The 57,671-nt window shown below is 68.2% G+C and carries 46 protein-coding genes and 2 tRNA genes (2 of these 48 only partly in view); 26 read left to right on the forward strand and 22 right to left on the reverse strand.

The window, feature by feature from the left end:
* From exaC to IF188_RS17390, 3 genes are all read right to left on the reverse strand, one after another.
* A protein-coding gene (exaC, locus tag IF188_RS17380; protein ID WP_191173065.1) for an acetaldehyde dehydrogenase ExaC crosses the window boundary here: on the reverse strand, positions 1-695 show its 5' portion. 856 nt of this gene lie to the left of the window's left edge; the window shows 695 of its 1,551 coding nt (coding positions 1-695); the start codon lies at positions 693-695; the stop codon falls past the left edge of the window.
* A 112-nt stretch (positions 696-807) separates the two neighbouring features.
* Complete coding sequence (locus IF188_RS17385; RefSeq protein WP_191173066.1) at positions 808-1,206, reverse strand: VOC family protein; 399 nt, start codon at positions 1,204-1,206, stop codon at positions 808-810.
* A 61-nt stretch (positions 1,207-1,267) separates the two neighbouring features.
* Entirely contained in the window at positions 1,268-2,614 is a 1,347-nt protein-coding gene (locus IF188_RS17390; RefSeq protein WP_191173067.1) for a GAF domain-containing protein, read from the reverse strand.
* A 191-nt stretch (positions 2,615-2,805) separates the two neighbouring features.
* Between IF188_RS17390 and IF188_RS17395 the strand changes: the two genes are divergently transcribed.
* From IF188_RS17395 to IF188_RS17405, 3 genes are read left to right on the forward strand one after another with little or no spacing between them, the layout of a single operon-like run.
* A complete protein-coding gene (locus tag IF188_RS17395; RefSeq protein ID WP_191173068.1) occupies positions 2,806-3,165 on the forward strand; it encodes a PadR family transcriptional regulator in 360 nt (119 codons plus the stop codon).
* Positions 3,162-4,250 carry a hypothetical protein gene (locus IF188_RS17400; RefSeq protein WP_191173069.1) on the forward strand — a complete coding sequence of 363 codons (1,089 nt, stop codon included), beginning with the start codon at positions 3,162-3,164 and terminating at the stop codon, positions 4,248-4,250. Before IF188_RS17395 ends, IF188_RS17400 begins: the two co-directional genes overlap by 4 nt.
* Entirely contained in the window at positions 4,247-4,399 is a 153-nt protein-coding gene (locus IF188_RS17405; protein ID WP_191173070.1) for a hypothetical protein, read from the forward strand. The genes IF188_RS17400 and IF188_RS17405 overlap by 4 nt, the downstream gene beginning before the upstream one ends.
* A 22-nt stretch (positions 4,400-4,421) precedes the next feature.
* Here IF188_RS17405 and IF188_RS17410 read toward each other — a convergent pair whose 3' ends face one another.
* The 6 genes from IF188_RS17410 to IF188_RS17435 form a co-directional block, all read right to left on the reverse strand.
* A complete protein-coding gene (locus tag IF188_RS17410) occupies positions 4,422-6,074 on the reverse strand; it encodes an ABC transporter ATP-binding protein (protein WP_191173071.1) in 1,653 nt (550 codons plus the stop codon).
* Positions 6,071-6,991 (reverse strand): ABC transporter permease, encoded by a 921-nt coding sequence (locus IF188_RS17415; protein ID WP_396652823.1) that lies wholly within the window; start codon positions 6,989-6,991, stop codon positions 6,071-6,073. Before IF188_RS17415 ends, IF188_RS17410 begins: the two co-directional genes overlap by 4 nt.
* Positions 6,992-7,067: 76 nt before the next feature.
* Entirely contained in the window at positions 7,068-8,162 is a 1,095-nt protein-coding gene (locus tag IF188_RS17420) for an ABC transporter permease (RefSeq protein ID WP_191173073.1), read from the reverse strand.
* Positions 8,163-8,255: 93 nt separating this feature from the next.
* A complete protein-coding gene (locus tag IF188_RS17425; protein WP_191173074.1) occupies positions 8,256-9,902 on the reverse strand; it encodes an ABC transporter substrate-binding protein in 1,647 nt (548 codons plus the stop codon).
* A 141-nt stretch (positions 9,903-10,043) separates the two neighbouring features.
* The gene (locus IF188_RS17430; RefSeq protein ID WP_191173075.1) at positions 10,044-11,480 is read right to left on the reverse strand and encodes a CCA tRNA nucleotidyltransferase; all 1,437 of its coding nucleotides are present in this window, start codon (positions 11,478-11,480) and stop codon (positions 10,044-10,046) included.
* 103 nt (positions 11,481-11,583) lie between these two features.
* A complete protein-coding gene (locus tag IF188_RS17435; RefSeq protein WP_191173076.1) occupies positions 11,584-13,152 on the reverse strand; it encodes a DUF7059 domain-containing protein in 1,569 nt (522 codons plus the stop codon).
* Positions 13,153-13,299: 147 nt separating this feature from the next.
* On the opposite strand from IF188_RS17435, the gene IF188_RS17440 reads away from it, so the two are divergent.
* From IF188_RS17440 to IF188_RS17460, 5 genes are all read left to right on the forward strand, one after another.
* Entirely contained in the window at positions 13,300-15,582 is a 2,283-nt protein-coding gene (locus IF188_RS17440) for a DUF6049 family protein (protein WP_191173077.1), read from the forward strand.
* A complete protein-coding gene (murJ, locus tag IF188_RS17445; RefSeq protein WP_191173078.1) occupies positions 15,579-17,198 on the forward strand; it encodes a murein biosynthesis integral membrane protein MurJ in 1,620 nt (539 codons plus the stop codon). The genes IF188_RS17440 and murJ overlap by 4 nt, the downstream gene beginning before the upstream one ends.
* A 113-nt stretch (positions 17,199-17,311) precedes the next feature.
* A complete protein-coding gene (gene trxB / locus IF188_RS17450) occupies positions 17,312-18,304 on the forward strand; it encodes a thioredoxin-disulfide reductase (RefSeq protein ID WP_191173079.1) in 993 nt (330 codons plus the stop codon).
* A gap of 72 nt (positions 18,305-18,376) precedes the next feature.
* Entirely contained in the window at positions 18,377-18,700 is a 324-nt protein-coding gene (gene trxA, locus IF188_RS17455; protein ID WP_191173080.1) for a thioredoxin, read from the forward strand.
* A gap of 203 nt (positions 18,701-18,903) precedes the next feature.
* Complete coding sequence (locus IF188_RS17460; protein ID WP_191173081.1) at positions 18,904-19,320, forward strand: YciI family protein; 417 nt, start codon at positions 18,904-18,906, stop codon at positions 19,318-19,320.
* Positions 19,321-19,345: 25 nt separating this feature from the next.
* Here the strand turns inward: IF188_RS17460 and IF188_RS17465 are convergent, their stop codons facing one another.
* Entirely contained in the window at positions 19,346-19,696 is a 351-nt protein-coding gene (locus tag IF188_RS17465; RefSeq protein ID WP_191173082.1) for a tryptophan synthase subunit alpha, read from the reverse strand.
* 65 nt (positions 19,697-19,761) lie between these two features.
* Here IF188_RS17465 and IF188_RS17470 point away from each other — a divergent pair, with 65 nt between their 5' ends.
* Positions 19,762-21,138, forward strand: a complete 1,377-nt coding sequence (locus IF188_RS17470) for an RNA polymerase sigma factor (RefSeq protein ID WP_263575390.1) — start codon at positions 19,762-19,764, stop codon at positions 21,136-21,138.
* A 295-nt stretch (positions 21,139-21,433) separates the two neighbouring features.
* On the opposite strand, the gene IF188_RS17475 is transcribed toward IF188_RS17470, so the two are convergent.
* Positions 21,434-22,456 carry a ParB/RepB/Spo0J family partition protein gene (locus IF188_RS17475; RefSeq protein ID WP_191173083.1) on the reverse strand — a complete coding sequence of 341 codons (1,023 nt, stop codon included), beginning with the start codon at positions 22,454-22,456 and terminating at the stop codon, positions 21,434-21,436.
* The gene (locus tag IF188_RS17480) at positions 22,456-23,379 is read right to left on the reverse strand and encodes a ParA family protein (RefSeq protein ID WP_318152930.1); all 924 of its coding nucleotides are present in this window, start codon (positions 23,377-23,379) and stop codon (positions 22,456-22,458) included. The genes IF188_RS17475 and IF188_RS17480 overlap by 1 nt, the downstream gene beginning before the upstream one ends.
* 3,529 nt (positions 23,380-26,908) lie before the next feature.
* Between IF188_RS17480 and IF188_RS17485 the strand changes: the two genes are divergently transcribed.
* Positions 26,909-28,147, forward strand: coding sequence for an IS256 family transposase (locus IF188_RS17485; protein ID WP_191173084.1), 1,239 nt, complete (start codon positions 26,909-26,911; stop codon positions 28,145-28,147).
* A gap of 4,164 nt (positions 28,148-32,311) precedes the next feature.
* On the opposite strand, the gene IF188_RS20285 is transcribed toward IF188_RS17485, so the two are convergent.
* Complete coding sequence (locus IF188_RS20285) at positions 32,312-32,785, reverse strand: Imm8 family immunity protein (protein WP_318152925.1); 474 nt, start codon at positions 32,783-32,785, stop codon at positions 32,312-32,314.
* 715 nt (positions 32,786-33,500) lie between these two features.
* Between IF188_RS20285 and IF188_RS20290 the strand changes: the two genes are divergently transcribed.
* Positions 33,501-33,764, forward strand: coding sequence for a hypothetical protein (locus IF188_RS20290; RefSeq protein ID WP_224752074.1), 264 nt, complete (start codon positions 33,501-33,503; stop codon positions 33,762-33,764).
* A gap of 455 nt (positions 33,765-34,219) precedes the next feature.
* Here the strand turns inward: IF188_RS20290 and rsmG are convergent, their stop codons facing one another.
* Genes rsmG through rpmH form a run of 6 tightly spaced genes read right to left on the reverse strand, consistent with a single transcriptional unit; the run spans position 34,220 to position 37,433 of the window.
* Complete coding sequence (rsmG, locus tag IF188_RS17500; RefSeq protein WP_191173086.1) at positions 34,220-34,843, reverse strand: 16S rRNA (guanine(527)-N(7))-methyltransferase RsmG; 624 nt, start codon at positions 34,841-34,843, stop codon at positions 34,220-34,222.
* 24 nt (positions 34,844-34,867) lie between these two features.
* Positions 34,868-35,386 carry a Jag family protein gene (locus IF188_RS17505; protein WP_191173087.1) on the reverse strand — a complete coding sequence of 173 codons (519 nt, stop codon included), beginning with the start codon at positions 35,384-35,386 and terminating at the stop codon, positions 34,868-34,870.
* Positions 35,387-35,429: 43 nt separating this feature from the next.
* Positions 35,430-36,590, reverse strand: a complete 1,161-nt coding sequence (yidC, locus tag IF188_RS17510; protein WP_191173088.1) for a membrane protein insertase YidC — start codon at positions 36,588-36,590, stop codon at positions 35,430-35,432.
* Positions 36,591-36,598: 8 nt separating this feature from the next.
* A complete protein-coding gene (yidD, locus tag IF188_RS17515; RefSeq protein WP_191173089.1) occupies positions 36,599-36,955 on the reverse strand; it encodes a membrane protein insertion efficiency factor YidD in 357 nt (118 codons plus the stop codon).
* Complete coding sequence (gene rnpA, locus IF188_RS17520; protein ID WP_191173090.1) at positions 36,952-37,287, reverse strand: ribonuclease P protein component; 336 nt, start codon at positions 37,285-37,287, stop codon at positions 36,952-36,954. Before rnpA ends, yidD begins: the two co-directional genes overlap by 4 nt.
* 8 nt (positions 37,288-37,295) lie before the next feature.
* Positions 37,296-37,433, reverse strand: coding sequence for a 50S ribosomal protein L34 (rpmH, locus tag IF188_RS17525; RefSeq protein WP_022879826.1), 138 nt, complete (start codon positions 37,431-37,433; stop codon positions 37,296-37,298).
* A gap of 322 nt (positions 37,434-37,755) precedes the next feature.
* Between rpmH and dnaA the strand changes: the two genes are divergently transcribed.
* From dnaA to IF188_RS17560, 7 genes are all read left to right on the forward strand, one after another.
* Positions 37,756-39,210, forward strand: a complete 1,455-nt coding sequence (gene dnaA / locus IF188_RS17530) for a chromosomal replication initiator protein DnaA (protein WP_191173091.1) — start codon at positions 37,756-37,758, stop codon at positions 39,208-39,210.
* A gap of 470 nt (positions 39,211-39,680) precedes the next feature.
* The gene (gene dnaN / locus IF188_RS17535; protein WP_191173092.1) at positions 39,681-40,835 is read left to right on the forward strand and encodes a DNA polymerase III subunit beta; all 1,155 of its coding nucleotides are present in this window, start codon (positions 39,681-39,683) and stop codon (positions 40,833-40,835) included.
* Between the two features lie 87 nt (positions 40,836-40,922).
* Positions 40,923-42,119, forward strand: coding sequence for a DNA replication/repair protein RecF (recF, locus tag IF188_RS17540; protein WP_191173093.1), 1,197 nt, complete (start codon positions 40,923-40,925; stop codon positions 42,117-42,119).
* Between the two features lie 13 nt (positions 42,120-42,132).
* The gene (locus tag IF188_RS17545) at positions 42,133-42,657 is read left to right on the forward strand and encodes a DUF721 domain-containing protein (protein WP_191173129.1); all 525 of its coding nucleotides are present in this window, start codon (positions 42,133-42,135) and stop codon (positions 42,655-42,657) included.
* 120 nt (positions 42,658-42,777) lie between these two features.
* Positions 42,778-44,823 (forward strand): DNA topoisomerase (ATP-hydrolyzing) subunit B, encoded by a 2,046-nt coding sequence (gene gyrB, locus IF188_RS17550; RefSeq protein ID WP_191173094.1) that lies wholly within the window; start codon positions 42,778-42,780, stop codon positions 44,821-44,823.
* A 133-nt stretch (positions 44,824-44,956) separates the two neighbouring features.
* Positions 44,957-47,587, forward strand: a complete 2,631-nt coding sequence (gene gyrA, locus IF188_RS17555) for a DNA gyrase subunit A (protein WP_191173095.1) — start codon at positions 44,957-44,959, stop codon at positions 47,585-47,587.
* On the forward strand, positions 47,584-47,988 hold the full coding sequence (locus tag IF188_RS17560; RefSeq protein WP_191173096.1) for a DUF3566 domain-containing protein: 405 nt from the start codon (positions 47,584-47,586) through the stop codon (positions 47,986-47,988). Before gyrA ends, IF188_RS17560 begins: the two co-directional genes overlap by 4 nt.
* 62 nt (positions 47,989-48,050) lie before the next feature.
* Here the strand turns inward: IF188_RS17560 and IF188_RS17565 are convergent, their stop codons facing one another.
* Positions 48,051-48,776, reverse strand: a complete 726-nt coding sequence (locus tag IF188_RS17565; RefSeq protein ID WP_396652822.1) for a VIT family protein — start codon at positions 48,774-48,776, stop codon at positions 48,051-48,053.
* 75 nt (positions 48,777-48,851) lie between these two features.
* Here IF188_RS17565 and IF188_RS17570 point away from each other — a divergent pair.
* Positions 48,852-48,925, forward strand: a tRNA-Ile gene (locus IF188_RS17570).
* 93 nt (positions 48,926-49,018) lie between these two features.
* Positions 49,019-49,091 (forward strand) — tRNA-Ala (locus IF188_RS17575).
* Positions 49,092-49,153: 62 nt separating this feature from the next.
* Here the strand turns inward: IF188_RS17575 and IF188_RS17580 are convergent.
* Positions 49,154-50,680: an alpha-N-arabinofuranosidase gene (locus tag IF188_RS17580; RefSeq protein WP_191173098.1), complete on the reverse strand. Its 1,527-nt coding sequence runs from the start codon at positions 50,678-50,680 to the stop codon at positions 49,154-49,156.
* Positions 50,681-50,748: 68 nt separating this feature from the next.
* Entirely contained in the window at positions 50,749-51,744 is a 996-nt protein-coding gene (locus tag IF188_RS17585) for a LacI family DNA-binding transcriptional regulator (protein WP_191173099.1), read from the reverse strand.
* A gap of 268 nt (positions 51,745-52,012) precedes the next feature.
* Here IF188_RS17585 and IF188_RS17590 point away from each other — a divergent pair, with 268 nt between their 5' ends.
* From IF188_RS17590 to IF188_RS17615, 6 genes are all read left to right on the forward strand, one after another.
* Entirely contained in the window at positions 52,013-53,668 is a 1,656-nt protein-coding gene (locus IF188_RS17590) for an extracellular solute-binding protein (protein ID WP_318152926.1), read from the forward strand.
* A 182-nt stretch (positions 53,669-53,850) separates the two neighbouring features.
* Positions 53,851-54,903, forward strand: a complete 1,053-nt coding sequence (locus IF188_RS17595; RefSeq protein WP_191173101.1) for an ABC transporter permease — start codon at positions 53,851-53,853, stop codon at positions 54,901-54,903.
* Between the two features lie 9 nt (positions 54,904-54,912).
* Positions 54,913-55,875, forward strand: coding sequence for a carbohydrate ABC transporter permease (locus IF188_RS17600; protein WP_191173102.1), 963 nt, complete (start codon positions 54,913-54,915; stop codon positions 55,873-55,875).
* A gap of 144 nt (positions 55,876-56,019) precedes the next feature.
* The gene (locus IF188_RS17605) at positions 56,020-56,571 is read left to right on the forward strand and encodes a DUF624 domain-containing protein (protein ID WP_396652825.1); all 552 of its coding nucleotides are present in this window, start codon (positions 56,020-56,022) and stop codon (positions 56,569-56,571) included.
* Positions 56,572-56,628: 57 nt separating this feature from the next.
* Positions 56,629-57,669, forward strand: a complete 1,041-nt coding sequence (locus tag IF188_RS17610) for an alpha/beta hydrolase fold domain-containing protein (protein WP_191173103.1) — start codon at positions 56,629-56,631, stop codon at positions 57,667-57,669.
* On the forward strand, positions 57,666-57,671 hold the start of the coding sequence (locus IF188_RS17615; RefSeq protein ID WP_191173104.1) for a DUF1565 domain-containing protein. Its footprint extends 2,025 nt past the window's final position; only the first 6 of its 2,031 coding nucleotides appear in the window; the start codon lies at positions 57,666-57,668; the stop codon falls past the right edge of the window. The genes IF188_RS17610 and IF188_RS17615 overlap by 4 nt, the downstream gene beginning before the upstream one ends.

Raw genomic sequence — 57,671 nt, forward strand, 5'->3', positions numbered from 1 at the left:
GCCTCGATGCCGAAGCCGTTGACGATGTTCACGACGCCGGCGGGCAGCAGGTCGCCGATGATCTCGAACAGGAACAGAATCGACGCCGGCGTCTGCTCGGCGGGCTTGAGGACGACGCAGTTGCCGGCCGCGAGCGCGGGGGCGAGTTTCCACGTGGCCATGAGGATCGGGAAGTTCCACGGGATGATCTGGCCGACCACGCCCAGCGGTTCGTGGAAGTGGTACGCGACGGTGTCTTCGTCGATCTGGCTGAGCGAGCCCTCCTGCGCCCGCAGCACGCCCGCGAAGTAGCGGAAGTGGTCGACGGCGAGCGGGATGTCGGCGGCCAGGGTCTCGCGGACGGGCTTGCCGTTCTCCCACGTCTCGGCGACGGCGATGCGCTCGAGGTTCGCCTCGATGCGGTCGGCGATCTGGTTGAGGATGACGGCGCGCTCTGCGGGCGTCGTCCGCTTCCAGGACTCGAACGCCTTCCACGCGACGTCGACGGCGCGGTCGACGTCTTCGACGGTGCCGCGGCCGACCTCTGTGAACGGCTTGCCGGTGACGGGCGAGATGTTCTCGAAGTACTGGCCCTTGATGGGCTCGACGAACTCTCCGCCGATGTAGTGGCCGTAGCGGGGGCGGTAGTCGGCGATCGAGCCGCGCTGTCCGGGGGCGGCGTAGACGCTCGAGACGCCCTCTTCGACGATGGTCATGCTGGTCTCCTTCGACGCTTCGGCGACGGTCGTCGTCGCCTGCGAAGAAGGTAGGCCGCGCAACGTTGCATCACGTTGCGCGGCCGGTTCGCGCGGTGGCTTCCGCGTCTGATCAGGCTCCGAGACGCTCGCGGACGCCGGCGAAGTGGACGTTCTCCATGACGCCGAGCAGGTTGCCGAACGGGTCGACGACGGATGCCGTCACGAACCCCTCCCCGCGCACGGTGACCGGCTGGAACTCGGTCGCGCCCCGCTCGAGCAGCGCCGCGTTGACGGCGGCGACATCGTCGACCTGCCAGTAGAGGATCGGACCGCCGGGAGCGGCCGGTGCCGTGTCGGGGCGCCACGCGGCGTCGATGATGCCGAACTCGTGCTCGTACGGCCCGACGCGGAACTCGACGTAGCCGGGGCGGCGGAAGTAGGGCTCGATACCGAGCACATCGGCGTACCAGGCGGCCGCGGCATCGAGGTCGGCGGAGTAGACGTTCTGGGTGGCGAATCCGTTGAGCATGAGGGTTCCTCTCTGTGGTGAACCCATCATGGCGATCATTGCGGACAGATCAGGTCCGCAATCAGAGATCGCTCTCGAGTTTCTCGATACGCGTCACAAGTCCTGCGCGTCGCGGCGAGCGAGCGGGCAGCATCGACAGGCACAGCCTCAGCAGCTCGGCGTCGCCGGCGCCGGCATCCGTCTCGGCGAACGCCAGCAGGACCTCGATGGATGCCTCGGCCATGAGTGCCTCGCGCAACGCGGTCCGCACGGTGTCGCGGAACTCCTCGACGCCCGGTGCGACGGAGTCGGGAAGGACGTCGCCGCGGTAGGCCGCAAGCGCCACGCGATGCGCTCCGCGGTCGAGCAGCGACAGCACCTGGTGCGCGTCGGTCTCGAGCTCGACGCCGAGCCGGTACGGACGCGACTCGGGCACCAGCGCCGGCGCCGAGGCGGTCAGGGCTCGCCGCAGCCGGACCATCTCGGCCCGCAGCGTGACGGCCGATGCCTCGCGAGCCGTGTCGCCGTAGACCAGGTCGCCCAGTCGCTCGGCCGACAGGCCCTGGCGGTGCACCGCGAGCATGAGCAGCAGCTCGGCATGGCGTGCACCGAGTTCCGAGACCGTCTCGACGCCGTCGCCGGCCACCTCCAGCAGCGCGCGGTCCCGCCCGAGCACGCGCAGTGTCGCCCGGGTCGGCTCGGGCCGGCGCGCAGGTGCGCGACGCGATGCGGACCCGGATCCCCGGTCCGCCCTCGCCTTGAGCCGAGCGACCAGGAGCTCGCCCTCGATCGCCCGGGCTGTGGCATCCACCAGCAATTGAGCCTGGGGTGTGACGGCCTGCACCCCGCCGGTCACATCGATGACGCCCACGAGACGCCGCGTCTCCGGGTCGTGCACGGGCGCCGCGGTACATGACCACGGCTGCACCAGGCGGTTGTAGTGCTCGGCTCCGCGGATCTGCACTGATCGGTCGAGCGCGAGCGCGGTGCCCGGGGCGGCGGTGCCGACCGCGTCCTCCGACCAGTTCGCGCCTTCCACGAAGCCCATGTCGCCGGTGAGGCGCCGCACGTGCCGGTCGCCCTCGATCCACAGCAGGCGGCCGGCGGCGTCGCCGACGGCGACCGCGACCCCCGACTCGGCGGCGTCGCCCGGCAGCAGCAGCCCGCGCACCATGTCGATCACCGCGGCGAGCGGGTGCGCCTGCCGATACGCGTCGAGCTCTTCCGCGGTGAGGTCCAGCGGTGGCAGCGCTTCGGCCGCGACAAGACTGTCGAGGGATCGCCGCCACGAGTCCCGCACGAGCGTGCGCACGTCGTCGAGCCGCTGGTCGCCGGTGTTGCCGGCCACGAGCTCCTCGTGGGCGCGCTCGATCAGCAGACGCGAGGTCTCGGGCGACACCTCACGTCGTTCTGACCAGGGTGATGACACGGCGGCTCCGATCGGCGTCGGTGGAGCGTGCGTCCAGTGTAGGCGCGGCAGGTGCGCCCGGCATCCCGTCGATTCGCCCGCACCCCCGCGCACGCGATCCGAATGACACGCCGCAATTGCATCTTGCGAACTACTGTGCACTCCGTGGTACCGTGCCGTCAACAGCACACCGAGCGGGCGAGGAGACGCGCGTGGATACGACGCAACTGCTGAAGGGGGTGCTGGATGCCGCCGTGCTGGCCGTCGTCCAGCACGACGACGGCTACGGGTACGACATCGTGCGGCGCCTGCGCGAAGCCGGACTCGGCGATGTCGGCGATGCCTCGGTCTACGGCACCCTTCGCCGCCTCTACACCGCCGGTGCACTGTCGAGCTACGTCGTGCCCTCCGACGGAGGACCCCACCGCAAGTACTACGCGATCAACGCGCAGGGCCGCGAGATGCTGCGGGCTCAGCGTGCCGACTGGTCGCACTTCGCCACCGCCATGTCGGGCCTGCTCGACGAGCGTGCGGCGACCACGCCGCTGCGCAAGATCGGAGACAACAGGTGATCGCCACTGCCCCCACCCTCGACAGCCGCATCGCAGCGTTCGCCGCCGCCGTGCGAGCCCAGCTCGCCGACCTTCCGGCTGACGACGTCGACGACCTTGTCGACGGTCTCGCGGCCGACCTCGCCGAGCAGGCTTCCGAGGTCGAAGCGTTCGAGCTTCCCGACCCCGTCGCCTACGCGGCAGAGCTGCGATCCGCCGCGGGTCTTCCCGAGCGAGTGGATGCCGCCGCCCGTCGTCCGTCCGTGTGGTCGAGGATGCGGGGGCTCGGAGCCGACGCCGTTCGCGGCATCCGTTCGTCCGCGGCGGGTGCATGGCTGGTCGACCTCCTCGTCGCTCTGCGCCCGGTGTGGTGGATCGCCAGGGGCTGGGTGCTGTACGCGTTGATCGCGCCGCTGCTCGGGATCTGGAGCGGGATCGTCGGCTTTCCGTGGCAGAGCACCTGGGGATGGGTGCTGCTCGCGGCGCTGGTGCTGCTGAGCATCCAGTGGGGGCGCGGGCGCTGGGCCCCGGTCGTGTGGCTGCGGGTCGTGCGCACGGTCGTCAGCGTCGTGACCGCGATCGCGCTGCCCTTCGTGGCCGCGGGCGCGGTTGCCTCGATACAGGCGATGATCTCGTACACGCGCAACGTCGCGAGCTCGGGCGACGCCTACACGCCCGGCCTGGCCGTCGACGGCATGCGGGTCCGCAACATCTTCGCGTACGACGCCGACGGCAACCCGATCCCGGCCGTGCAGCTGTTCGACCAGGATGGCCGGCCCCTGGCCACCGTGGGTGTGGAGGGGCAGCGCGCGGACTGGCCGGTCGATTACTACTTCGACGGCGGCGGCGGTCCGGTGCCAGTGGCGGTCACCGTTCCCGGTCGCGGCTCGGTCTGGAACATCTATCCGCTGAACGAGGCCCCGGCATCGTACGGCGGCGTGGTCTCACCGACCGACGCGGTGACACCGGCGTTCCCCTTCGCGACCGCGTCCGCGGTGCCGCAGACCGCTGTGCCGGAGCCGAGCCCGACCCCGACCGACGCCGTGACACCGCCGGCCGAGCAGGGTGTCACGTCCGACAGCGCGGCGAGCGGAGCCGAGGGATGATCGCGGGGACGGATGCCGCAGCCACGGACGCCGCGGCGCAGACCGCCGCGGCGCCGCTGGAGGCGGCATCCGCTTCTCCCCGCATCGTGAGCATCGACATCACGCACCTCGTCCGCGCGGCTCTCGACGGCATGCCGCCGGGCACCTGAGTCGGGTGTGCCTGCCGCTGGCTCAGCTCGCGCGCCACGCCTCACGGCGTGCCGCCTGCTCGGCGGGGTCGGGCACCGGCAGCGACGCGAGCAGGCGCCTGGTGTAGTCCTGCTGCGGGTCGCCCAGCACGCGAGACGTCGGCCCCTCTTCGGCGATCACGCCCTGGTGCAGCACCACGACGCGGTGCGCGAGCATGTCGACGACGGCGAGGTCGTGCGTGATGAACAGCGTCGCGAACCCGAACTGCTGCTGCAGCTCGCGGAACAGCTCGAGCACACGCGCCTGCACCGAGACGTCCAGCGCGCTGGTCGGCTCGTCGGCGATCAGCAGCTTCGGGTCGAGCGCCAGCGCACGCGCCAGCGAGGCGCGCTGGCGCTGACCGCCCGACAGCTCGTGCGGAAACCGGTCGCCGTAGTCGCGCGGCAGCTGCACGGCCTCGAGCAGCTCGTCCACGCGGCCGCGTGCGTCGGCCGGGCTGGACGCCCTGCCGTGCACGACGAGCGGCTCGGCGACACAGTCGGCGATCGTGAGCAGCGGATTGAAGCTCGTGGCGGGATCCTGGAAGACGAAACCCATCTCGCTGCGGCGCGGGCGGAACTCGCGCTCCCGCACGCCCTTCATCTCGGTGCCGAGCACCCGCAGCGAGCCGTCGGCGACGGGCGTGAGCCCCGCGATCGCACGGCCGATCGTGGTCTTGCCCGAACCGCTCTCGCCCACGAGCCCCAGCACCTCGCCGGGGGCGATCGAGAAGCTGACCCGGTCCACGGCGCGGAACGTCGGCCGCCCGAGTCGCCCCGGGTACTCGATGACGAGATCGGATGCCGCCACCGCCGGCTCTCCGCCGCCCACCGCCGGGAGGTCCCGGTCGATGATCTCGACGCGCGGCACCGCCGCGAGCAGGCGCTTGGTGTAGTCGTGCTGCGGAGCGGCGAACAACTCGCGCACCGGCGCGGTCTCGACGATCTCGCCGTCGTACATCACCGCGACGCGGTCGGCGAGGTCGGCGACCACCCCCATGTTGTGGGTGATCAGCACGATCGCGGTCCCGGTCTCGTCGCGGAGCGTCCGCAGCAGGTCGAGGATCTCGGCCTGCACGGTGACGTCGAGCGCCGTGGTGGGCTCGTCGGCGAGGATCACCGCGGGCTCCAGCGCGAGCGCCATCGCGATGACGATGCGCTGCTTCTGCCCGCCCGAGAACTGGTGCGGATAGTCGTTGACCCGCCTCTCCGGATCCGGGATGCCGACACGCCGCAGCATCTCGACGGCCCGGGCCTTCGCCTCCTTCTTGCCGAGGCGTTCGTGGGCCTGCAGGCCCTCGATCAGCTGCCAGCCGACGGTGAAGACCGGGTTCAGGGCGGTCGAGGGCTCCTGGAAGATCATCGCCGCCTTGGCCCCGCGCAGGCGGCGCAGGTCGTCATGCGGGATCCCGACGATGTTCTCGCCCTCCAGCAGCACGGTGCCCTGGAGCGTGGCCGTCTCGGGCAGGAGCCCGAGGATCGAGCGGGCGGTCACGGTCTTGCCGCTGCCGGACTCGCCGACGATGGCGAGCACCTCGCCGCGGCGCACGTCAAGATCCACCCCGCGGACGGCCGCGACGTCGCCGCCGTCGGTCGAGAACGTGATGCCGAGGTTGCGGATCTCGACCGGCGTCGCGGTCGCCTCGTGGGGGCTCATTCGACCTCTCCCATGAACTCGCGGCTGGCGGGCTGCTGCGCGGCCACCGCATCGGCGGGTGTGAGCGTCCTCGACGCGCGGCGGCGGGCGCGAAGGCGCGGGTCGGCCAGGTCGTTGAGGCTCTCGCCGATGAGGGTGACGCCGAGCACGACCAGAACGATCGCGACGCCGGGCGGGATCGCGGTCCACCAGATGCCGCTCGTGACGTCGCTGATCGACTTGTTGAGGTCGTAGCCCCACTCGGCGGCCGCGGTCGGCTCGATGCCGAACCCGAGGAAGCCGAGGGCCGCAAGGGTCAGGATCGCCTCGGACGCGTTGAGCGTGAAGATGAGCGGCAGCGTGCGCGTCGCGTTGCGGAACACATGGCGGAACATGATGCGCCACGTCGAGGCGCCGGTGACCTTGGCGGACTCGACGAACGCCTCGGACTTCACGCGCACCGTCTCTGCCCGCACGACCCGGAAGTACTGCGGGATGAACACGACCGTGATCGAGATGGCCGCCGACAGGATGCCGGCCCACAGCCCCGACTGTCCGCCGCTGATCGCGATCGACGCGACGATCGCGAGCAGCAGCGTCGGGAACGCGTAGATCGCGTCGGCGATCACGACGAGGGTTCGATCGGCCCAGCCGCCGAAGTAGCCCGACACGAGACCGAGCAGGATGCCGGCGAAGATCGACAGCACCACGGCGACGACGATCACCAGCAGCGCGGTCTGCGCTCCCCAGATCGTGCGCGACAGCACGTCGTACCCGCCGACGGTCGTGCCGAGCCAGTGCTCGGCGCTCGGCGGCTGCTGCGAGCCGAAGTTCTCGCCGTCCGCCGAGAGCTGGTTGTAGCTGTACGGCGCGATCCACGGCGCGAAGAGCGCCATGACGAGGAAGATCCCGGTGAGCACGAGACCGGCGACGAGCATGCCGCGCTGCAACCCGACGCTCTGGCGGAACTGGTGGATGACCGGCAGGCGGTCCACGAGACGAAGGCGGGCCACGTCAGTACCTCACCCTCGGGTCCACGAAGGCGGCGATGACATCGACGATGAAGTTCGTGAACGCCACGATGATCGCCAGCAGCACGACGATGCCCTGCACGGCCACGAAGTCGCGCGCCAGCAGGTACTGCGTCAGCTGGAACCCGAGCCCCTTCCACTCGAAGGTTGTCTCGGTGAGCACCGCGCCGCCCAGCAGCAGCGCGATCTGCAGGCCGATGACCGTGATGATGGGGATCAGAGCGGGTCGATAGGCGTGAGTGCGGACGAGTCGACCTTCGCGGATGCCGCGGGAACGGGCCGCGTCGATGTACGGCATGTTGAACGTGCCGATGACGTTGGTGCGGACCAGGCGCAGGAAGATGCCGGCGGTGAGCAGCCCCAGGCAGGCCGCGGGCAGGATCGCGTGGACCAGCACATCCTGCACGTAGGCCGGATTGCCCGACGCGATGGCGTCGATCAGGTAGATGCCGGTGCCGCCCTCGCGGGTCAGCGCGATCTCGGTGCGCACGTCGGCGCGGCCACTGGCCGGCAGCCAGTCCAGCCAGACCGAGAAGATCAGTTTGGCCACGAGGCCCAGGAAGAACACCGGCGTCGCGTAGAACAGGATGGCCGAGACGCGGAGCACGGCATCGGTGGGGCGGTCGCGGCGCGCGGCCGCCAGCATCCCGAAAGGAATGCCGATCGCGAACGCGACGATGAGCGCGTAGATCGCGAGTTCGAGCGTCGCCGCGCCGTAGGTGAGCAGCACCTCGGCCACCGGCTGGTTGTCGGAGAGGGTCGTGCCGAAGTCGCCGGTGAAGATCTGGGCGAGGTACTCGAAGTACTGCACGATGATCGGGCGGTCGTACCCCGCCTCGTGGATGCGTTCCTGCAGCTGGTCGGCCGGCAGCCGACCGCCGAGCGCGGCGGTGATCGGGTCGCCCGTCAGCCGCATCAGGAAGAACACGAGCGTCACGAGGATGAGAATCGTGGGGAAGATCAGGATGAACCGGATCAGCAGATAGCGCCACAGCGTGCTGCCGCCGCGACCTTTGCGGCGGTGCAGCAGAGGCGGCGGTTCGTCCACGGGGACGACGGCGACGTCGGGTGTCGTCATTGACTCAGGTCCTGCTTTCGTGCTCGGTTCTGGCGAACGCGGGCGGACACGGACGTGGGGCGGCCCGGCTGGGGCCGCCCCACGTTCACGCGGTTACTTCTTCTCGAGCGGTGCGAAACGGAACTTGAACGACGCGTCGAGGGTGACGCCGCTCATGTCCTTCGTCGCGTAGGCCGTCTCGTTGCCCTGCAGCAGCGGGAGCGTCGAGAGCAGCTCGCCGACGCGGGCCTGGATGTCCTCGATCTCCTGCGTACGGGCCGCAGGGTCGGTCTCGGACGCCTGCTTCAGGATGAGCTCCTCGGTCTGGGCGTCGCTGAAGTGGTTGCCCAGGAAGTTCTTCGTGAGGAAGAACGGGGTGAGGTAGCTGTCGGGGTCGCTGTAGTCCGGGTACCAGCCGAGCTGGTACGACGGGTACACGTCGGCCGTGCGGTCCTTCGAGTACTGCACCCACTCGGTGGACTGCAGGTCGACCTGGAACAGGCCGTCGGCCTCGAGCTGCTGCTTGACCATCGCGTACTCGTCGCCCGACGAGGGGCCGTAGTGGTCGTCCGAGTTGTACTGCAGGCTGAGCTTCACGGGGATCTCGACACCGGCCGCTTCGAGCGTCGCCTTGGCCTTGTCGGCGTCGGGCGCGCCGTTGCCGTCACCGTACAGGTCCTTCAGCACCTCGGTGGCGCCGTTGAATCCTTCGGGAACGAAGGAGTAGAGCGGCTTGTACGTGCCCTTGTACACCTGGTCCGCGATCGCCTGGCGGTCGACGAGGTCTGCCGCGGCCTGACGGACTGCGAGCGCCTTGGCCGCGTCGGCCTCGGGCGTGGTCGCACCGTACGGCATCGTGTTGAAGTTGAACACGATGTACCGGATCGAGCCGCCGGGGCCCTCGGTGACCGCGACATCCTTGTTCTTCTTGAGGTCCGCCGTGTCGGTGGCCGACAGCGTGCGGTACGCCACGTCGATGTCGCCCTTCTGGATGGCGAGCTTCAGGTTCGACGAGTCGGCGAAGTACTGCAGCACCACAGCCGAGTTGACCGGCTTGTCGAGCAGACCCTTGTAATTCTCGTTGGGCTCGAACTCGGCCGTCTTGTTGAAGTCGTACGCGGTGATCTTGTACGGCCCGCCGAACGCGTCGGCCTTGACGATGTCGTTGTCAGGCGTGACGGCATCCGCCGAGAACACCTCGTCGTCCACGATCGCGCCGGGGAAGCTCGTCAGGATGTACGGGAAGATCTGGTCGTTCTCGCTCTTGAGGTGGAACACGACCGTGGTGTCGTCGGGCGTCTCGACGCTGTCGAGGTTGTACAGCAGGCTGGACGCGCCGTTGGGGTCGTTGATCTTGATGTTGCGGTCGAACGAGAACTTGACGTCGGCCGAGGTCAGGTCGTGCCCGTTGGCCCATTTGAGACCCGCCGGCAGCTTGACCGTGTACTCGGTCGGCGAGGTGAACTCGGCCGACTCCGCCAGGTCGGGCACGACCTCGGTGCTGTTGTAGTCGGTGTTGACGAGGTACGGGAACACCTGGGTCTGCACGGTCAGCGAGCCGTTGTCGTACGAGCCGGCCGGGTCGAGCGTGGTGACCTTGTCGGTGGTGCCCACGATGATCGAGGCATCCCCGGAATCGCCGGAGTCGCCCGAATCGCCGTTGTTGCCGCCGCCGGCGCAGCCGGCGAGAAGCAGGGCGGACGCCCCGAAGGCTCCGATGGCGAGACCGATCCGGCCTCGCGCGCTGTGGTGCAATGACATGAATGCAACCCTCTGGTTAGTCGGGTAGCCGCGTCTCCGATGACACGACTCGTTGCGCTATCTTCACTCCCGCGCGGCGTCATGGCAATCGAGTGAACGATTCGTAACCGAACTGAAACCCGCCCGACGTGAGACCGCGTGTCAGGCCGGGCTCGTGCGGTTCTGCCACCATTCACGCAGGCGCCGCTCCGCCTCTTCTGCTCCGAGCACGCCATCGTCGAGGCGCAGTTCGAGCAGGAACCGGTAGGCCTCGCCCACCTCGCGCCCCGGCGGGATGCCGAGGATCTGCTGGATCTGGTTGCCGTCGAGGTCGGGCCGGATGGCGTCGAGCTCTTCCTGCGCGGCGAGCTCCCCGATGCGGCGCTCGATGTCGTCGTAGGCCGACGCCAGGCCACGCGCCTTGCGGACGTTGCGCGTCGTGACATCGGCGCGGGTGAGGATGTGGAGACGCTCGAGCTCGGGTCCGGCATCCCGCACGTATCTTCGCACCGCGGAGTCCGTCCACGCCCCCTCGGAATAGCCGAAGAAGCGAAGGTGCAGCTCGATGAGCCGCGAGACCGTCGCGATCGTGTCGGAGTCGAAGCGCAGCTCTTGCAGGCGCTTGCGCGCGAGGCGGGCGCCCTTGAGGTCGTGGTGGTAGAAGGTGACGCCGCCGCCGGGCTCCAGGCGCCGCGTCGCGGGCTTGCCGATGTCGTGCAGCAGCGACGCGAGGCGCAGCGGCACGTCGGGAGCGGACCCCGGGTTGCGGGAGCGCTCGAGCTCGATCGCCTGCCGCAGCACGGTCAGCGAGTGCTCGTAGACGTCCTTGTGGTGGTGGTGCTCGTCGACTTCGAGCTTGAGCGCCGGGATCTCGGGCAGGAACTCGGCCATGAGCCCGGTCTCGACGAGCAGCCGGATGCCGCGCACCGGGTCGTCGGTGGCGAGCAGCTTCACGAGCTCGCCCTGGATGCGCTCGGGGCTCACGATCGACAGGGTCTGGCGCAGCTCGGCCATCGCGGCCTCGGTGGCCGGGTCGACCGAGAACCCGAGCTGCGATGCGAAGCGGGCCGCGCGCAGCATGCGCAGCGGATCGTCGCCGAAGCTCACCTGCGGGTCGGCGGGCGTGCGCAGCACACCGTGCACGAGGTCCTCGACGCCGCCCGTCGGGTCGACGAGCGTACGGCCGGGCACCCGCAGCGCCATCGCGTTGACGGTGAAGTCGCGGCGCACGAGATCCGACTCGAGCGTGTCGCCGAACTCGACGGTCGGCTTGCGCGTGACGCCGTCGTAACTGTCGGCGCGGTATGTCGTGATCTCGACCTGCTCGCCGCGCACGCGCGCGCCGATGGTGCCGAATGCGCGACCGATGTCCCACTGCGTGGAGCTCACCGGCTTGACCACGCGCAGGATGTCGTCGGGTCGCGCGTCGGTCGTGAAGTCGAGGTCGTTGGTGGTGCGCCCGAGCAGCGCGTCGCGCACGGGGCCCCCGACGATCGCGAGGTCGAACCCGGCGTCCGCGAAGGCCCGGGCGAGCGTGTCGACGACGGGGGACTCGGCGAGCGCACCGAGGCGCGCGATGCCCTCGGCCATGTTGAGCATTGCTTCAGCCTACCGACGGACGCCGTCCCCGTTTCGAATCGCGCACTTTGCCGTTGCACACGGTCGGATCGTGCAAAGTGCGCGATTCGAAACCCGGGGTGCGCTACATGAACCGCAGGAAGCCGGTGAACACCAGCTCGCGCACGCGGGGGATGAGGTCGGCCCGCAGCGCTCCGGCGTCGACCCCCAGCAGCTGGGCGATCGCGTCGATCAGCACGCCGACCGGCAGGTCGCCGTCGCACGCGCCGACGAGTGCGGCCAGGCCCGGGTCCACCCCGAGCGCCCGACCGAACCCGCCGCCCTGTCGCAGCTCGATCACCGTAGGGTCCTCGGCGCCCGGAAGGTGGTGGCGCGCTTCGGTCACGTCGCCGGCGACGAGAAGAGTGGATGCTGCCACGCCGGCGTCGTCCATCGCCGCGAGCCGATCGTGCGCGGCCAGGGCGTCGGCGAGGTGTGCGCCCAGGCTGTCGCCCGGTCGGACGGTGTGGAGGCTCTCGTACCGCTCGAGCGTCGTGGCTCCGTTCGACGAGCTCAGGGATCGCGGGCGCCGCAGCAGGATGTAGCCGAAGCCGACCTCGGTCACCCCGCGCGCCGCGAAGTCGTCGAGCCACGCGTCGACGAGCCGCGTGAAGCCGGACGTGCCGGCCAGCGTGCCGCCGTCGCGCACCCACAGTTCGGCGTACGACAGCGGGTCCAGGATCTCGCGCTCGACCACCCAGGCGTCCAGCGCCACCGGCGACGCCTCGACCCACGCACGCACGCGGTCGAGACCGGTGTGCGTGCGGCCGTCGGCGTCGACGCGGGTCTCCCAGTTGCCGAGCAGCTGTGCGGTGCCGCCAGGGGTGAGGTGCGCGCCGACGCCCGTGACGAAGGCGGCCACGACGTCGTCGCCGGCCATCCCGCCGTCCCGGTACTCGTACGCCGGGATGTCGGCCACTCGCGGCGTGATGACGAACGGCGGGTTGGACACGATGCGGTCGAACTGCTCGCCGGCGACGGGTTCGAACAGGCTGCCGAGCCGGGTCTCGATACCGTCGACGCCGTTCAGCAGCGCGTTCAGCCGCGTGAAGGCGAGGGCGCGCTCCGAGATGTCGGTGGCGACGACGTGGTCCACGTGCGCGCGGGCGCGCAGCGCCTGGATGCCGCACCCCGCCCCGACATCGAGTCCGCGCGCGGCGGGCGTCGGAAGCTGCAGGCCGGCGAGCGTCAACGATGCGCCGCCCACCCCCAGCACGTGGTCCTCGGGCAGCGGACCGCCCAGCGCCGCCTCGTCGAGGTCGCTCGCGATCCACCACTGACCGGTGTTCGATTGCTGATCAGGTCCCGTGGCGTCCGCGTACGACTGCGGTCTCACGACGGCGAGCGGCCGCACGACCTCGTCCTCGATCGTCGCGAGCCCCAGCCGCGCCAGTCCGTCGGCCTTCGTGCGCGGGAGAGCGAGATCCGCGGATGCCGCGGCCGCCGGCATCCCGAGCACGAGAAGTCGCGCGAGCACGGCCAGGGCGTCATCTCGGTCGCCGAGCGCCCGCAGCGCCGGGGAGCGCAGCCCGCGCGCGATGGCGTCGTCGGCCGCCTCGCCCCACGCCTCGCGCACGCCCTCGGCGGTGAATCCGGCGTCGCCGAGATCGGCGGCGAGCGAGCGGCACAGAGCGGGATCCGGTTCAGGAAGCACGCCTTCACGTTATCCGCCCCGCGTTCCCGGCTCGGATCACCCTCGCACCGCCCGGCGTCCGGCGGGCTCGGAGCCATGGACCGTAGAATCGCAGTCGATCGTGCGGTCAGGACATCGCACAGGAGCGAAACCCCCGACAGGATGATCGTGACCAGACCGCGGGCTCTGCGGCGCCCCCCACGCCGCGCCCCTCGCCTTGCGACCGCTGTGCTCGCCGCGGCAGCCGCGCTGACGGTCGCACTGCCCGCCCCCGCCCTGGCCATTCCCGCCCTCGCCGCCACGGAGCCCTCGCCCACGCCGACCCCGACGTCGTCGATCGCACCCGGCACGACCGTCTTCACGCTGTCGCCGGTGTCGAACGGCATCGTGCGCGCGGGCGACGCCCTGACCGTGTGGGTGTCGCTGCAGAACGGCACCGACGTCGAGCTCCCCGCGACCGACGTCACCCTGTCGCTCGGCCGCACGCCGATCGCGACCCGCAACGACCTGCGGGACTGGCTGGGCGGCGACGTGGAAGGGGCGGCGGTCGCACCTGTCGCCGTCGAGCCGCTTCCGGCCGTGCAGCCCGGCGGCAGCGAAGAAGGCGCCGTCACGATCGCCGGTGACGACCCCGCCCTCGCCGGTCTGACGCCCGGCGTCTACCCCCTGGCGGCCTCTTATTCCTCCGACACCGGTCTGGTCACCTCCACCAGCGCGCTCGTGGTGCCCGACGATGCCCGCGAGCCTGTCGCCGTCGGTGTCGTCGTGCCGATCACCGCGGGCCCGCGCATCGAGGGTCTGCTGACCTCCGACGAGCTCGCGGAGCTCACCGCCCCCGACGGCACGCTCACCAGCCAGCTCCGCGCGGTCACCGGCACGAACGCGATCCTCGCCGTAGACCCCGCCATCCCCGCGTCGATCCGCGTCCTGGGCACGGCGGCGCCTCAGCCCGCGCTGGAGTGGCTGTCGCAGCTCGAGGCGCTGCCCAACTCGCGGTTCGCGCTGCAGTTCGGCGACGCCGACGTGACCGCCCAGCTGCAGTCGGGGCTGCGCCGACCCCTCGCCCCCACCTCTTTCACCTATGCGATGTCGCCGAGCGACTTCGCGGCGACCACCCCGTCGCCCGAACCCACGCCGACACCCGCCCCGACTCCGTCCGCCACCACCGCACCGGACGACGAACTGCCGTCCACCGCCGAGCTGCTCGACATCGGCGCGGTCGGCGACGACGCGTTCTACTGGCCCGCGGACGGCACAGCAGACGCCGATATCGTCACGGCGCTGGGCGGTCTCGGCACCGACGAGGGCCCGGCGCTGACGGTGATCCCGTCGGCCACCACTCGCACGGGCTCGGCCGGCGGCACCGTGGCGGCGCATGCGAGGCTGGGCGACGCGCAGGTGCTCGTGTACGACAGCGATGTGTCGACGGAGCTGCAGGAAGGGTCTTCGATCGACCAGACGTGGCTGCGCGGTGCCCCGCTCACGGCCGCGACCGCGTACCTGGCCTTCGCGACGGCCGAGTCCTCGGGGCCGCTGATGGTGACGGTCGGCCGCGGTGAGGACCGCTCGCGCCTCGGACTCGGCACGGCGATCTCGGCAGCCGCATCCGCGCCCTCCGTCGAGCCGCGCACGCTCGCGGCCCTCACGGCGAGCGACGCGGGCACCACCGAGCTCGTCGACATCGACGCCTCGCCCGAACGCGCGGCTGCGGCATCCGCCCTCGTCGCCGACGAAGAAGAGCTCGGCCGCTTCGCCACCATCCTCGACGACCCGGCGCTTCTCACCGGGCGCGAGCGCGCCGGCATTCTGCAGGTGCTGGGCGTCGGATGGGTCGGCGATCCCGAGTGGCCGACAGCCCTCGCCGACCACCGCGCCGCCACGAGCACGACGCTCGGCTCGGTGAGCCTGCTGCCCACGACCCCCACCAACCTGTTCGGATCCCGTGCCCCGCTGCAGTTCTGGGTGCGCAACGACCTGCCGTACCCGGTCAACCTCGTGCTCTACACGACTCCCGACAGTCTGCGCCTGGACGTGCAGAGCGAGACCAACGTCATCGCGACGCCGCAGAGCAACACGCGCGTCGACGTGCCCGTGCAGGCGCGCGTGGGCCGCGGCGAGGTGACGCTCACGCTCCAGCTGCGCAGCCCCGTGTTCGTCGCGATCGGCGAGCCAGAGACCGTCGACATCAACGTGTGGGCCGATTGGGAAGGCGTCGGCATCACGGCCCTGGCCGTGGTCGTCGGCAGCCTCGTCGTCGTCGGCGTGGTGCGGACGGTGCTGCGCATGCGCCGCCGCCGTCACCCCGTGGATGCCGCCACCCCCGCTGACGGGACGGCCGAGGATGCGGCGGCCGAGGCCGAGGAGGAGCCTGCGGACGCGGCATCCACTCCCTCCGCTGAGGCCGACGGAGCTGCGGCCGACGGAGCTGCGGCCGACGGAGCCGAGAAGTGAGCGGCATCGGGCGCGCGAGCGTCATGATCGGGGCCGGGACGATCGTGTCGCGGCTGACCGGGTTCCTGCGCGGCATCGTGCTCGTGGCCGTCGTGGGATCCGTCGGCAGCAAGGCCGGCGACGCGTTCGCCACCGCCAACCAGCTGCCGAACAACATCTACGCGCTGATCTCCACCGGCCTGCTCACGGCCGTCGTGGTGCCGCAGATCGTGAAGGCCGCCTCGCACGCGGACGGCGGGCGCGCCTTCATCTCGAAGGTGTTCACGCTCGGCACCGTCGTGCTGCTGGGAACTACGGTGCTCGCCACCTTGATCGCGCCGTGGCTCGTGCAGCTCTACGCTCCGGGGTACTCGTCGCAGCAGCTCGCGCTGGCGACGGCGTTCGCCTACTGGTGTCTGCCGCAGATCCTCTTCTACGGGCTGTACGCGCTCGTTGGCGAAGCCCTCAACGCGCGCCGCATCTACGGCCCGTTCACGTGGGCGCCGATCGTCAACAACATCGTCTCGATCGCAGGCTTCGCGCTGTTTCTCGTGTTGTTCGGCGGTCCCGTCACCGCCGTCGCGGACTGGACGCCGGGGATGATCGCCCTTCTCGCCGGCACCGCCACCATGGGCATCGTGATCCAGGCGGGCATCCTGTTCTTCTTCTGGCGGCGCACCGGGCTGCACGTACGACCCGACTTCGCATGGCGCGGCGTCGGCCTCGGGCAGATCGGCCGCCTCGCGGGCTGGACGTTCCTGATGGTCGCGGCAGGACAGGTCGCCGGCCTGTTGCAGGGCCGCGTCGTCTCGGAGGCGTCGGGCGACGGACCCGCCGCGGCCGCCATGGGTTACGCGTGGCTGCTGTTCATGCTCCCGTACTCGATCATCGTCCTGTCGATCGGCACCCCGTACTTCACGCAGCTCAGCGAGCACGCCTCGGCCGGGCGCGACGACGAGGTGCGCGGCGACATCGGCCGCAGCATCCGCACCCTCGGCGTGTTCGTGGTGATCGCCACCTTCGCCCTCGCCGCGGCCGCCGTGCCGGCGTCGCGCATCTTCACGAACACGGCGAGCGAGGCGGTGCAGGCGGCCTGGGTGCTGTTGGCGTACCTCGTCGCGCTGATCCCTCTCGCCGTGCTGTTCGTCATCCAGCGCACCTTCTACGCCTACGACGACACCCGCACCCCCTTCTACTTCACTCTCGTCCAGTGCGCGATCGTCGTGGCGACGGCATACGGGGCGTCGGGCCTCGTCGAGGCCGACGTCATCGGGCTCGAGTACCTCGCCGCCTTCGTGGCGCTCGGCCAGTCCATCGCGAGCATCGTCCAGGTCGTGATCGCGACATGGCTTCTGCAGCGACGGCTGGGGAGCTTCGGCACGGCATCCTGGATGCTCTCGCTCGGTCGATTCGTGCTCGCTGCGATCCCCGCAGGCGCAGCCGGGTGGGGGGTGTTCGTGCTGCTGGGAGGAGCGGACGGATGGACGGCATCCAGTGCCCTCCTCGGCGCCGTCGGCTCGGCGATCATCGGGATCGCGGCTGTCGCGGTATACGTTGCGTTCCTCGCGCTCCTGCGCGCCCCCGAGCTGTCGGTGGCGACGGGCGTGCTGCGCCGCTTCCTCCCCGGCGGACGCTGAGCACGCCGACACCGGACCGGTCGGCGGAATGCCACGCGGTTACCATGTGTTGAGGCATCCGGAGCCCTTTCGTCCGTCGTGACGACAGCGCTCGCCAACAGGAAGGTGCGTACGTGCGTCAGGTCATCATCATCGGGTCGGGCCCTGCGGGGTACACCGCCGCCATCTACGCGGCCCGCGCGAACCTGAGCCCGCTCGTCGTGGCGAGCTCGGTCGAGGCCGGCGGCGAGCTGATGAACACCACCGAGGTCGAGAACTTCCCGGGCTTCCCCGAGGCGATCATGGGGCCGGACCTCATGGCCAAGATGCAGGAGCAGGCCGAGCGCTTCGGCGCCGAGGTGCTCTACGACGACGTCGTGTCGCTCGACATCGACGGTCCCGTCAAGAAGGTCACCCTCGGCAGCGGCACCACCCACGAGGCCGACTCGCTCGTCTTCGCGACCGGCTCGGCGCCCCGCAAGATCGGCATCGAAGGCGAGTCCCGGCTGTCGGGCCGCGGTGTCTCGTACTGCGCGACGTGCGACGGCTTCTTCTTCCGGGAGCGTGTGATCGCCGTCGTCGGCGGTGGCGACTCGGCGATGGAAGAGGCGACGTTCCTCACCAAGTTCGCGTCGAAGGTGTACATCATCCACCGCCGCGACGAGCTGCGCGCCTCGAAGATCATGCAGGAGCGCGCGTTCAAGAACGAGAAGATCGAGTTCGTCTGGAACAGCGCGGTCGTCGACATCCTCGGCGACGAGGCCGTCACCGGCGTCGTGCTCGAAGACACCGTCGACGGCACGCGCCGCGAGCTCGCGCTCGACGGCGTGTTCGTCGCGATCGGCAACGACCCGCGCACGCACCTCGTGCACGACAAGCTGCAGCTCACCCCCGAGGGCACCGTCTGGGTCGACGGTCGTTCGTCGCGCACCTCGGTCCCCGGAGTGTTCGCCGCCGGCGACGTCATCGACCCGACCTACCGTCAGGCCGTCACCGCGGCCGGAAGCGGCACGGTCGCAGCCCTCGACGTCGAGCACTACCTGGCCGCACTCGGCGAGGCGGGCGCGCCGGATCCTGCCGGGGCCGAGATCGACGGACTGGCGGATGCTGCGACCCTGGGTCGCTGACCGGCCAGGAACAATCCACGCGCCGGCGTTGTTGACGCCGATGACAGACTTCCACCGAAGGAGACAGAAAAGATGACCGCCAAGGCGACGACCTCCGCCACGTTCGAGCAGGACGTGCTCCAGGCCGACGGCCCCGTGCTCGTCGACTTCTGGGCCGAGTGGTGCGGGCCGTGCCGTATGGTCTCGCCCGTCCTCGACCAGATCCAGTCCGAGCACCCCGACAAGATCACGATCCTGAAGCTCAACGTCGACGAGAACCCCGATCTCGCGATGAAGTACCAGATCACCTCGATCCCGGCGATGAAGGTGTTCCAGGGCGGAGAGGTGAAGACCACGATCATCGGCGCCAAGCCGAAGTTCGCGCTCGAGCAGGACCTCGCCGCGTACATCGGCTGACACTCTTCACGTGCGAAGCCCCGTCAGACCCGGTCTGACGGGGTTTTTCGCTGTCCGGGGCACCATGCCCGATGAGGAATGTGAGGATTTCTGAACTTTCCTTCGCCGAAGTGTCGATCTGGGCCAGGCTGGTTCGACGCACAAGGTGACGGGCCGGAACGGACCCGCGAACCGGGCCGGACGGCCCCGACGAAGGGAACATCATGCGTTACATGCTCATCATGCAGGTCGATGCCGAAGCCGCCGCCGCGTTCGACCCGGCCACGATCGACATGTCCGAGGCGTACGCCGCCATGGGCCGCTACAACGAAGAGCTGCAGAAGGCCGGCGTCTTCCTCAGCGCCGAAGGCCTCTCTGATGCGGCCGAGGGCTTCCGGGTCGACTTCACCTCGGCGCCCCCCGCGGTGACCGATGGCCCCTATGCCGAGGCCAAGGAGGTCTTCACGGGCTTCTGGATCCTCGAAGTCGCCTCGCGCGAAGAGGCCGAGCTCTGGGCGCTCAAGTGTCCGCTCGGACCCGGCACCGCCCTCGAGGTGCGTCGCGTCAACGAGCTCAGCGACTTCGACCAGAACGACGAGTGGGTCGCCAAGGAGCAGGAGTGGCGTGCCGCCAACTCCTGATGTTCGGTCAGCCCGGGACGCCGGCTCAGCCGGCGTCGACACGCACCGTCGCATCCCAGCGACGGTGCGTGTTGGCGTCGCCGAGCAGCCGCCACACCGCGGCCGTCAGGGGAGGGTAGTCCAACGCGATCTGCCGCAGCACACGGTAATGCCGGCTCGCGTTGGGGCGGGACCCGCCGTTCTCGCCGATGTTCTCCGCCCGCAGCATGAACACGACCAGCTCGTCGACCGACGGAAGGTCCTCCATGAAGTCCCAGGGGTCTTCGCCCCCGCGCAGCCGCTCGGTGATCAGCACCGACAGCTCATCGGCGGCTTCAGCACGCAGCAGCTCGAGGCTGGCTCTTCTCCTCGGAGTCTGCTCGTCATTCGCCACCATCCCAGGGTACGTCGCCACACCGACACCGCGGGTCGCGCGGCGGCGTCTCGCTCTACGCTGAGAGCATGACGGCCGCCCCCACCGCCGGCTCGGCGCAACCCGGCTCGGCGCAACCCGGCTCGGCGCAACCCGGCTCGGCGCAACCCGGCTCGGCGCAACCCGGCTCGGCGCAACCCGGCTCCTCGGAGCATCGCGCCGTCGAGGCCGTGTGGCGCGATCAGTCCGCGCGGATCGTCGCGGCACTCACCCGTCACACCGGCGATTTCGCCTGGGCGGAGGATCTCGCCCAGGAAGCACTCGTCGAAGCCCTCGGTTCATGGCCGACCGCCGGCATCCCCGACAATCCGGGGGCCTGGCTGATGTCGGTCGCCAAACGCCGCGCGATCGACGGGTGGCGCCGTCGCGAGCGCATGTCGCAGCGCGAGCCGCTCTTCGTCACCGAGGCGCTCCACGCAGAGGCATCCGATCCCGTTCCCGGCGAGGCCGACCCCGACCGCATCGACGACGATGTGCTGCGGCTCGTTTTCGTGGCATGTCATCCCGTGCTGCCGGCGCAGGCTCGGCTCGCCCTGACTCTCCGCACAGTCGCGGGGCTCACCTCCGAGCAGATCGCGCGCGTGCTGCTGATGACGGTGCCGACCGTGCAACAGCGCATCGTGCGGGCGAAGCGCACCCTCGCGGACGCCGGCGTGCCGTTCGAGGTTCCCGACCGCGCGGAGCGCCCTTCCCGCCTGGCGAGCGTGCTGCAGGTGATCTACCTGCTCTTCACCGAGGGGTACTCCTCCGCCGAGGGGGAGCGGCCGCTCCGCCCCGACGTCGCGCGCGAAGCGGTGCGGCTCGGACGCCAGCTCGAGACGCTCATGCCCGGCGAACCCGAGATCTCATCGCTCATCGCGCTGATGGAGTTCCAGTCGTCCCGCTTCGCCGCGCGCATCGATGGCGAAGGCCTTCCCCTCACGCTGGAACAGCAGGACCGTCGCCGCTGGGACCGCTCCGCCATCGCACGCGGCTCGCAAGCACTGAGTCGAGTGGATACCGGCGGCCGAGGCCTCGGGTACTACGGTCTGCAGGCGGCCATCGCGGAGTGCCACGCGGTCGCACCCACGTTCGCCGATACGGACTGGAACCGGATCCTGCGCCTCTACGATGCCCTCGAGACCCTCGCACCTTCGGCGGTCGTGCGCCTCAACCGGGCCGTCGCGGTGTCGATGGTCGACGGCCCCGAGGCCGCCCTCGAGGTCGTCGCCGAGCTCGAACCCGAACTGGCCGGCTTCCGCCCCCTCGTCGCGGTGCGTGCCGAGCTGCTCGAACGCCTCGGACGAGTGGATGCCGCATCCGCCGCGTTCCTCGCTGCCGCTGATCTTCCCGGGAACGCCGCCGAAACCGAGGTGCTGCGCCGGCGCGCCGCCGCCCTGGTCCCGCCCGCACCCCATGTTCGTTGAGCGAAGCGAGGAACGAGCGAAGACGAAACGCACCGAGCGGACGAGCGACCCCGTGCGCCGCCTAGGATGCCTCAGCCGCGCCGTACTCGGTCTCGCCGCACCCCCCCTGTTCGTTGAGCGAAGCGAGGAACGAGCGAAGGCGAAACGCACCGAGCGGACGAGCGACCCCGTGCGCCGCCTAGGAGGCCTCGGCCGCGCCGTACTCGGTCTCGCCGCACCCCCCCTGTTCGTTGAGCGAAGCGAGGAACGAGCGAAGACGAAACGCACCGAGCGGACGAGCGACCCCGTGCGCCGCCTAGGAGGCCTCGGCCGCGCCGTACTCGGTCTCGCCGAGCTCCTCGAGGATTCGATTGAGGTCCTGGATCGTCGCGAAGTCAATGCTGATCTGGCCTTTTCGTGCCGTCAGCGAGATCTTCACGCGAGTGTTGAGGCGATCGCCGAGTCGCTCTGCCACCTCGTCGAGGTGCGCGCGGCGCGAGCCGGCCTGTGGCTTCGCAGCGCGCACGGGCGCAGCATCCGGAAGCTTCGCGGCAGCCTCCGCGGCACGCACCGACAGGTCCTCGTTCACGATCTTGTCGGCCAGTCGCTGCATCGCCGTCGCGTCCTCGAGCGACAGGATGGCGCGCGCATGGCCGGCCGTCAGCACTCCGGCCGCAACCCGCTGCTGAACGGGGACGGGCAGCTTCAGCAGTCGGATCGTGTTGCTGATCTGAGGACGCGAGCGGCCGATGCGGGTGGCGAGTTCCTCCTGCGTGATGCCGAAGTCCTCGAGCAGCTGCTGATACGCGGACGCCTCTTCGAGCGGGTTGAGCTCGGAGCGGTGCAGGTTCTCGAGCAGCGCGTCGCGGAGGAGGTGCTCGTCCGCCGTGTCACGAACGATGGCCGGGATCGAGTCGAGACCCGCCTCGCGAGCGGCACGGGTGCGCCGCTCGCCCATGATGAGCTCGTACTCGCTCTTCTCGTTGAGCCGGACGACGACGGGCTGCAGCACGCCGAACTCGCGGACCGAGTGGACGAGCTCCGCGAAGTGCTCGGGATCGAAGTTGGTGCGCGGCTGCCGCGGATTGGGAACGATGTCGTTCGGGTTGATGTGGGCAAGCCGAGCACCGGGAACCTCGACGAGATCCTCCTGCGGTTCGGGCTCCGGTTCCGCCTTGGCTTTCGCCTTCGGCTTCGGCGTGGGGGAGGCGGCGGGCTCAGCCTCGTCCACGGCGACCGCGCGGGGGAAGAACACATCGGCGGGACGCTCATCGGCCTGCTCGGTGGTCGGGATGAGTGCGCCGATTCCACGGCCGAGTCCTGTGCGCTTCGCTGCCATCAGGCGCCCCTTTCATTCGAGGCGCTGTCGCGCCGGATCATCTCCACGGCCGCTTCGCGGTAGGCGATGGCGCCGGCCGACTGTCCATCGTAGGCGAGAACGGACTGCCCGAAGCTCGGTGCTTCTGAGACACGCACCGAGCGAGGGATGATCGTGTCCAGCACCTGGCTCGGGAAGTGCTCGCGCACTTCGTCGGCGACCTGCTGCGCAAGGCGCGTGCGACCGTCGTACATCGTGAGCAGGATGGTCGAGAGCTGCAGTCGCGGATTGAGGTGCTTCTGGATCATCTGGACCGTCCCGAGCAGCTGGCTGAGACCTTCGAGAGCGTAGTACTCGCACTGGATCGGGATGAGCAGTTCGCCGGCGGCAGTGAAGGCGTTGATCGTCAGAAGACCCAGCGATGGCGGGCAGTCGATCAGGATGAAGTCGAGCAGGTCGGGATTGCTCGCGAGGTAGTCGTCGACTGCCACCCGCAGCCGGTGTTCGCGGGCGACCTGCGACACCAGTTCGATCTCGGCACCGGCGAGGTGGATCGTGCTCGGTGCGCACAACAGGTTCGGCGACTCAGGGCTCACCTGGATGATGTCGGCCAGCGGGAACTCGTCGATGAGCACGTCATAGACGCTGGGAATGTCGGATGTGTGCGGTACCCCGAGCGCGGTCGACGCGTTGCCCTGGGGGTCGAGGTCGATCACGAGCACTCGCGCCCCGCGTTCGGCCAGAGCCGCAGCGAGGTTGACGGTGGTGGTGGTCTTGCCGACGCCGCCCTTCTGGTTCGAGACCGTGAGCACACGCGTGCGCCCGGTGAGGTGCACCTCGGCCTCTTCGAGTGCTTTGCGACGCGCCGTCAGATCCGCGAGCTCCCGCGCGATCGGGGAGTCGTCGTCTTCCTGCTCGACGTCTGCGGCGTCTTCCTGCGTGATGGGGGATTCCTCTTCTTGCGTGTCGGCGGGGGCGGCCTCTGCGGCCTCTGGTTCGGTATCAGCCTGCTCAGCGGTAGCTTCGGGTTCCGCGGCATCCTGGTGCCGTTCCGGGTCTGCATCCCGAGCCGACTCCGCACCTGCGGGCTCGTCGGGCATCTGCGACGTCTCGTCAGCGTACTCGCTGGATGCGACATCGGCGTCGGCGTCGGCGGTCGCCGAGTCTTCGGTCTCGGGGGCGTCGCCTGTAGCTCGGGCGAGGTCGTCGGCGACCTCGACCTCAGGCTGTGCGGGCTCAGGCTGTGCGGGCTCAGGCTGTGCGGGCTCAGGCTCCGACACGGTCTCGGGGTCGTCGTCCGTCACGGCAGCGACCTCAGACTCGACGGGAGCGTCGCGGTCTGGTGTCCAGACCTCATCCTTCACCGCGGTGTCTGCAGACGCCAGAGTCGTGACGGTGGGCGGTTCTTCGGACGAGGCGGCGGCCTGAGCCTCGGTCTCGTCGGGTTGTTTCACGTGAAACTCTCCCCCTTGCGCGAGCCGCTCAACGTCGCTCTCCACCTTATCCCGCCTTCCCCCCATCCCCAGCCGCCGAAGCCACTTGTTCATTCGTTCCTTACCATTCCGCGCGAGGCATCTATCTCCCTAGTCAACCTCGCTGATGCCTCCTTGCCCCGCCAACCCGCCGCTCAGACGGGAAGCGATTCGCAAGCGATTTGCTTGTCGCGCCGCGTTCGTCCACCTGCCCGCGAGACGTCGTGCAACCGCGTATTTTCGCGCGCGCAACACTGCCCGCGACACCCGGATCTCCCTCCTCTGCAGCTGTGTGCGCACGGCTCGGCTGGCGCTGTGCTCCTCTTTCAGCGCGATCTTCGAGTGACTCCGTGCCCTCAGCCATCGCCGAGGCGGTCTTCATCAACGCAAGCCATGGCGTCGCAGCATCCTCGTTTCACGTGAAACACGCGCGCCTAGATCGGACAATCACCGGATGCTGACGGCGCCCCTGCGCGCATAGCCGAGGTGCATCGGGCTCCACTACACGCATCGACCGGACGCGACGACCGCGAGTTGTGCCCCGAGCCTGCCGCGACCTTGAGAAGGCGGCGCAGCGGAGGGATGAGTGTAATGAGACGAGCAGCCCCGGGAGCAACGGCGACCCCGCTGATCGTCAGTGGGATCAACGCAGAGAGTCGTGAGCGACTGCCGGTGGCCGGCCGCGAGCGGCGGACGCGCTCGTCGAGGCAATGCAGCGGCAATCCTTCGCGTCTGTTCGAGGCCCCGGGTTCAGCCCTGGGTTGTCACGCAGCCGCAGGTCGTCGTCGTTGCGAGGAACGCGCTCGTCAACGCGATCAGCGCGGAGGTGATGATCGGATGCCGGCGGCCGGTCATGGACGGTATGCGCGCTCGTCGACGACATCCACCGAGAGTCCTCTACATCCGTCCGGGTCAACCCGCCGAGTTCAGTTCCGGTCTGTCGCGCAGCCGCAGAGACGGCGTCGTTCCACGGAACGGAGCGATCGCGGACGACACCATAACGCGGAACCGGCCATGCAGACGACGACGGTGCGATCAGCGCAGAGAATGACGATGAATGGATGGCGGCGGCCGACATCGAATCGGCACACGCGCTCGTCAACGAGAAGCGCGAAATGCACGCATGCGCGGGGCGACCGTGGCGGTTCGGTCCTGTTTCGGAAGGCACGCCACGTGACCGCCGTCGTCGCAGGAGCGGTCTCGCTGCGACGAGGCGATGCCGGCGCTTCGGATAGGGCACTCGGTGAGCGCCACCAGACAGAGAGGCGGCGTCCCACTGAACTGGGCGCCATACGCTCTCGGTCGAGACGAGCGTGCCGCGCCCTGCCCGATTACCGCGACCTCCCCGCGTGTTTCACGTGAAACATTGATCCGATCCTCCGAGCTCTGGCGGCCTTGCACTTCTTCCTTCGGGTGCGGATGGGCGCGGGTGTCCGGGTTCTGGACCGTGGTGGCGCAGAACCCGGACACCCGCGGCAAGGGGGCAGGCGGCGATCTGCGAGAGAGGAGGTGCTGAATGTCTATCCGATTGCCTGCGCGCCGGAGCAACGATCCGTCTCGGTGCCGCACGCGACAACGCCGTTCGTGAGCGACGCGACTGACGGCGGACATGAGCGCTGTGGCGGCTGAGCGGCTGCGCCTGCCGTGGTCTAGGTCGTGGGGCTCGTCCTACACAGAGGCGGTGGCAGGCTGTCACACCGAGGAGCCCTTGCATACGGGACTGCACGCTCATGGTCAGCGCGCTTCCTCCCACGACGAAGTCATCTTCTCGGCATGGAGGGGCCGGGTTCTCGAACCAGGACGGCCCAGCCAGAAGGGGGACGCGCAGCCCAGCGCGCCGCATCGATCGGCGTCCGATCCGGCGTTCGCGCGGATGTGAGGCTGCTGGGTGAGTCCACGCCTCTGACCGTTCGCACCATTCGCGATGGGGATGCGAGGGTCCGGGAGCCGCACGTACATCACGGTGCGGCGACGGACGTCCCGCGTGCACCCAGGTACGCGCCAGCACTCAACGCTCCGATCTGTTGGTGCAGATCCTTGGAGGCCGTCCAGGTCGAAGACAGGGGCAGCTGCCACAGTGTCGATCGTTCCTGTGCTCTTGAATGTGGGCGCCACCCGTCGCGGCGGCAGCGTCATTCTGAGCCGGCGCTCCCATCCAGTAGCCACCACACGTAGGGGAGACCACTGACGCGCTGATCTCCACGACGGTGGGGGATCGGTCGGCCCCAGGATTCTCCCGTTGATGCAGGAGCGTTCAGGCTCTCAGCGCTCCTAACACAGCCCCACTGCGGCTTCCGTGGACGCGTTCGGGCGATACGCGGTGTTTCACGTGAAACGTCACCGCGATGTCCGCAGCGCGGCCGAATTCCACGTCGATCCCCGGCGCTTCGGGACTGCCGCAAGGTGCGAACCCGAACCGCTGGGGAGCTGCGACTCGTGCGGAGGGCCACCGGCCAGTCGACCGAGCGCGAGCCGGTGTGTTTGCTCTGAGCGGCGAGTGCAGGAAGTCCACGACCTAGCGACAGCCGGCGCCGGGACATGCAGGCGCGTACGCCCGGCAAACTCGGGGCTTGTGACACAGCGCCATCCTGGCACACACGCGGCGTAGTGCCCGTTCTGATCACAGGCCAGTACACGAGCGCAGGCGGTCAGGTCGCCGCGAGCTCAGGCGGCCGGTTGTTTCACGTGAAACGGAAGCCTTGGAAGGCGGCAGATCTCGATCCCTCGCCCGGCGTCCGCCGGCGTCGCGTCTCTGACGCGAGCACGGTCGGCGGAATGGGTAGAGGATTGGCGCCGAGATTCGAGTAGCCCCGGCGTCCAACAGGGTGGTCACATGGCCCGCCGAATACAGCGCAAAGAAGGGTCAGGGCGGTCAGACCGGGTTGCGTCCAATAGCGTGGTGTACGGATTGGCGGGTGGCCGTGTCGCTGTGAATGTGGCGACGGTCACCGCGTGATCCTTCGAGAGAACTCTTCACATCCATCTCGAAAGGAAAATGACGATGACCGTCGTACCCAGTATCGACCCTGCCCGCTTCCTCGAGGAGCACCTCACCCAGGCCTCGCCCGATCTACTCCGGGAGATGCTCACCTCGTTCATCAACGCGCTGCTGTCCGCTGACGCCGATAACGTGTGCGGCGCGTCGTACGGAACGATCAGCGATGACCGGGTGAACCGTCGCAACGGGTACCGGCACCGCGACTTCGACACCCGTGCCGGCACGATCGACGTGAAGATCCCGAAGCTGCGGCAGGGCACCTACTTCCCGGAGTGGCTGCTGGAACGCCGCCGCCGCGCGGAGGCGGCGCTTACCACCGTGGTCGCCACCAGTTACCTGCTCGGCGTGTCCACGCGTCGGATGGATGATCTGGTGAAGACCCTCGGGATCACCGGGCTGTCGAAGTCGCAGGTGTCGGAGATGGCGCGGGACCTCGACGAGCAGGTCGAGCAGTTCCGCACCCGCCCGCTGGATGCCGGCCCGTACTCGTTCGTCGCCGCCGACGCGCTGACCATGAGGGTCCGCGAGGGCGGCCGGGTGGTGAAGGTCGCGGTGCTGGTCGCGACCGGCGTGAACGCGGACGGCTACCGCGAGATCCTCGGCCTGCAGGTCGCGTCGACCGAGGACGGCGCCGGCTGGCTGACGTTCTTCCGCGACCTGGTCGCCCGCGGCCTGACCGGGGTGAAGCTGGTCACTTCCGACGCCCACGCAGGGCTGGTCGCCGCGGCCGGCGCGACGCTCGGGGGCAGCTGGCAGAGATGCCGCACCCACTACGCCGCGAACCTCATGTCGGTGACACCCAAGTCCTCGTGGCCATGGGTGAAGACCCTGCTGCAAACCGTGTTCGACCAGCCCGATACGCCGTCCGTCAACGCCCAGTTCGATCGCGTCCTCGACGCCCTGCAGCACAAGCTGCCCCGCTCGTTCGAGCACCTCGAGGCCGCCCGGGAGGAGATCCTCGCGTTCACCGCGTTCCCGAAAGAGATCTGGAAGCAGATCTGGTCCAACAACCCGAACGAGCGACTCAACCGGGAGATCCGCCGCCGCACCGACGTCGTCGGCATCTTCCCCAACCGCGACGCGATCATCCGCCTCGTCGGCGCCGTGCTCGCCGAGCAGCACGACGAGTGGGCCGAGCAACGCCGCTACCTCGGCCTCGACGCCCTCGCCAAAGCCCGCCGCGTCGGCGAACCCGACACCGAGGAGGTGCCAGAACCCGACCTGAGAGCCCTCACCGCCTGAACCCCAAACACCCGAAGATCACGAATCAGATACACCACTCAAAAGGACTTGACCGTCAGACCGCCGCAATGACCCCAGATCTCCATTCAATGGAGGGCACGCTCAGCTGGCGAGTTCTCACCTGTTGCGCCCCAGCCTTCGCGCCGCTACCGGGCGACGCGCGAGGATCAACGAGATAGGCCGGTCAGTAGCGACCTGCGGCACTGTCCTCGCCGCACCCGCTGTTTACGATGAGCGCCTCGCTTGCATCCACGTTTCCGCGTCACACGAAGGAGCCGACTCCGCGAGGGACCCGCCAGCCTTGGTAAGGCAGACACAGAGTCGCGCCGACGCCTGTGCGTTCGTGGGCACCCCGCAGGGCTGGGGCCACGGGCTCTGCACCCCATTCCGCCACCGGCAGACACACGTGCCCCAGGGCGACCAGCGCGACGCACCAGGCCTGGGCGCACAGCCGGAGACGGCGAACGCCGCTGGGAGTCGATGTTTCACGTGAAACCTTGCTCGGGGTAGGGCACGCTTCAACGAACAGACTCATGCGCGCGTGTGACGCTCAGCCCGCGTTCTCGCTGGACGCGGATGTCCAGCCGGTGTCGCGTCACACCGCGCCTCAACATGCCATGCCCATCCTCTGTGGGGTGCACCATGGACGACACACCCCCTGGACCATCGACTGACGCTCTCGCTGACGAGCGACAGCACCGCGCGTCCGCGGGTGGGGTCGCGGTGCTGCATGTATCTATGCACGTCAGCGGACGTGCAAGACAACGGACCGAAGAGTGCGGCTGCTTTCGCGCTGATGTTCACTCGACGCGACTGTTCACGTGGAACACGGATACGGCGGGCACGAGGTTCGTGCGCAACCGCCCGGTCTCGTCGCCTCACCGCGGCCCCGCGAGTTCCCAGCGGTAACCAGGTCACACACGAGTGAACGGCGCGCCCCCCTCGAGCGCCACGCCGGACGATTCGCCCCGCGGTCTGGGCGCCGGGGTTACGGGCATGTCAGAGGACGCGCAAACCAAACCACCCCCAAAGCCAGTCCAGCAGCCACTACGGACGAACAAGGATGTTTCACGTGAAACGCACGATTATCGAGCCCTGACGGAGCGACGTCCCAACCAGGCACGGCGCGACATCGCCCACGCGGGATGCGATATCGACATCTCGGCACAAGCGAGTCGCCAAGCAGACCCGAGAACCCGGCCATGGCCCGGCCGGCTCCACTGCGGTCCACCCGCGAGAATGCTTCACGTGAGACACCGGCCCGCGAACACCCAGGGTTTGAGATCTGGCGGGTACGGCAGCGTCCTCCACCCGTGAGAGGCGAACGTCGACATATGCGAACTACGCAGGCGAGCAGCACATCCAGGCACCGGGACATGAATGCGTCCCGTTCCAGTGCCGCGCCCGGACGGATGTTTCACGTGAAACGAGCGACTCGCCGAACACCCGCTGATCGAGATCGCGCCGCCGAGTACTGCGACATCGCACCCACGGCGCACAATCGCCGGGTTCCCACGCCGCCCACCCGAACAACACACCGACCGACTGGGTGGATGCGGCATGTTCCATGCGTCGCCACGCGGGTGCTTTCGCGCGACCCAGCCGCGCACCCACGGATCGAGGTCCGGATAGTGAACAGCGAGATCGCACTCACGGGCCCGGCTCGTCGGCTTCTCCTACTGAGAGATGCGCACGATCTCGCGACACGGAGCGATATGCAACTCGACTCCCATGGCGCGCACCCGACAAAGGCGTCTCACGCGAAACGAGGGCTCAGCGAGCTCCCACGCGCCTTCGTCACAGCCGCGGACGGCGGCATCCCGCCCACAGGCCGCACTTGTCAACCTCCGCGTCGAGTTGCCGAGCAGCACGCCCACACACTGCGTGATGGTGCGGCGCGCCGGTGTCTGTTCGTGTCTTGTCATCGTTTCACGTGAAACGAGCGGCCCTTCGAACGCGGAGCTGCCGAATCTCCATCGATCGCAACCATTCACACCCATCGGACGGATGGCGAACCCCCAGCGCCGGGGCGACCGGAACAACGCACCGCTGAACCAGCTGGCTATTCGGCCCGATCCACCGTCGTCCACGCGGACCACAGCAGTGCGGAGTACGGACAGCGCACCGGCGTAGCGGGCCCGTGCAGGCCGCGGGAGGTCGTCGAGCAGGGAGAAGACCTCTGGCCACCCAGCTCACACGCCGCACTAGGGTGGCAGCGCCAACGATCACGGCCGGGGACGCGGTGACTGAGGCTGGACGATGATGTTCACGTGAAACGGTGGCGTTCCTGCCCTTCGGGGAGAATCACGGGCTCCCGGATACCGCCGCAGTAGGGGAACCCTGACGACAGTGCCGACATGCGGAAGGTACAGCGGGCAATGTGCGTCACATGCGAAGAGCGTCACGTGCCGACGGAGTGGGTCGAGATCGACCGCCGTCTCGGATCTCGAGCTCGCCACTTGCATGTGTGCCATTGCTTGCTGCGTCGCATCCACGCAAGAGCGGCCCTCCACACACGGTGAGTTGCGGGCACGCGTCCACGGGACCTATCGCGTTAAGGTTTCACGTGAAACACCGACCGCGTTCATCAAGGTTGAGCAACCCACATCACGCGGGGAACAGCACACGTCCAACAATCCGCAGACATCAGTGTCATCCTGCAGCCGCAGCACCTGCGGTGGTCACCGCGCGAGAACGAAGGGGCTCCGCGTCAGACTCGGGTGCATAGCTCCGATTCGACCCGCCTCACCGCATCTCCGTGTCGCTTCATCGAGCGAGCCGCGTCTCGCTGCGCGATAGCCGGCAGGGCCCGGCGCGGGAGTGGAGAATGCGCGCCGACCGTGCGCGATGCGAGTTCCCACCGAGCGCCGCGCGCTGGCCCATCGGCATACCCGACTTGCAGGGGGAGCGGAGTGCTGGATCCGTATCCGACAGGGTGCTTCAGCGAGCGGTCGATCTGATCAGCAACGACGGCCATCCCCGTCGATCCCGCACCTCATCCGTGCTGCGATCACCGTCCGATCTACTAGACATCCACGAGCAACGTTCCGAAGCCCTGTGCGGATTCGTGGACATGTCACGCGATGCGACTCCTTCGCGGTGAACCCTCATCACCTGAGAATTCGGGGCCAGCCTCGGCCAGCTCCCAAATAGACAGGGGAGCATCACCCCCCAATCACACGCTCGCCGGTGGATACGGACGTTACCTCCGCGTGGACCCGGAGTCCTCGTCGACTAGTCCGTGCGCGCGAGCGCAGACGCGCTCCACGGTTCCGGGCAATCGCACGGCGCCGCAACGGGCAGGTAGATCAATCGCAGGAGTGCGGGCCGCACGCGTGATGGCGTTCAAGCTAGGGCGTGTTTCACGTGAAACATCGCGCCGGACTGCGCGCAGGGAGGACGTCGACTTCGCTCCGTGCGACGTGGGAGCAACCCGCACGCGACGTGCCCACGCGCCGATGCGGGAGGCAGTCAGGCAGACGTGTGCACCAGTCCGCAGAACAGATCTGGCGGACACATCGGTCGAGGGTGGCAGCGATCATGAACCGTGACGCGGGAACCGCACGGCTCGGGTGATAGCTCGGTCCGGACAGGGTGTGAACTCGAGCGGCGATCACCCACGCCCCCGACCGCAATAGCTCTGTGCCGACGCCAACGACGCTCACCAGCGGTGGAACCAACTTACGGTTCTTGCGAAGCGATCCTTGACCCGAGGACGCGACTCGGTCGCGCCACAGGTCGGCGAAGGCGCTTCGCACAAAGGAGGGCACACTCCGTGCACTCACCACGACGTGACGGCGTTCGGGCCGCGCGCATTGTTTCACGTGAAACAATGCGTGATCGCCTGGTGGCTTCACCGCACCCAGCATGAAACCGACTCACTCACTACGCGGCCGACATTCGATCCGCCTCGCCAGGGGCGGACGATAAGGGGTACCCGTCCAGGCAGACCGGGCGTGGCCGCGGGAGCGCGGCATCGCCACGACGATCCCGGAACGCGACGACCAGATCGCCCCCCGCCGCAAACAGCCCCGGCGGCCGATCGACTTCGGCGATCAGCAACGTGCGCGCTAGCGCGGCCGCAAGGTCGTCGGGGCCTGCTTCAACGGGCTCAAGCAATGGCGCGGATTCGCAATGCGGTCGGACAAGACCGCCCGCAACCCATCACTCGGGACGATGCCTCGACGCCAACCCCCACTGGCTCACCCGCGGATCCGGCGGTCGCCCCTCGGCCGTGTAGTCCTCGAACTCCCACAGGCCCAGCCGACCCAGACGCTCGCCGATCTGGCTCCAGTCGTCGCCTTCGACGACTCGCACTCTGGCAGCGAAACAATCGCGCAGGATTCGCTGGTCAGACCGGTCCCATGTCACGATCACGTGGTGTCGTGCGTCGTAGATACCGCCCAACGTCATGCATACCTCAGCGAGCCACTCGGGGGGAGCAGACGGATCCGTCGAAGGTCTCGTCACCAGGCCGTCGTCAGGACCCGCCGTCAGCCGAGCGTTGAGCCTGGAGGCAGAGGGATCAGCAGGCAGGCTCCGGGGATCCGGATCTAAGACGAGGCTCCGCAGCGTCGCACGCATCGCCGCCAATCCGGCCCCACCACGGCGTCCGTGGCAGCCCAATGCCAGTCGCATTCGGCAACACGGCCTAGGTCGTACAGGCGGGCAACACGCTGCGCGCACCACTCAAGACCCGCAAAGCTGCCAGCCGAGACAAGGGCAGCTGCGGGAGGACTGTCGCGGCGACGATCGGTCACCGACGAAGGCGCGGCGATGTGCCTTCTGACCGTGCCAGCGCGATCCGATAGCGCGACAGCCTGGTGACGCCTGAGAACGCACCGGCTCGCCTGCTTCGGAGGTCGTCAATCGCTCAGGTCCCTTTTGTCACCTGACCTCGTGGAGGAAACAGCGACGACAGCAAACCACCGACGGCCGGCAAGGACGGACCGGCGAGGCAAGAGCGACTCACACGGGCCTGCGCAGTTTCACGTGAAACGTGCCCAGATCCAGGCACCCCGTCACCTCTCGACTGATCTACCGATGAACCCGGTGATCTACAGCAGAAGCACGCGACAGCTGGCCAACACCGGCGCTACCCAACAAGCAACACCGCACACCTGCGGCGTCGGTTCCTCTTTCCCAAGAGACAGCCGCGCGTGCCGAACGTGCTGTGCTGGCCCGGCGGGCATGCGCAGGCGCGCAGCTTGGGGGAGTACCCGCACCACTGCTCCTGGGCGATGTCGATCACCGTCGCCGCACGCATCGCCGGACCCGAACGCATCGGCCGCGCCGTCATGATCACCCCGCCGGCACATCACTGGCCACCGTCGCCGGCGTCCCCATCGGCGTCATGCTCAGCGAAGCACTCGCCTGGCGCGCCGTCTTCGGCCCGGCGGCCGCAACCACAGGGGAGCGCAATCAGGACAGCGCTTCACCCGCAGGCGCCAGAAGCGAGAGTCCTGAAGGCACGGGCAGCAACGCTGCGTGCCGCACGCTCGAGGTGGACACGCCGCTCGAAATGGACACGCCGCTCGACCGCCAGCACCAGCGCGAGGGGGAACCGTGTCCCCGGCACCGCGCGACGGCGGTCTTCACGCAGCCTTCTGGCGCCTGACACCGTTGCCGTGTCACGTCGGGGCATCGACCCACGCTCGATCTACACGCCTGCGCGTGCCAGGCCGGACTGCCTCAACGCTTGCCCGGCTGACACAGGCTTCACCTGCGCGAACTCTGCCATCGCACCCGTCCCAGCGCAGCAACCGCTCGAGATGCCACGCCGACAGAGGATCCCACCCGGCACCACTGACGGCGACGCACCCTGATCGCGCGCCGGCCGCGTGGTCGTTCGGGTCAGACCCGGCGGCTGAGCCGGATCGCTGCCACCTCAAGCACCGCAACCGCTCACCGCCCGCAAGACGCGCGCACGACGACACACATCCCGCACGCACCTCACGCCCGGCTCTTCACACGCCGAAGCAGTCCTTACGCGCGGCGCACACCTGCACTGCAAGGAAATACCTGATCAAATTGCAGAAAAGCACGCACTCCCGGAGGCGTCACGGTTCCGCGTCAGCGGACGGTAGCGCGGATCACTCGCGACGGCTCGTCGAGCAGACCCTCGCCGACGACCTCGACGCGTGCGTCGGTCACCTTGTACTTGCGCAACTGCTTCTGCGCGGCTTCGATCTCGTTGCCGGCGCTGGTGCCCTTGAGCAGGATGAGCTCGCCGCCGTCGCGCACCAGGGGAGCGGTGATCGGCACCAGCGTGCGCAGCGCACTCACCGCACGGGCGGTGACGGCGTCGAGCGACGGTCCGCGCTTCCAATCCTCGGCGCGGGCTCGGAGCACCTCGACGTTCTCGAGGCCGAGCTCGGACGCCTGCTCCGACAGCCACGCCACCCGGCGTTCCATCGGCTCGATGAGCACCCACTCGACATCGGGACGCGCGATGGCGAGCACGAGACCAGGAAGGCCCGCGCCCGAGCCGACATCGCCGACGCAACCCGAGAACAGGGGAGCGATGACGGCGCTGTTGAGGATGTGGCGCGACCACAGGCGCGGCGGCTCGAGGGGGCCGATCAGACCCCGCTCCTCACCGTGCTGTCCGAGAGCCTCCGCGAAACGGCGTGCGACGTCGATGCGATCGCCGAAGATCTCGGCGGCCGCAGGCGGTTCCTGCTCGATCTCGATCATCGATCTGTCGGGTGGCTCGTCGCGTCAGCCGCGGCGGATCACCGTGTGACGGTCCGCGCCCTCGCCGTACGACTCCGACACGAAACCGCGGTCGGCGACGATGTCGTGGACGACCTTCCGCTCGTAGCTCGACATCGCCGGAAGCGACGCCTGAGATGCGCCCTCGTCGATGCGCGCGATCGCGCGGTCGACGAGCGCCTCGAGCTGGTGTTGCCGTGCGTCACGCGAGCCCCCGATGTCGAGGATGAGACGTGAGAAGCGACCGGTGCGGTTCTGCACGGCGATGCGCGTGAGTTCCTGCAGGGCCTGGACCGTGTCGGGCGCCGCGATGAGAGAGACCGAGCCGCCGGCCGGGGCCTCAACCGACACGTATGCGCGGCCGGCGCGCACGTCGAGGTCGAGATCCCCGTCGATGTCGGCGATGTCGAGCAGACCTTCGAGGAAGTCAGCGGCGACATCGCCCTCCTGCTCGAGCTCTGCGACGGTGGCGGGTGCACGGTCGTGACGCGGCTCGGCAGCGGCGACCTCAGGAGACGTGGTCATGAGTGTTCCTCGGGTTCGAGTCGGAAAGTCGGTCGGTCCAGGATCAGGATGCCGTGCCGGTGGTGCCGGAGCCGCCGGAATTCCCGGCGTTGCCGGATCCTCCCGCGCCCCCGGGCTGTCCCTGCTGCGGACCCTTCTGCGCCTGCTTCTTGGCACGCTGCTTGCTGACCGGCTGCTGACGCTTGGGCGCGGCGGCCTTCGCACGCTCGGCCTCTTCGTACAGACGCTGCTGTTCGGCGAGGTACTTCTCCATCGGGACGACCTTGCCGGAGGCGTCGAGCGCCTTGCCCTTGCGCGCCAGGCGCTCTTCGCGTTCCTTGGCGGCCTCCGAGCCCGGGGTCGGCATCTCGCGGATGACGAGGAACTGCTGGCCCATCGTCCACAGGTTCGAGATGAACCAGTAGATGACGACGCCGAGCGGGAAGAAGACGCCCGAGAAGATGAAGCCCAGCGGCAGGATGAACAGCATGATGCGCTGCATCTGGTACGCCTGGCCGGTCTTGGCCTCGGGCGAGAGGTTCTTCGAGATGATCTGCAGCTGCGTGAAGAACTGCGACGCGATCATGAGCACCACGAGGGTGATGAGGATGATGATCGCCGGGGTGTTCTGCGAATTGAACGCATCGATGAGCGTCTCGTGCAGCGACGCGACTCCGAACAGCTTCGCGTTGTAGAACTCCATCGTGAGCTCGGGGGTCAGCGGTCCGACGCCGCCCTGGCCGAGTTCGGCGTGGAGCTTGATCGAGCTCAGCACCGAGTACAGCGAGAAGAAGACGGGCATCTGCACGAGCAGCGGCAGACAGCTCGAGACCGGCGTCGTGCCGTGCTTCTTGTACAAGGCCATGGTCTCGCGGCTCATCGCCTCACGAGACAGCTGGTCGCGCTTGCCCTTGTACTTCTCCTGGACCTTCTTGAGTTCCGGCGCGATCTCCATCATCTTGCGCTGGCTCTTGATCTGCCGCACGAAGAGGGGGATCATCGCCGCGCGGACGACGATGACGAGGCCGATGATCGCGAGCACCCACGTGATGCCGTCCGCCGGGGGCAGGCCGATGGCGGTGAACACCCAGTGCCACGCCACGAGGACGAGCTCGACGAGCCACTTCAGCGGCCACAGGATCGTGCCGAGCAGGTCGAACCCGGCACTCGGCGCGGGGCTGGGCGTCGGCGTCGGGGTGGCGGCCAGCGCCATGAAGAGATCCATGCGGTGGATCAGTCCTTTCCGGAGGGGGCAGGCACGACGAACCCGTGGTGGGTGAGGCCGTACCGGAAGCTCTTGCGAAGCGGGACGTCGTCGACGCCGCCCTTCGCCCAGGGATGGCAGCGCACAAGTCGCGCCGCCGTCAACGCCGATCCCACGACCGCGCCGTGCTGCTGCACGGCGCCGACGGCGTAGGCCGAGCACGACGGGTAGTACTTGCAGACGTCGCCGTAGGTGTGCGAGATGGTGGCGCGGTAGCCGTGCAGCAGCGCGAGCAGTGCGTTGCGGGGGAGCAGCGGAACGCTGCGAAGGACATCGGATGCCGCGAACTCGGCTTCACCGAGCGCGTAGGCCGGGAGCACGCTCATGCCGTCCTCCGAGCGAGGCACTTCTCGAGGTCGGCCTGCAGTTCAGAGAACGAGGCGGTCGCGGCAGTCGGCAACGCGCGGATCACGATGTCGTTCCCCGGGGCGACAGCCTCGAGCGACGCGTAGCTGAGCGCCTTGAGGCGCCGGCGCACCGTGTTGCGCACGACGGCCCCGCCGACCTGGCGGCTCACGATGAAGCCGAACCGCGCCGGACCATCGGTCACGACGCGGCTGACATAGGTGACAGTGTGCGCTCCGGCACACCGACGACCCCGACGGACGACGGCCTTGTAGTCCGCGCCGCGGGTGAGTCGGTTCGCCCTCGCGAGCACCGCTCGGCTCAGGCCGAGAGCTCGGTGCGCCCCTTGGCGCGGCGAGCCGAGAGGATCGCGCGGCCGGCGCGCGTACGCATGCGGGCGCGGAAGCCGTGCTTCTTGGCGCGGCGGCGGTTGTTGGGCTGGAAGGTGCGCTTGCTCATGAGGATTACTTCCGATCAGGGGTCACCGGGACGCTCGACCGGGGACGCGTGTACAGGAGGACTGCCCTGAGTCACAGACCCAATGGGCATAAGTCAACCGATTAAGGCTACGTCGAGACGCCCGATAACTCAAACCGAGCCGGGCGAACCCGCAATTATGCCCCGCGCACGTCGCCACGCCTGGTAGGGACACGCCGCCGCCATCTACAGTGGAGTTTGCTCCCGAGTCCGCCGCTGACTAGCGTTGCTCCGGCAGTTATCCACAGGCTCGGCCCGATGTTTCCGCGGCATCCGGTGCAGTCATCAACAACCCGGGGGGGCCATGTCACCGCACGAGATTCCAGATGTCCCAGTCTGGTCGGCCGTTCTGGACGAACTCGCGCACGACGAACGCATCACTCCGCAGCTGCACGGATTCCTGAACCTCGCCGTGCCGCAGGGCGTCATGGGGGGCACCCTCTATCTGGACGTGCCGAACGACCTCACCGCCGCGCAGTTCACCAAGCGCATGCGGGCGCCCATCCTCGAGGCGCTCGCCCGGGTCGACCAGGGTCTCGAGGGTGCGGCATCCACTTTCCGGGTCGTGGTCAATCCGGATCTCGCGGACGCGCACCTGACGGCACCCATCCCGATCCAGGCGGCCTCGACCGGCCCGACGCAGACGCAGTCGCCGGTTCAGGCGCCCGCGCCGATCGGCCGGCCGCCGCTCGAGGAGCCCGTCGACACCGCGTCCGCATCGCGCAGCGACACCCGGCTCAATCCGAAGTACACGTTCGACAACTTCGTCATCGGACAGTCCAACCGCTTCGCGCATGCCGCGGCGGTCGCGGTGGCCGAAGCGCCGGCCAAGGCGTACAACCCGCTGTTCATCTACGGCGACTCCGGCCTCGGCAAGACGCACCTTCTTCATGCCATCGGCGATTACGCGCTCAGCCTGTATGCCGGCATCCGCGTGCGCTACGTCTCGAGTGAAGAGTTCACGAACGACTTCATCAACTCGATCGCCAACAACCGGGGCTCGGCGTTCCAGGCCCGCTACCGCGACGTCGACATCCTCCTGATCGACGACATCCAGTTCCTGCAGGGCCGCGCCGAGACGCAGGAGGCGTTCTTCCACACCTTCAATCAGCTGCACGACCACGACAAGCAGGTCGTGATCACGAGCGATGTCCCGCCGAAGCACCTCACGGGTTTCGAAGACCGCATGCGCAGCCGGTTCGAGTGGGGCCTCATCACCGACGTCCAGGCGCCCGACCTCGAGACGCGTATCGCGATCCTGCGCAAGAAGGCGCAGTCCGAACGACTCCACATCCCCGACGAGGTGCTGGAGTACATCGCCACCGTCGTCTCGAGCAACATCCGCGAGCTCGAGGGCGCGCTCATCCGCGTCTCGGCGTTCGCGAGCCTCAACCGCTCGACGCTCGACATGTCGCTGGCCCAGACGGTGCTGCGCGACATCGTGGATCAGGACGACGCCAACGTGGTCTCGCCGACGGACATCATCACGGCGACCGCGCAGTACTTCAAGCTGACGGTCGACGACCTCTACGGCTCCAGCCGCTCGCAGTCGGTCGCGACAGCGCGGCAGATCGCCATGTATCTGTGTCGCGAGCGCACGAGCCTGTCGCTCCCGAAGATCGGGCAGCTGTTCGGCAACCGCGATCACACGACGGTGATGTACGCATACAAGAAGATCAGCGAGCTCATGAAGGAGCGCCGCTCGATCTACAACCAGGTGACCGAGATCACCGCGCAGCTCGGCCGCAACGGCCGCTGACGCCTCCTTCGGCGCCTCTGCGCACCCTCGAACCCGTTCCGGCGCCATATGCCGGAACGGGTTCTTGACACGCGCCCACGACAGGGCCAAAATTCCGGTTCTGCACAGTGTGGATAACTTGTGGATAACTCCGCGAGACTGCGGAAACACCTGTGAGCGAGCGGGGACAGCCTGTGGATGAATCGTGGATGCCGCAACCGCCGAGGTCCCGGATCCCGCAATCTCTCCGCAGCCGTTCCACAAGTCACAACGGTGTGGTTTCCGTCTCCCGACTGGCCTCGAGAACGTTGTCCACAGTTTCCACAGCCGTTAACACCATGACAAGAAATATCTCTGATGAAACCTGTCCGATCACCTTTCCGGTGGACAAGCCTCCGCGAGGACGACGGGCTGGCAATCTTGTGACCTGCCACTAGCATGAGAACCCCGAGCCCGCAGTCGAGGGGCCCGTTGCTGCAGAGGGAGCATTCGTGAAGTTCCACGTCAACCGCGATGTGTTCAGCGAAGCCGTGTCGTTCGTCGTCAAGCTCCTGCCTCAGCGAAACCCGCAGCCGATCCTGGCCGGTGTGCTGATCGAGGCATCCGAGGCCGGTCTCTCGCTCGCGGCATTCGACTACGAGGCCTCCGCACGCACGACGATCGAGGCCACGGTCGACGATCCGGGCACGATCCTGGTCCACGGCCGGCTGCTCTCCGACATCGCGAGCCGTCTGCCGAATGCGCCGATCCAGATCGAAGTCGACGACGACGGCGGCATCCTGCTCACGTGCGGCTCCGCACGGTTCACGCTCGCCTCGATGCCGGTGCAGGAGTACCCCGCGATCCCCGAGGTCACCGGCGACTCCGGACTCGTCCCGGCCGAGGACTTCGCCACCGCCATCGCGCAGGTCGCCTTCGCGGCTTCTCGAGACGACGTCACCCCCGTTCTCACGGGTGTCCAGCTCGAGGTCTCGGGCACGAGCCTGAGCCTCGTCGCAACCGACCGCTACCGCGTGGCGCTGCGCGAGATCCCGTGGGACGGCGGCACCGCGGCATCCGAAGAGTCGACCACGGCGCTGGTCCCTGCGCGCACCCTCACCGAGGTCGGAAAGACGTTCGCGCACGGCGGCGACATCTCGATCGCCTTCTCGGGGTCGGGCGACCGCGAGATCATCGCATTCACCGCCGGCAACAAGACGGTCACCTCGCTGCTCATCAAGGGCAACTTCCCCCCGGTGCGCCGGCTGTTCCCCGCGCAGACCGAGCACCACGCGGTCGTGAACACCGCCGAACTCGCCGAAGCCGTGCGCCGCGTCTCGCTGGTGCTCGACCGCTCCGCCCCGCTGCGGTTCACGTTCACGTCCGACAGCGTGTCGATGGATGCCTCCGGCACCGAGCAGGCGCGCGCCACCGAGTCGGTCGACGCGACCCTCATCGGCGGCGACGACGTGACGCTCGGCCTCAACCCGCAGTACCTGCTCGAGTCGCTCGGCGCGGTGAAGAGCGAATTCGTGCGGATCACGTTCACCTCGAGCGAGAACGCGAACAAGCTGAGCCCGGTGCTCATCACGCCCCAGACCTCGGTCGACAAGGCCGGCTCGGACTCGTTCCGCTACCTGCTGCAGCCCAACCTGCTGCTGCGCTGACGTCGTGGCCTCTGAGCTTGTCGAAGACGGCTTCGACGGGCTCGGCGACGTGCGCTCCACGTCGGTGCTCATCATTAGGCTTGTGCGGTGATCGTGGAGCACCTGAGCCTCGTGGACTTCCGCAACTATGCGGAAGCCGAGGTCGAGCTGGGTCCCGGTCCGAACGTCTTCGTCGGCCGCAACGGCCAGGGCAAGACCAATCTCGCGGAGGCCATCGGCTTCTTCGCCACGCTGGGCTCCCACCGCGTCTCGAGCGATGCGCCGATGGTGCGCGACGGCGCGGAGGCTGCGATCATCAGGGCGAGACTCGCGCACGGTGACCGCCGCGTGCAGCTCGAGGCCCAGGTCAACCGCCAGGGGTCGAACAAGGCTCGCGTCAACGGCGCTCCGGTGAAGCCGGCGGAACTGCCGCGCTACGCGCAGGTCGTGCTGTTCGCTCCCGAAGACCTTCAGATCGTTCGGGGCGATCCGTCAGCCCGTCGCCGGTTCGCCGATCAGCTCCTGGTCCAGCGCGCACCGCGCATGGCGGGAGTGATCGCCGACTACGACCGCGTCCTCAAGCAGCGGACGGCGCTGTTGAAGTCGGCCAGGGCGCGTGGCATCCGCGGTGACGCGCTGTCGACCCTCGAGGTGTGGGACGACAAGCTGATCGCCCTCGGCACGCAGCTGATCGCCGGTCGGCTCGCCCTCGCCGGCGATCTCGCCGCCCCACTGGCCGCGGCCTACACCGCGATCGCCGGTGCCGACCACGATCCGCAGATCGAATGGGCGCTGTCGGTCGCCGGAGCCGACACCGGCGAAGACGACGCGGTCGCGTCCTCCACGCAGGCCGCGACGCTCGAGACGACTCAGGATGCCTCCACCTCGCGCATCGCGGAGCTCTTCCGTCAGGCGCTGGCCGCCAAGCGCACGGCCGAGCTCGATCGCGGACTCACCCTGGTCGGTCCGCATCGCGACGATCTGCTGCTGCGGATCCGCGGACTGCCGGTCAAGGGCTATGCCTCGCACGGCGAGTCGTGGTCGGTGGCGCTGTCGCTGCGGCTCGCCTCGGCCGAACTGCTGCGCGCGGACTCGAGGCTCGGCGATCCGGTGCTGATCCTCGACGACGTCTTCGCCGAGCTCGACGCCGACCGTCGTGCCCGACTCGCGCAGCTCGCCGGCGATTACGAGCAGGTCGTCGTCACCGCGGCCGTCGAGGGCGATGTCCCCGATGCGCTGCGTGCCCGGATGGTGCGCGTGGAGGCGGGCCGGATCCTCGATCGCGACGGGGCGAGCGATGTCTGACGCGTCGAACCGCATGCGGGGCGAACAGCCGCGGGGTGCGGCATCCGGTTCCGAAGGCGGCGCGGGCGTTCCGGAGACGATCGCGACCTATCTTCGACTCCGCGGGCTCGAGCCGTCGGCGCGGTCGTATCGCAAGCGCCGTCGGCGCACCGAGGACGATGACAACATCCCATTCGCCCCCGGCCGTGACCCGAAGGGCGTGGCCGATGTGCTCGCCGATCTCACCCGTGAGGCGGGGTGGAACTCGCAGCTGGCACGCGAGGACGTCGTTCGCGCCTGGGATGAGGTGGCGGGCGTCGACACCGCGCGGCACACGAGGCCGGTGGCATTCTCAGAGGGCACGCTGACGGTCCAGGCCGACTCGACGGCGTGGGCCAAGCAGCTGCAGCTGATGCGTGCGCAGATCCTGTCGGAGATCGTCAGACGCTTTCCCGAAGCGGGTGTGGACGCGGTGCGGTTCATCGGGCCGGACGTCCCCTCCTGGAAATGGGGTCCCAGAACCATTCCAGGGCGCGGCCCGCGCGATACCTACGGTTAGGCCACCTCAGGAGCTGTCCGCGACGATTTCAGGGCGTCACAGGGGCGCAGAACGTCGTAATCGACTCGTTACCCGGTAGACTGTCAGGGCCCCTTCGAAGGATTTGGAGCCATCGAGAAGATGACGTCTGACAACCCCGACAACGTGTCCGAGGAACCCGAAACGCCCGCAACGGCTCCGACAGGTTCTCCCAGTGACTACGGGGCCGACGCCATCCAGGTGCTCGAGGGCCTCGAGGCCGTCCGCAAGCGCCCCGGCATGTACATCGGCTCGACCGGTCCCCGCGGTCTGCACCACCTCGTGTACGAGATCGTCGACAACTCCGTCGATGAGGCCCTCGCCGGTGCGAACGACGCCATTCTCGTGACGATCCTCGCCGACGGCGGCATCCGCGTCATCGACTTCGGCCGCGGCATCCCCATCGACCCGCACTCCTCCGACCCCTCGAAGTCCACCGTCGAGGTCGTCCTCACGATCCTGCACGCCGGTGGGAAGTTCGGTGGCGGCGGGTATGCGGTGTCGGGCGGTCTGCACGGCGTCGGCTCCTCGGTCGTGAACGCCCTCTCGACCCGGTTCGAGGTGGAGATCAGACGCCAGGGGTATGTCTGGCGGCACAGCTTCGCCGACGGCGGCCGCCCGCAGCAGAAGCTCGAGCGCGGCGAGGCGACCGACGAGACCGGCACGACGATCACGTTCTGGCCGGACCCGGCGATCTTCACCGAGACCGTCGAGTTCGACTACGACACCCTGCGCACCCGCTTCCAGCAGATGGCGTTCCTCAACAAGGGCCTTCGCATCGAGCTGCGCGACGAGCGCCCCTCCGCTCTCGTCGAGGAAGAGATCGACGGCACGATCGTCACGAAGCAGCGCGAGGACTCGTTCCTCTACGAGCGCGGCCTGGTCGACTACGTCGAGTACCTCAACCACGCGCGTCGCGCCGAGGTCGTCAACGACGAGGTCATCGCATTCGAATCGGAGGACAAGGAGCGCAAGATCTCGCTCGAGGTCGCGATGCAGTGGACGACGGGTTACACCGAGAACGTCTTCACCTACGCGAACACGATCAACACGCACGAGGGCGGCACGCACGAAGAGGGGTTCCGCGCGGCGCTCACGACTCTCGTCAACCGCTATGCGCGTGCCAACAACCTGCTCAAGGAGAAGGACGAGAACCTCTCGGGCGACGACGTGCGCGAAGGCCTCACCGCGGTCATCTCGATCAAGCTGGGCGAGCCGCAGTTCGAGGGCCAGACCAAGACCAAGCTCGGCAACACCGAGGCTAAGGCCTTCACGCAGAAGGTCGTCGGCGACCAGCTCGGCGACTGGTTCGACCGCAACCCGGTGCAGGCCAAGAACGTCATCCGCAAGGCGATCGACGCCGCGACCGCGCGCATGGCGGCCCGCAAGGCCCGCGAGACCGCGCGCCGCAAGAGCGTCTTCGAATCGGCGGCGATGCCCGACAAGCTGAAGGACTGCACGAGCAAGGACCCGTCGATCAGCGAGATCTTCCTGGTCGAGGGCGACTCGGCCGGCGGCTCGGCGGTGCAGGGGCGCGATCCGCACACGCAGGCGATCCTGGCGCTGCGCGGCAAGATCCTCAACGTCGAGCGCGCGCGCCTCGACAAGGCGCTCGGCAACCGCGAGGTGCAGGCCATGATCCAGGCCTTCGGCACGGGCATCGGCGAGGACTTCAACATCGACAAGGCGCGGTATCACAAGATCGTGCTGATGGCCGATGCCGACGTTGACGGCCAGCACATCACGACGCTGCTGCTCACGATGCTGTTCCGCTACATGCGCGGGCTCATCGAAGCCGGCTTCGTGTATCTCGCGATGCCGCCGCTGTACCGGCTCAAGTGGACCAACGCCGCCCACGAGTACGTGTACTCCGACAAGGAGCGCGATGCGCTGCTGGAGCACGGCCTCGCGAACGGCAAGCGGATCCCGAAGGAGGGCATCCAGCGCTACAAGGGTCTCGGCGAGATGAACGCCAAAGAGCTGTGGGAGACCACGATGGACCACACCACGCGGACGCTCCGGCAGGTGACCATCGACGACGCCGCTGCTGCGGACGAGATCTTCTCGGTCCTCATGGGCGAGGACGTCGAGTCCCGCCGCACGTTCATCCAGCGCAACGCCAAGGACGTCCGCTTCCTGGATATCTAACGGCGAGCGAAGCGAGGTGCGCCCCGGTCGTTGAGCGAGCGAAGCGAGTCGAAACGCAGAGCCGAAACGTCGTAAGCCGCCCTCGAGACCTCGCCCAAATCATATCGAAACGTAACGAAGAATCGAAGTACACATGGCTGACGAAGAACGTCCCGACCCGAACGCCGAGCACGAGCACGGCCGCATCGACCAGGTCGACCTGCAGCTGGAGATGCAGCGCAGCTATCTCGACTACGCGATGGCGGTCATCATCGGCCGCGCGCTGCCGGATGTGCGCGACGGTCTGAAGCCCGTGCACCGCCGCGTGATCTACGGCATGTACGACGGCGGATTCCGTCCCGACAAGTCGTTCTCGAAGTGTGCGCGCGTGGTCGGCGAGGTCATGGGCCAGTACCACCCGCACGGCGACTCGGCGATCTACGACGCCCTCGTCCGCCTCGTGCAGCCGTGGTCGATGCGCTACCCGCTCGCACAGGGCCAGGGCAACTTCGGCTCGCCCGGCAACATGGGCGCGGCCGCGCCGCGGTACACAGAGACGAAGATGGCCCAGCTCGCGCTCGAGATGGTGCGCGACATCGAAGAAGAGACCGTCGACTTCCAGCCGAACTACGACGGCCAGACCCAGGAGCCGTCGGTGCTGCCGGCACGGTTCCCGAACCTGCTGGTCAACGGCTCGGTCGGCATCGCGGTCGGCATGGCGACCAACATCCCGCCGCACAACCTGCGCGAGATCGCCGCCGGTGCGCTCTGGGCGCTGGAGCATCCCGAGGCGAACCGCGAAGAGCTGCTCGACGCGCTCATGGAGCGCATCCCCGGTCCGGACTTCCCGACCGGCGCGCAGATCCTCGGCACGAAGGGCATCCGCGAGGCGTACCGTACCGGCCGCGGCTCGATCACGATGCGCGCGGTCGTGGCCATCGAAGAGATCCAGGGCCGCACCTGCCTCGTCATCACCGAGCTGCCGTACCAGGTGAACCCCGACAACCTCGCGGTCAAGATCGGCGACCTCGCCCGTGACGGCAAGATCACCGGCATCGCCGACATCCGCGACGAGACGAGTGACCGCACCGGTCAGCGCATCGTCGTCGTGCTGAAGCGGGACGCCGTCGCGAAGGTCGTCCTGAACAACCTGTACAAGCACACGCAGCTGCAGGAGAACTTCGGCGCGAACATGCTCGCGATCGTCGACGGCGTGCCGCGCACGCTGTCGCTGGACGGATTCATCTCGCTGTGGGTGGACCACCAGATCGAGGTCATCGTCCGCCGCACCGCCTACCGCCTGCGCAAGGCCGAAGAGCGCATGCACATCCTGCGCGGCTATCTGAAGGCGCTCGACGCGCTCGACGAGGTCATCGCGCTCATCCGCCGTTCGCCGACGGTCGACGAGGCCCGCGAAGGCCTGAAGTCGCTGCTCGACATCGACGATCTGCAGGCCGACGCGATCCTGTCGATGCAGCTGCGTCGCCTGGCGGCCCTCGAGCGTCAGAAGATCATCGACGAGGCTGCCGAGCTCGAGCTGCAGATCGCGGACTACAACGACATCCTGGCGACGCCCGCACGTCAGCGCACGATCATCCGTGACGAGCTGACCGCGATCGTCGACCGCTTCGGCGACGAGCGTCGCACGCACATCCTGCACGGTTTCGACGGCGACATGTCGATCGAGGATCTCATCCCCGAAGAAGAGATGGTCATCTCGGTCACGCGCGACGGGTACATCAAGCGCACCCGCAGTGACAACTACCGTCAGCAGCACCGCGGCGGCAAGGGCGTGAAGGGCGCGCAGCTGCGTGCTGACGACGTGGTCGAGCACTTCTTCGTCACGACGACGCATCACTGGTTGCTGTTCTTCACGAACAAGGGCCGCGTGTACCGCTCCAAGGCCTACGAGGTGCCCGAGGCCGGGCGCGACGCCAAGGGCCAGCACGTCGCGAACCTGCTCGCGCTGCAGCCCGATGAAGAGATCGCGCAGATCCTCGACATCCGCGACTACACCGTCGCCACCTACCTGGTGCTCGCGACCCGCAGCGGCCTCGTCAAGAAGACGCGTCTCACCGAGTACGACACCAACCGTCAGGGCGGGATCATCGCGATCAAGCTCCGGGGCAACGGCGTCGACGAGGGCGACGACGAGGCCGAGATCGGGGCGGACGACGAGGTCGTCAGCGCGCTGCTCGTCGACGAGGGCGACGACATCCTGCTCATCAGCCGGCACGGCATGTCGCTGCGGTTCTCGGCGACCGACAGTGCCCTGCGTCCGATGGGCCGTTCCACGTCGGGCGTGAAGGGCATGGACTTCCGCGAGGGCGACAGCCTGCTCTCGGCGTCGGTCGCGAAGGACGACGAGTACGTGTTCGTGGTCACCGAGGGCGGCTACGCGAAGCGCACCTCGGTCGACCAGTACCGCGTGCAGAACCGCGGCGGACTGGGCATCAAGGTGGCCAAGCTGAGCGACGACCGCGGCGATCTGGCGGGCGGTCTGATCGTCTCTGAGGACGACGAGGTCTTGGTGGTTCTTGCCAGCGGCAAGGTGGTACGCTCTGCCGTGGCCGAGGTGCCTGCCAAGGGTCGCGACACCATGGGTGTCGTCTTCGCCCGGGCCGGCGGCGATGATCGCATCCTCGCGATCGCCCGGAACGGCGAGCGTGGCCTGGCCGAAGAATCCGAGGACGCAGACGTCGACACCGACTCCGCAGCGGCGACCGAGACCCCCGGCGGCGCCGAGTCCTCGCCCGATATCCCCGAAGAGAGCACTGACGCATGAGCACAGTAGCCGACAAGCTCGCCAAGAAGTCCAGTCACAAGACGAGCGCCAAGCAGGTCCGCCTGCGCCTCGTGTACGTGGACTTCTGGTCCGCGGTGAAGCTGTCGTTCCTGGCAGCGATCGCGATCGCGGTGGTGACGGTGGTCGCCTTCGTGATGGTGTACCTGGTCGTCTCGACCACGGGCCTGATCGGCAAGGCAGACGAGTTCTTCTCGAGCTTCTCGGACGGCAGCGTCCTGCTGTCGGACTTCGTGAGCTTCCCGCAGGTGCTGGCGTTCTCCGCCGTGGTGGCGATCCTGAACCTCGTCGTCGTGACGGTGCTGGGCGCCGTCGTGGCGGGCATCTACAACCTGGCCGTCAAGGTCACCGGCGGTCTGCTGGTCGGGTTCACCTCGAACTGACGCGACACGACGAGCGCCGGCATCCATTTCTCTCGAAGGGATGCCGGCGCTCCGTCGTTCCGTCAGACGATGGTGGTGCCGAGCAGGGTGCCGATCGCCCAGGTGGCCGCGAGGGCGAGCGCGCCGCCGAGGACGAGACGGGATGCCGCACGCACCCGCGGAGCTCCGCCGAGCTGGGCTGACACGGTGCCGGTCGCAGCGAGGGCGATGAGCACGGCGACGAAGGTGACCGGCACCCGCCATTCGGGCGGCGGCAACAGGATCGCGAGCAGCGGCAGCAGCGCACCGAGCGTGAACGAGACGGCAGACGACAGCGCGGCATGCCAGGGGTTCACGAGATCGTCCTGGTCGATGTGCAGCTCCACCTCGAGATGCGCCGACAGCGCGTCGTGCGCGGTCAGCTCGACCGCGACCTGGCGTGCTGTCGCCTCCGACAGCCCGCGCTCACGATACAGCTGGGTGAGCTCTTCGAGCTCTTCGTCGGGCATGTCACGCAGTTCTGCGCGCTCCTTGGCGATCAGGGCGCGCTCAGAGTCCCGCTGACTGCTGACCGAGACGTACTCGCCGAGCGCCATCGAGATCGCGCCGCCCACCAGTCCCGCGATTCCGGCGGTGAACAGCGCGCCGATATCGGTGGTGGCGCCGGCGACGCCGACGACCAGCGCGGCGACCGACACGATGCCGTCGTTCGCGCCCAGGACGCCGGCTCGCAGCCAGTTCAGGCGCTGGCCGAGTCCGGTGCCGTGCGGTTCGTCAGGGTGCGGCTGAGCGGTCACGGCCCCAGTCAACCAGTACGATTCGTGAAATCCGCGATCGTCGGGTAAAGTCTTGGAGGTTGCGGAGCGCAAGCGAAGCACACATTCGGGGCTATAGCTCAGGCGGTTAGAGCGCTTCACTGATAATGAAGAGGTCCCAGGTTCAAGTCCTGGTAGCCCCACAGGCGATTGAGGCGAGCGCAGCGATGCTTGCATCACTGCCGAGCCGATTGAGTCCTGTTGAGCGGACGAAGTCCGCGATCACCGTAAGCCCCGGGGCCTTAGCTCAGTTGGTAGAGCGCCTGCTTTGCAAGCAGGATGTCAGGAGTTCGAATCTCCTAGGCTCCACAGCACGTCAGAACCCCGGAATCCCGCGTTTGCCGCCAGATTCCGGGGTTCTGTCCTTTCGCTCACCGCAGGTCGAGGCTGACGGTGACGTAGGAGTGCGCGGGCAGGTCGAGCTCGAACCCGCGCGGGTGCGACCGCACGCCGTCGTGCGCGGTCGGCGCGACGGCGTCGAGCCGCTCCGGGGTGTTGTGCGCGTCGAGCGCTGGCGCGGTCAGCACCCGCACCTCGTACCCGACGACGTCGCGTCCGCGCAGGTCGAGCACGATCGTGCGATCGGTGTCGACATCGAGGTTCGACAACGAGACGAGCGCGGAGTCGCCCTTGACCGAGGCGGATGCCGAGACCAGCGGCAGCTCCGCCCCCTCCACCGTGCGGGTGTCCACGTCGCGCAGGTGCACCGCGAGGGCGGAGGCGTCGTGGTGCCCGGCGTTCATGGCGAACACGTGGTACGTCGGGGTGAGCACCAGCGCACCCGAGTCGGGGTCGGTGAGGATCATCGCCTGCAGCACATTGACCGTCTGCGCGATGTTCGCCATCACGACCCGCTCCGCGTGCCTGTGGAAGGCGTCGAAGTGCACCGAGGCGACGAGGGCGTCGCGCAGCGTGTTCTGCTGGTACAGGAACCCCGGGTTGGTGCCCTTGGCGACGTTCCACCAGGTACCCCACTCGTCGACGACCAGGCCCACCTTGCGGTGCGGGTCGTACCGGTCCATCACCGTCGAGTGGCGGGTGAGGAGCTCGTCCATGCGGTGCGCCCTGGCCATCGCCGTGTACCACTCGTCCGTGCTGAACTCAGTGGCATCGCCCTTGTCGCCCCAGGTGCCGGTCATCGTGTAGTAATGCAGCGACACCGCTTGGAACGGGCGGGGGGGCTCCGCAGGGTCGGCGGCCAGGTCGTCGAACGAGCGCATCAAGGTCTCGGTCCAGTGCAGGTCCGCGTCGCTTGCGCCGGCCGCGACCCGGTACAGCTCGTTGCCGCCGTGGTTGCGCGAGTACGTGGCGTATTGCCGGGCCAGCGAAGCGAACTGCTCCACCCGCAGGTTCCCGCCGCATCCCCAGGCCTCGTTCCCCAGCCCCCAGAACGGCACCCGCCACGGCTCGTCGCGCCCGTTCGCCCGGCGCAGCGCCGCCATGGGGGAGTCGTCCGCCCGGGTCAGGTACTCGACCCACTCCGACATCTCCTGGACCGTCCCGGAGCCGACGTTCCCCGACACGTAGGGGGCGGCGTCGAGCAGCTCGCACAGGTCCATGAACTCGTGGGTGCCGAACGCGTTGTCCTCCACCACGTCTCCCCAATGCGAGTTGACCATCCGCGGCCGCTGGTCGCGGGGACCGATCCCGTCACGCCAGTGGTAGTCGTCGGCGAAGCAGCCGCCGGGCCAGCGCAGGTTCGGGATCTGCAGGGCCCGCAGGGCCGCCACGACATCGGATCGGATGCCGCGCACGTTCGGGATGGGCGAGTCCTCTCCCACCCAGAATCCGCCGTAGATGCACCGTCCCAGGTGCTCCGCGAAGTGCCCGTACACGTGTCGACTGATCGTCGCCCCGGGAACGTCGAGGTCGATGATCGCTGTCGCAGTGGTCGCCATATGTCTTCCTGTCGTCGGATGATCTGCAGAACGGGTCGCGCGGTCCGGGCGCGCCTCGGTGAAGCGGGCTACGCCTGGCCGCGGGTGGATCCGCGCACGACGAGTCGGACGGGAATGACGACGTGCTCGGCCGGACCGTCCCACCCCGCGATCCTCCGGTGCAGTATCCCGACGGCCTTCTCGGCGAGCTCCTCGTGGTTGGCGTCGACCGAGGTGAGACCGGGCGGGACGAACTGCGCCATCTCGAGGTTGTCGAACCCTGTGACCTGGACGTCCTCGGGAATGCGCAGCCCGCGCTCCGACAGCGCCGAGATTGCTCCGAGCGCGACGACATCGGTGGTCGAGAAGACCCCGTCGAAGGGCAGACCCGAGTCGATGACCGCCAGCAGCGCGTCCCGCGCCGCGGCGGAACTGTATACGGGGAACGGCACCACGTACCGCGGGTCCACGCCCAGGCCGGCGTCGGTCATGGCACGCTCCCATCCCAGACGGCGGTCCGACGACATCGTGTGCCCGGGGTCGATCGTGCCGCCCAACGCCACGATGCGCCGGGAGCCGCCGTCGATCATGTGCGCCGTGGCGAGCCGGGCCCCTTCCTCATTCGCGAGCCGCACGTGATCGAAACGCTCGGGCGCGTCGCGCTCCCCGAGCAGGACGAGGGGCTTCGCGGTGCGAACTCGCTCCAGCCGGTCTGAATCGAGCCCGGCCACAGACAGCAGCACGCCGTCGTACAGGTGCAGGCGCGCGGCGCTCAGCGCCTCCATCTCCTCCTCGGGGCTCGCGGCCGTGCGCGCGAGCACGAGGTGGCGCCCTTCTGCCTCGATCGGCAGCGCGAGCCTGTCGGCCACCTCACCGAAGTAGTCGTGGAATGACGGGGCGATGAAGGCGATGGTGTCCGTCCGTCCGGCCCGCAGATGGCGTGCCGTCAGATTGACCTGGTACCCGAGCTCGTCGACCGCAGCCATGACACGGGCACGGGTCGGCTCGCCGACCGGAAGCCGATCGTTGAGGACGTTCGACACCGTCATGACCGAGACGCCCGCCGCACGAGCGACGTCCGCCATCCTCACTATCAAACCCATACCCCCCACTTCATTGTGCCAGCCCAGAGCCTCGCGGATGCGCTCATGCAGGGCCGCGCGCGACCTCGGAGCGGGTCCAATATATCGATAAAGTCTCGAAGGAGATCTACACTGGCGCCAACGTATTTTATCGCTACAATCCTCATGAGTCCGAGGCGCACCGCCTCCCACTTTCGCTCAAAGAAGAGAGAACCTTGTGAAAGTCGCAAGCAAGAAGTTGACAACACTGGCTCTGGCCGCTGCAGTCTCCGTGAGCCTGTTCGGGTGCGCCCCCGGCGGTGATGAAGTCGCTCAGAAGGATGTCGTCATCCCCGAGGGTGACCTCGCCGACCAGTCGGGAACGCTGACCCCCAGCAACCCGACGGAGCTCTCGGTGTACATCGAGTCGCCGGAGCAGGCTCCGGCCACCGACAACAAGATCACCAAGCTCATCGAGGACCAGCTCGGCGTCACCCTGAAGTACGAGATCGTCACCCCCGAGAACGCGGACCAGAAGATCGGCGTCATGCTCGCCGGCGGCGACTACCCCGACCTCATCGGCACCGGCGACCTCAAGCTGCGGTTCCTGGAGGGCGGCGCGCTCGCGCGCCTCGACGACATGCTCGACACCGGCGACTACCCGAACGTCGAGGACTACGTCGAGCCCTACATCAAGCGGATGAGCTACTCGGGCGAGGCGATCGACAAGGGCCTCTACATCCTCCCGAACTACAACCGCTTCTACGGTGACGTCACCGGCGGAACCTACTACGGTCCCGCGTTCTGGATCCAGAAGCGCGTGCTCGCCGACGCCGGGTACCCGGACCTGAGCAACATGACGATCGACAAGTACTTCGAGCTCATCGAGAACTTCCTGGCGAAGAACCCGCAGACCGCGGGCTCTCCGACTGTCGGCTTCGAGGCGCCCGCCCCGACGGGATCGGAGTGGATCCTGACCAACCCTCCGGCACTGCTGGCCGGTTCGCCGAACAACGGCGGCGTCATCGTCGACAGCGACGACAAGGCGGCGATTTACGCGGACAAGGACGTCGCGAAGACCTGGTACAAGAAGCTGAACGAGGAGTACAGCAAGGGCGTCGTCGACGCCGAGACCTTCACCCTGACGAACGACCAGTTCCAGGCCAAGCTGGCAACCGGTGCCGTGCTCGGCATGCAGAACCAGGGTTGGCAGTTCGGCACCGCCACCGACTCGCTGCGGAGTGCCGGTCTGGACGAGTACACCTACGCCCCGGTCATGCCCGTCTACGACGGCGCGGAGCCGTACTACGCGGACCGACCTGTCATGAACATCAACCAGGGCTTCGGCGTCTCCTCCACCAGCAAGCAGCAGGAGAAGGCCCTGAAGTTCCTCGACATGATGCTCTCCGAGCCCTGGCAGAAGGTGCTCTCCTGGGGCATCGAGGGCGAGGACTACGAGGTCGGCGATGACGGCATCTTCACCCGCACAGACGAGCAGCGCGCGGATTCCAAGGACCTCACCTGGCGGGCGTCGAACAAGCTCATGGCGCTGAACAGCATGATCCCGAAGCACAACGGCACGTTCTCCGACGGCAACGCCTTCAGCCCGGACGACCAGCCGGCCGAGTTCTTCGCGACGCTGTCCGACTACGACAAGGACTTCATCCAGAAGTACGGCAAGCAGACCTGGATGGACTTCGTGAACAAGGCCCCGGAGAACCCGACGTACTACCCGGCGTGGAACATCAGCCTCACTGACGCGGCCACCCAGGCCAACCAGCAGATGACCGACGCCGCCTTGCAGAACTTGCCGAAGATCATCGCGGGCAAGCCCGCCGACTTCGACAAGAACTGGAAGGCATACACGGACACCTTCAAGAAGATCGACGTCAAGTCCTACGAGGACGAGATCAACGCGGGCATCCAGGACCGTCTGGAGAACTGGTAACAGTCGGTGAGCAGTCGTGGGGGGGGGGGGGGGCGCCCCCCCCCCCCCCCCCCCCCCCCCCCCCACAACACCGGGCGCGGGGGGGGGGAAGGAGACAGGAGAGCAGTCGTGGTGGGGCGCCTGCAGCCCCCACCACGACTCACTCTCGTTCACCACGAACTTCTGACGATGAGGTTGGACAGATGACTGCCACTACAGTCGACACCGCCGCGGGCGTGCCTCAGCCGGTGCCCGCACCCGAGCCCGCCCCCCGCTCGAAATCCTCGAAGCGCAAACCCACGAAGAAGACAGAGCAGCTCCCCCGGCGCAAGATCACCTGGAACATCGTCTGGGCGCAACGAGCGCTCATCGCGATGGCGGTCCCGCTGCTGCTCTACCAGATCCTCTTCAAGTACGTCCCGGCCTACGGCTGGGCCATGGCCTTCCAGCACTACCGGCCCGGGCGCGGCAGCATCTGGAACCAGCAATGGGTCGGCTTCGAGAACTTCCGCAACCTGTTCACCGGCCTCAACGGCGAGAGGTTCCGGGAGGTCGTGATCAACACGCTGGGGCAGTCGATCCTGACCTTGGTCGTCGGCACCCTCGGCGCGATCGTGCTTGCACTGCTCTTGAACGAGGTCAAGAACCTGCCGTTCAAGCGCGTCCTGCAGAACATCACCTACATGCCGCACTTCCTGAGCTGGGTGGTCGTCGCAAGCCTCGCCGCGGTGGCGCTGTCGCTGCCCTCCTCAGGTGGCTTCATCAACCAGCTGCTCCTGAGCCTGGGCATCGTCGACGAGCCGGTCATGTTCCTGACCCAGCCGAACTACTTCTGGGGCATCGTCGCCGGGACCAGCCTGTGGAAGGAACTGGGCTGGAACACGATCCTCTACCTGGCCGCTATCACCGCCATCAGCCCGGCTCTGTATGAGGCTGCCGAAGTCGACGGCGCGGGCCGCTACCGCAAGATGTGGAGCATCACCCTCCCCGGCATCATGCCCACGATCGTCGTCCTGCTGATCATCAACAGCGGCTGGATCCTGTCCACGAACTTCGAGCTGCCGTACTTCCTGGGCAACGGTCTCGTGTCCGAGCGGGCCGAGACCATCGACGTCTTCGTGCTGCGGTACGGATACCAACTCGGCAACTACAGCCTTGCCGTCGTCGCGGGCATCTTCAAGACCGTCGTCGCCATCATTCTGGTCGGCTCGGCGAACCTGGCCGCCAAGCGCCTCAATCAAGAGACCCTGGTCTAGGAGAACACCATGACAACCGTGACCGCGGACTCCGCGACTCGCCGCCCGGACACCGCCCGGCGGCGCCACAAGAGGTGGACGGTCGAGCGGATCATCTTCACAACGCTCAACACGACCTTCCTGGTTCTCCTCGCAGTGGTCATGCTCTACCCCCTGCTCAACACCCTCGCGATCTCGCTCAACGACGGCACAGACGCCGTTCGCGGCGGAATCGGCATCTGGCCCCGAGTGTTCTCGCTCAAGAACTACGACGTCGTGTTCCACATGGGCACGATCTACCAGGCGTTCTTCATGAGCGTCCTCAAGACGGCTGTCGTCGTGGCGACCAACCTGTTCTTCACCTCGATGCTCGCCTATGCGCTCAGCCGCAACGAGTTCATCTTCCGCAAGCCGATCACCGTGATCTTCGTGCTGACGATGTACTTCGATGCGGGGCTGATCCCCAACTATCTGCTCATCAAGGACCTGGGGATGCTGAACACCTTCCAGGCCTACTGGGTGCCGGTGATGATCAGCGCGTTCAACCTGATCCTCCTTCGCACCTACATGAAGTCGATCCCGGAAGAGATCATCGAGTCGGCCCGGATCGACGGTGCGGGTGAATTCCGCACCTGGTGGCAGATCGTGATGCCGCTGTGCAAGCCGACGCTCGCCGTCGTGGGTCTGTTCGTGGCAGTCGGAAGCTGGAACTCGTGGCTCGACACCCTGCTGTACAACTCCGGCGAACAGTGGCTCTCGACCCTGCAGTACGAGCTGCAGAAGCTGCTGTCGAGCTCGATGAACGCCGGCGTGAACAACGCAGCGCAGGCTGGAGGCGCCGCCGCAGCAGCCGCCGGAGGCGGGCAGGTCACCACCCCCATCGCTCTGCGGTCGGCGATCACCATGGCGGCGGCGGTCCCGATCCTGCTCGTGTACCCGTTCCTGCAGAAGCACTTCGTGTCCGGCATGATGATCGGCTCCGTGAAGGGCTGATGGCCGATCGGCCCCCAGCTCGCTTCGGGGGCCGATCCGTCATCCGGCTTCGGCATCGGCACACTGAAAGGCCTGACCATCTTCCGCTTCAATCCCGCCTCGTGGCTGTGGCGCATCCTCGACCTGCTCGGCTCCGCCATCCTGATCAGCTTGGTCTGGGTGGCGAGCCTCGCCCTGGTGCTGACGGCGGGAGCGGGCACCGTCGTCGCCTACGAGCTCTGTCGGCGACAGGTTCTGGGCAAAGACGGCGGCTATCGGGCTATCGCCCGCGAGGCATGGCGGCAGAGCTGGAAGCAGGCGACCGTGGTCGGGCTGCTGGTCGTCGCCGTCGCAGCCGTCGGCATCGTCACCCTCTCGTATGTGCCCACCCTGAGGCTTTCGGTGGTGCTGATCCCGCTCATCGTCGTCGCCCTGTTCCTCATCCTCCTGCTCTTCTGGTGCCTCCCCCTCGTCGCTCGCTTCACCAACCCCACCTGGCGCCAATTGCTCAACGGGTTCACGTTGGGGCTGACGAAGCCCAGTCTGACCTTCCTGCTCGCGATCGCCGTCGTCCTCGGGGGCGTGGTCGTGTGGAACTTCATGCCGGCGGTGTTCGTGGTGCCCGGCCTGATCCTCATCTGGTGGTGCTACCTGCTCGAGCGGTTCTTCGTCGCCCGGGGCTACGTGCAGCCTGAGCCGGAAGAGACCGGGATTTGACACCTTGACGCCTCGTCGGATCGACCCGCGAGCGCAGACGACGAAAGGACTACTTCTGTGACCAGACTGTTCGTGCCCGAACTCGAAGCGCGTCGGCACCTCCTCGACGGCTACGACGACCACCCGTCGATTCCCCAGTCCGTCGTCGACCAGTGGAAGGCCCCCTTCGGCCCCGCCGAGGAGTGGGACCTCAGCGTCACCGACGAGGAGCTCCCCGGCCCGCACGGGCCGGTGCCGGTGCGCGTCTACACGCCGCGGGGGCCGGTGCCCGACGGCGGCCGGGCGTGCCTCGTCTGGATGCACGGCGGGGCGTTCGTGTGGGGTGACCTCGACATGCCCGAGGCGCACGAGGTCGCCCGCGGCGTCGCAGGACGCGCCGACGCGGTCGTGATCTCGGTTCACTATCGCCGGTGCCCCGTGCCCCCCGAGCTCAACGGGACGATCGACGGGCGCGTCGACGAGCTCGGGCAACCCGTGCGTTTCCCCGTCCCGCAGGACGACTGCGCGGCCGTTCTCGATGAGGTCCGTGCGGGCGCGGCGCGCTTCGGTGTCGACCCGGCGCGAATCGCCGTCGGAGGGGCGAGCGCCGGTGCGTCGCTCGCCGCCAGCGCGACGCTGCGCGCGGCCCGCGCCGGCCGAGCACCCTGGCAGACACTCCTCGTCTACCCGCTCGTGCACCCCGAGCTGCCCGCCCCCGACGACGAGCTCGCCGAGGCCCTCGCTGCGGTGCCGACCGCGCTTCAGATACCGCGGTGGATGCACGACGCCATTCAGCGCACGACCCTCGGAGACGTCGACCGGCCGCGGGAGGAGGACTTCACCCCTGGGATCAGTGACAGCCTCGGGCTTTTCCCTCCGACGTACGTCGAGAACTGCGAGTTCGACGCCCTGCGCTCCAGCGGGCAGCTCTTCAGCGAGCAGCTGCGCACAGCCGGGGTCGATGTCGTCGAGTCCATGCGAGCGGGTGTCCCTCACGGGCACCTCGACCTCGTCGGGTTCCGGCCCGCCGCCGAGACGCTCGATGCGCTGGCTGCCCGCCTGCGCGAGACGCCGGCACAGCCGGACGTCGCCCGCGACCTCCAAGAGGCGCGGTCGTGACC

The organism is Microbacterium helvum (assembly GCF_014779795.1).
Classification (GTDB): Bacteria; Actinomycetota; Actinomycetes; order Actinomycetales; family Microbacteriaceae; genus Microbacterium; species Microbacterium helvum.

What these genes read in the sequence shown, in the direction of transcription:
- IF188_RS17385 (WP_191173066.1), bottom strand. Translation starts at nt 1,206, where the DNA reads ATGCTCAACGGATTCGCCACCCAGAACGTCTACTCCGCCGACCTCGAT.
- IF188_RS17405 (WP_191173070.1), top strand. Translation starts at nt 4,247, where the DNA reads ATGATCGCGGGGACGGATGCCGCAGCCACGGACGCCGCGGCGCAGACC.
- IF188_RS17410 (WP_191173071.1), bottom strand. Translation starts at nt 6,074, where the DNA reads ATGAGCCCCCACGAGGCGACCGCGACGCCGGTCGAGATCCGCAACCTC.
- IF188_RS17415 (WP_396652823.1), bottom strand. Translation starts at nt 6,991, where the DNA reads ATGCTCGTCGCCGGTCTCGTGCTCACCGGGATCTTCCTCGTCATGGCG.
- IF188_RS17420 (WP_191173073.1), bottom strand. Translation starts at nt 8,162, where the DNA reads ATGACGACACCCGACGTCGCCGTCGTCCCCGTGGACGAACCGCCGCCT.
- IF188_RS17425 (WP_191173074.1), bottom strand. Translation starts at nt 9,902, where the DNA reads ATGTCATTGCACCACAGCGCGCGAGGCCGGATCGGTCTCGCCATCGGA.
- IF188_RS17430 (WP_191173075.1), bottom strand. Translation starts at nt 11,480, where the DNA reads ATGCTCAACATGGCCGAGGGCATCGCGCGCCTCGGTGCGCTCGCCGAG.
- trxA (WP_191173080.1), top strand. Translation starts at nt 18,377, where the DNA reads ATGACCGCCAAGGCGACGACCTCCGCCACGTTCGAGCAGGACGTGCTC.
- IF188_RS17460 (WP_191173081.1), top strand. Translation starts at nt 18,904, where the DNA reads ATGCGTTACATGCTCATCATGCAGGTCGATGCCGAAGCCGCCGCCGCG.
- IF188_RS17465 (WP_191173082.1), bottom strand. Translation starts at nt 19,696, where the DNA reads ATGGTGGCGAATGACGAGCAGACTCCGAGGAGAAGAGCCAGCCTCGAG.
- IF188_RS17470 (WP_263575390.1), top strand. Translation starts at nt 19,762, where the DNA reads ATGACGGCCGCCCCCACCGCCGGCTCGGCGCAACCCGGCTCGGCGCAA.
- IF188_RS17475 (WP_191173083.1), bottom strand. Translation starts at nt 22,456, where the DNA reads ATGGCAGCGAAGCGCACAGGACTCGGCCGTGGAATCGGCGCACTCATC.
- IF188_RS17485 (WP_191173084.1), top strand. Translation starts at nt 26,909, where the DNA reads ATGACCGTCGTACCCAGTATCGACCCTGCCCGCTTCCTCGAGGAGCAC.
- IF188_RS20285 (WP_318152925.1), bottom strand. Translation starts at nt 32,785, where the DNA reads ATGCGACTGGCATTGGGCTGCCACGGACGCCGTGGTGGGGCCGGATTG.
- IF188_RS20290 (WP_224752074.1), top strand. Translation starts at nt 33,501, where the DNA reads ATGCTCAGCGAAGCACTCGCCTGGCGCGCCGTCTTCGGCCCGGCGGCC.
- rsmG (WP_191173086.1), bottom strand. Translation starts at nt 34,843, where the DNA reads ATGATCGAGATCGAGCAGGAACCGCCTGCGGCCGCCGAGATCTTCGGC.
- IF188_RS17505 (WP_191173087.1), bottom strand. Translation starts at nt 35,386, where the DNA reads ATGACCACGTCTCCTGAGGTCGCCGCTGCCGAGCCGCGTCACGACCGT.
- yidC (WP_191173088.1), bottom strand. Translation starts at nt 36,590, where the DNA reads ATGGATCTCTTCATGGCGCTGGCCGCCACCCCGACGCCGACGCCCAGC.
- yidD (WP_191173089.1), bottom strand. Translation starts at nt 36,955, where the DNA reads ATGAGCGTGCTCCCGGCCTACGCGCTCGGTGAAGCCGAGTTCGCGGCA.
- rpmH (WP_022879826.1), bottom strand. Translation starts at nt 37,433, where the DNA reads ATGAGCAAGCGCACCTTCCAGCCCAACAACCGCCGCCGCGCCAAGAAG.
- dnaA (WP_191173091.1), top strand. Translation starts at nt 37,756, where the DNA reads ATGTCACCGCACGAGATTCCAGATGTCCCAGTCTGGTCGGCCGTTCTG.
- IF188_RS17545 (WP_191173129.1), top strand. Translation starts at nt 42,133, where the DNA reads ATGCGGGGCGAACAGCCGCGGGGTGCGGCATCCGGTTCCGAAGGCGGC.
- gyrB (WP_191173094.1), top strand. Translation starts at nt 42,778, where the DNA reads ATGACGTCTGACAACCCCGACAACGTGTCCGAGGAACCCGAAACGCCC.
- gyrA (WP_191173095.1), top strand. Translation starts at nt 44,957, where the DNA reads ATGGCTGACGAAGAACGTCCCGACCCGAACGCCGAGCACGAGCACGGC.
- IF188_RS17560 (WP_191173096.1), top strand. Translation starts at nt 47,584, where the DNA reads ATGAGCACAGTAGCCGACAAGCTCGCCAAGAAGTCCAGTCACAAGACG.
- IF188_RS17580 (WP_191173098.1), bottom strand. Translation starts at nt 50,680, where the DNA reads ATGGCGACCACTGCGACAGCGATCATCGACCTCGACGTTCCCGGGGCG.
- IF188_RS17585 (WP_191173099.1), bottom strand. Translation starts at nt 51,744, where the DNA reads ATGGCGGACGTCGCTCGTGCGGCGGGCGTCTCGGTCATGACGGTGTCG.
- IF188_RS17595 (WP_191173101.1), top strand. Translation starts at nt 53,851, where the DNA reads ATGACTGCCACTACAGTCGACACCGCCGCGGGCGTGCCTCAGCCGGTG.
- IF188_RS17600 (WP_191173102.1), top strand. Translation starts at nt 54,913, where the DNA reads ATGACAACCGTGACCGCGGACTCCGCGACTCGCCGCCCGGACACCGCC.